Annotated in this window: 43 protein-coding genes and 2 pseudogenes (2 of these 45 only partly in view); 9 read left to right on the top strand and 36 right to left on the bottom strand. The window is 45.5% G+C overall.

Going from position 1 to position 57,671, the window contains the following annotated elements; all coding sequences use genetic code 11:
* Nucleotides 1-467: the final stretch of an MDR family MFS transporter gene (locus MHB80_RS02910; protein ID WP_341280758.1), read on the top strand. It extends 961 nt beyond the left edge of the window; 467 of the gene's 1,428 nt are visible here — the last part of the coding sequence; its start codon lies off the left edge, out of view; it ends in the stop codon at nucleotides 465-467.
* 157 nt (nucleotides 468-624) lie between these two features.
* On the opposite strand, the gene trpB is transcribed toward MHB80_RS02910, so the two are convergent.
* The 6 genes from trpB to MHB80_RS02880 form a co-directional block, all read right to left on the bottom strand.
* The gene (trpB, locus tag MHB80_RS02905; protein WP_341280757.1) at nucleotides 625-1,785 is read right to left on the bottom strand and encodes a tryptophan synthase subunit beta; all 1,161 of its coding nucleotides are present in this window, start codon (nucleotides 1,783-1,785) and stop codon (nucleotides 625-627) included.
* Between the two features lie 222 nt (nucleotides 1,786-2,007).
* Nucleotides 2,008-2,448: a GNAT family N-acetyltransferase gene (locus MHB80_RS02900; protein ID WP_341280756.1), complete on the bottom strand. Its 441-nt coding sequence runs from the start codon at nucleotides 2,446-2,448 to the stop codon at nucleotides 2,008-2,010.
* Between the two features lie 162 nt (nucleotides 2,449-2,610).
* On the bottom strand, nucleotides 2,611-3,381 hold the full coding sequence (locus MHB80_RS02895) for a methyltransferase domain-containing protein (protein ID WP_341280755.1): 771 nt from the start codon (nucleotides 3,379-3,381) through the stop codon (nucleotides 2,611-2,613).
* A 196-nt stretch (nucleotides 3,382-3,577) separates the two neighbouring features.
* Nucleotides 3,578-4,087, bottom strand: a complete 510-nt coding sequence (locus MHB80_RS02890) for a hypothetical protein (protein ID WP_341280754.1) — start codon at nucleotides 4,085-4,087, stop codon at nucleotides 3,578-3,580.
* 395 nt (nucleotides 4,088-4,482) lie between these two features.
* Nucleotides 4,483-6,480 (bottom strand): methyl-accepting chemotaxis protein, encoded by a 1,998-nt coding sequence (locus MHB80_RS02885; RefSeq protein ID WP_341280753.1) that lies wholly within the window; start codon nucleotides 6,478-6,480, stop codon nucleotides 4,483-4,485.
* A gap of 211 nt (nucleotides 6,481-6,691) precedes the next feature.
* Complete coding sequence (locus MHB80_RS02880) at nucleotides 6,692-8,233, bottom strand: sigma-70 family RNA polymerase sigma factor (RefSeq protein ID WP_341280752.1); 1,542 nt, start codon at nucleotides 8,231-8,233, stop codon at nucleotides 6,692-6,694.
* Between the two features lie 221 nt (nucleotides 8,234-8,454).
* On the opposite strand from MHB80_RS02880, the gene MHB80_RS02875 reads away from it, so the two are divergent.
* The 4 genes from MHB80_RS02875 (at nucleotide 8,455) to MHB80_RS02860 (ending at nucleotide 13,444) form a co-directional block, all read left to right on the top strand.
* Nucleotides 8,455-9,390, top strand: a complete 936-nt coding sequence (locus MHB80_RS02875) for a LytTR family transcriptional regulator DNA-binding domain-containing protein (protein WP_341280751.1) — start codon at nucleotides 8,455-8,457, stop codon at nucleotides 9,388-9,390.
* Nucleotides 9,391-9,527: 137 nt separating this feature from the next.
* Entirely contained in the window at nucleotides 9,528-10,373 is an 846-nt protein-coding gene (locus MHB80_RS02870; protein WP_341282843.1) for an ABC transporter ATP-binding protein, read from the top strand.
* Entirely contained in the window at nucleotides 10,370-11,086 is a 717-nt protein-coding gene (locus MHB80_RS02865; RefSeq protein WP_341280750.1) for an ABC transporter permease, read from the top strand. Before MHB80_RS02870 ends, MHB80_RS02865 begins: the two co-directional genes overlap by 4 nt.
* 75 nt (nucleotides 11,087-11,161) lie before the next feature.
* Entirely contained in the window at nucleotides 11,162-13,444 is a 2,283-nt protein-coding gene (locus MHB80_RS02860) for a DEAD/DEAH box helicase (protein WP_341280749.1), read from the top strand.
* A 222-nt stretch (nucleotides 13,445-13,666) separates the two neighbouring features.
* Here the strand turns inward: MHB80_RS02860 and MHB80_RS02855 are convergent, their stop codons facing one another.
* Nucleotides 13,667-16,783: an ATP-binding protein gene (locus tag MHB80_RS02855; protein ID WP_341280748.1), complete on the bottom strand. Its 3,117-nt coding sequence runs from the start codon at nucleotides 16,781-16,783 to the stop codon at nucleotides 13,667-13,669.
* 316 nt (nucleotides 16,784-17,099) lie between these two features.
* Nucleotides 17,100-19,703: an S-layer homology domain-containing protein gene (locus MHB80_RS02850; RefSeq protein WP_341280747.1), complete on the bottom strand. Its 2,604-nt coding sequence runs from the start codon at nucleotides 19,701-19,703 to the stop codon at nucleotides 17,100-17,102.
* Between the two features lie 493 nt (nucleotides 19,704-20,196).
* On the opposite strand from MHB80_RS02850, the gene MHB80_RS02845 reads away from it, so the two are divergent.
* On the top strand, nucleotides 20,197-21,360 hold the full coding sequence (locus MHB80_RS02845) for a response regulator (RefSeq protein ID WP_341280746.1): 1,164 nt from the start codon (nucleotides 20,197-20,199) through the stop codon (nucleotides 21,358-21,360).
* Nucleotides 21,361-21,663: 303 nt separating this feature from the next.
* Here the strand turns inward: MHB80_RS02845 and MHB80_RS02840 are convergent, their stop codons facing one another.
* The 7 genes from MHB80_RS02840 to MHB80_RS02810 all read right to left on the bottom strand — a co-directional run bounded on the left by MHB80_RS02840 (nucleotide 21,664) and on the right by MHB80_RS02810 (nucleotide 34,009).
* Nucleotides 21,664-23,223 carry a hypothetical protein gene (locus MHB80_RS02840; protein ID WP_341280745.1) on the bottom strand — a complete coding sequence of 520 codons (1,560 nt, stop codon included), beginning with the start codon at nucleotides 23,221-23,223 and terminating at the stop codon, nucleotides 21,664-21,666.
* Between the two features lie 25 nt (nucleotides 23,224-23,248).
* Complete coding sequence (locus MHB80_RS02835; protein WP_341280744.1) at nucleotides 23,249-26,017, bottom strand: hypothetical protein; 2,769 nt, start codon at nucleotides 26,015-26,017, stop codon at nucleotides 23,249-23,251.
* Between the two features lie 30 nt (nucleotides 26,018-26,047).
* Complete coding sequence (locus tag MHB80_RS02830) at nucleotides 26,048-27,844, bottom strand: hypothetical protein (protein ID WP_341280743.1); 1,797 nt, start codon at nucleotides 27,842-27,844, stop codon at nucleotides 26,048-26,050.
* Nucleotides 27,845-28,050: 206 nt separating this feature from the next.
* On the bottom strand, nucleotides 28,051-30,105 hold the full coding sequence (locus MHB80_RS02825; protein WP_341280742.1) for a LuxR C-terminal-related transcriptional regulator: 2,055 nt from the start codon (nucleotides 30,103-30,105) through the stop codon (nucleotides 28,051-28,053).
* 304 nt (nucleotides 30,106-30,409) lie between these two features.
* Nucleotides 30,410-30,919 carry a DUF3267 domain-containing protein gene (locus tag MHB80_RS02820; RefSeq protein WP_341282842.1) on the bottom strand — a complete coding sequence of 170 codons (510 nt, stop codon included), beginning with the start codon at nucleotides 30,917-30,919 and terminating at the stop codon, nucleotides 30,410-30,412.
* A gap of 452 nt (nucleotides 30,920-31,371) precedes the next feature.
* A complete protein-coding gene (locus MHB80_RS02815; protein ID WP_341280741.1) occupies nucleotides 31,372-31,791 on the bottom strand; it encodes a DUF3237 family protein in 420 nt (139 codons plus the stop codon).
* 139 nt (nucleotides 31,792-31,930) lie between these two features.
* Complete coding sequence (locus tag MHB80_RS02810) at nucleotides 31,931-34,009, bottom strand: methyl-accepting chemotaxis protein (protein WP_341280740.1); 2,079 nt, start codon at nucleotides 34,007-34,009, stop codon at nucleotides 31,931-31,933.
* A 240-nt stretch (nucleotides 34,010-34,249) separates the two neighbouring features.
* Here MHB80_RS02810 and MHB80_RS02805 point away from each other — a divergent pair, with 240 nt between their 5' ends.
* A complete protein-coding gene (locus MHB80_RS02805; RefSeq protein ID WP_341280739.1) occupies nucleotides 34,250-34,780 on the top strand; it encodes a ClbS/DfsB family four-helix bundle protein in 531 nt (176 codons plus the stop codon).
* A gap of 142 nt (nucleotides 34,781-34,922) precedes the next feature.
* Here MHB80_RS02805 and MHB80_RS02800 read toward each other — a convergent pair whose 3' ends face one another.
* Nucleotides 34,923-35,996, bottom strand: coding sequence for an IS256 family transposase (locus MHB80_RS02800; RefSeq protein WP_341280738.1), 1,074 nt, complete (start codon nucleotides 35,994-35,996; stop codon nucleotides 34,923-34,925).
* Between the two features lie 82 nt (nucleotides 35,997-36,078).
* Nucleotides 36,079-37,818, bottom strand: a complete 1,740-nt coding sequence (locus tag MHB80_RS02795) for an ATP-binding cassette domain-containing protein (RefSeq protein ID WP_341280737.1) — start codon at nucleotides 37,816-37,818, stop codon at nucleotides 36,079-36,081.
* A gap of 245 nt (nucleotides 37,819-38,063) precedes the next feature.
* Here MHB80_RS02795 and MHB80_RS02790 point away from each other — a divergent pair, with 245 nt between their 5' ends.
* Nucleotides 38,064-38,366, top strand: coding sequence for a hypothetical protein (locus MHB80_RS02790; RefSeq protein WP_341280736.1), 303 nt, complete (start codon nucleotides 38,064-38,066; stop codon nucleotides 38,364-38,366).
* Nucleotides 38,367-38,598: 232 nt separating this feature from the next.
* Here the strand turns inward: MHB80_RS02790 and MHB80_RS02785 are convergent.
* The 4 genes and pseudogenes from MHB80_RS02785 to MHB80_RS02770 all read right to left on the bottom strand — a co-directional run.
* A pseudogene (locus MHB80_RS02785) lies at nucleotides 38,599-38,814 on the bottom strand (rhodanese-like domain-containing protein); the annotation flags it as partial.
* A gap of 150 nt (nucleotides 38,815-38,964) precedes the next feature.
* Complete coding sequence (locus MHB80_RS02780) at nucleotides 38,965-39,408, bottom strand: hypothetical protein (RefSeq protein ID WP_341280735.1); 444 nt, start codon at nucleotides 39,406-39,408, stop codon at nucleotides 38,965-38,967.
* A 471-nt stretch (nucleotides 39,409-39,879) separates the two neighbouring features.
* Entirely contained in the window at nucleotides 39,880-40,323 is a 444-nt protein-coding gene (locus MHB80_RS02775; RefSeq protein ID WP_341280734.1) for a hypothetical protein, read from the bottom strand.
* A gap of 64 nt (nucleotides 40,324-40,387) precedes the next feature.
* A complete protein-coding gene (locus MHB80_RS02770) occupies nucleotides 40,388-41,473 on the bottom strand; it encodes a hypothetical protein (protein WP_341280733.1) in 1,086 nt (361 codons plus the stop codon).
* 720 nt (nucleotides 41,474-42,193) lie between these two features.
* On the opposite strand from MHB80_RS02770, the gene MHB80_RS02765 reads away from it, so the two are divergent.
* On the top strand, nucleotides 42,194-43,099 hold the full coding sequence (locus tag MHB80_RS02765; protein WP_341280732.1) for a restriction endonuclease: 906 nt from the start codon (nucleotides 42,194-42,196) through the stop codon (nucleotides 43,097-43,099).
* Nucleotides 43,100-43,200: 101 nt separating this feature from the next.
* Here the strand turns inward: MHB80_RS02765 and MHB80_RS02760 are convergent.
* The 15 genes and pseudogenes from MHB80_RS02760 to MHB80_RS02690 form a co-directional block, all read right to left on the bottom strand.
* Nucleotides 43,201-44,425, bottom strand: a pseudogene (locus MHB80_RS02760) (IS256 family transposase).
* Nucleotides 44,426-44,596: 171 nt separating this feature from the next.
* Nucleotides 44,597-45,202, bottom strand: coding sequence for a hypothetical protein (locus MHB80_RS02755; RefSeq protein WP_341280731.1), 606 nt, complete (start codon nucleotides 45,200-45,202; stop codon nucleotides 44,597-44,599).
* A gap of 111 nt (nucleotides 45,203-45,313) precedes the next feature.
* Nucleotides 45,314-46,186 (bottom strand): hypothetical protein, encoded by an 873-nt coding sequence (locus MHB80_RS02750; RefSeq protein WP_341280730.1) that lies wholly within the window; start codon nucleotides 46,184-46,186, stop codon nucleotides 45,314-45,316.
* 236 nt (nucleotides 46,187-46,422) lie between these two features.
* Nucleotides 46,423-46,824, bottom strand: a complete 402-nt coding sequence (locus MHB80_RS02745) for a DUF4145 domain-containing protein (RefSeq protein ID WP_341280729.1) — start codon at nucleotides 46,822-46,824, stop codon at nucleotides 46,423-46,425.
* A gap of 720 nt (nucleotides 46,825-47,544) precedes the next feature.
* Nucleotides 47,545-48,393 carry a sulfurtransferase gene (locus MHB80_RS02740; protein ID WP_341280728.1) on the bottom strand — a complete coding sequence of 283 codons (849 nt, stop codon included), beginning with the start codon at nucleotides 48,391-48,393 and terminating at the stop codon, nucleotides 47,545-47,547.
* A gap of 94 nt (nucleotides 48,394-48,487) precedes the next feature.
* Entirely contained in the window at nucleotides 48,488-49,642 is a 1,155-nt protein-coding gene (locus MHB80_RS02735) for a HAMP domain-containing sensor histidine kinase (RefSeq protein ID WP_341280727.1), read from the bottom strand.
* On the bottom strand, nucleotides 49,639-50,454 hold the full coding sequence (locus tag MHB80_RS02730) for a response regulator transcription factor (RefSeq protein ID WP_341280726.1): 816 nt from the start codon (nucleotides 50,452-50,454) through the stop codon (nucleotides 49,639-49,641). Before MHB80_RS02730 ends, MHB80_RS02735 begins: the two co-directional genes overlap by 4 nt.
* 150 nt (nucleotides 50,455-50,604) lie before the next feature.
* Entirely contained in the window at nucleotides 50,605-51,006 is a 402-nt protein-coding gene (locus tag MHB80_RS02725; protein WP_341280725.1) for a hypothetical protein, read from the bottom strand.
* Nucleotides 51,007-51,223: 217 nt separating this feature from the next.
* The gene (locus MHB80_RS02720) at nucleotides 51,224-52,462 is read right to left on the bottom strand and encodes a molybdopterin-dependent oxidoreductase (RefSeq protein WP_341280724.1); all 1,239 of its coding nucleotides are present in this window, start codon (nucleotides 52,460-52,462) and stop codon (nucleotides 51,224-51,226) included.
* Between the two features lie 385 nt (nucleotides 52,463-52,847).
* Nucleotides 52,848-53,504 (bottom strand): hypothetical protein, encoded by a 657-nt coding sequence (locus MHB80_RS02715; protein WP_341280723.1) that lies wholly within the window; start codon nucleotides 53,502-53,504, stop codon nucleotides 52,848-52,850.
* A gap of 864 nt (nucleotides 53,505-54,368) precedes the next feature.
* Entirely contained in the window at nucleotides 54,369-55,097 is a 729-nt protein-coding gene (locus tag MHB80_RS02710) for a M24 family metallopeptidase (RefSeq protein WP_341280722.1), read from the bottom strand.
* A 156-nt stretch (nucleotides 55,098-55,253) separates the two neighbouring features.
* The gene (locus tag MHB80_RS02705; RefSeq protein WP_046229494.1) at nucleotides 55,254-55,442 is read right to left on the bottom strand and encodes a hypothetical protein; all 189 of its coding nucleotides are present in this window, start codon (nucleotides 55,440-55,442) and stop codon (nucleotides 55,254-55,256) included.
* A 220-nt stretch (nucleotides 55,443-55,662) separates the two neighbouring features.
* Nucleotides 55,663-55,866: a hypothetical protein gene (locus MHB80_RS02700; RefSeq protein WP_341280721.1), complete on the bottom strand. Its 204-nt coding sequence runs from the start codon at nucleotides 55,864-55,866 to the stop codon at nucleotides 55,663-55,665.
* A 361-nt stretch (nucleotides 55,867-56,227) separates the two neighbouring features.
* On the bottom strand, nucleotides 56,228-56,899 hold the full coding sequence (locus MHB80_RS02695) for an SOS response-associated peptidase (protein WP_341280720.1): 672 nt from the start codon (nucleotides 56,897-56,899) through the stop codon (nucleotides 56,228-56,230).
* A 104-nt stretch (nucleotides 56,900-57,003) separates the two neighbouring features.
* Nucleotides 57,004-57,671, bottom strand: partial view of an AraC family transcriptional regulator gene (locus tag MHB80_RS02690; RefSeq protein WP_341280719.1) — the 3' portion only. It continues 187 nt past the right edge of the window; the window shows 668 of its 855 coding nt (coding positions 188-855); its start codon lies beyond the right edge, outside the window — the gene reads right to left on this strand; its stop codon occupies nucleotides 57,004-57,006.

The following is a 57,671-nucleotide window of genomic DNA, read 5'->3' as shown; positions in this document are numbered from 1 at the left end:
CCGGGAAATTATTCGATAAATTCGGACCGCGATTTGTCATCTTGCCCGGACTATTTTTGATCGCCATATCATTGTGGCTGTTTGCCGACATGGACAGTGATGCAACGCGAGGCACCGTTATGTTCAATCATATCCTCTTATTCTTAGGCATATCTTTTGTCGTCATGCCGGCTCAGACCGCAGGATTAAATCAGCTTCCGCGTCACCTGGTCCCCCATGGCACAACCATATACAATACGCTCCAGCAAATTGCAGGCGGTATTGGCATCGCATTATTTATCGGCATCATGTCGTCTGGGGCCAATCGTTATCTCCACCATTCTCTCGATCCCACTGCGATGCAGGAAAAGACACAAAGCATGGTTGCCGGTGTGCAGACGGTTTTTTGGATCGAATTTATTCTCGTCGTACTTGTTTTGGCACTGAGCTGGTTTATAAGAAAGCTGCCTGATCATAAAACAGCTTAAATATAGAAGCCCTATTTTTCAAACAACCGTAACTGTAAGCTGTACACCCTATCTCTATAGAGCCCTATAGAGCAAAATGAAAGGGCACCCAATAGGACGCCCTTTCATTTTGCACATCTGTTTCTACTGTATGGGAATAAATGATGTATCCCTTGTTTTATTTGAGCATTTGATATACTTGTTCGACGTCCTTATCCCCGCGCCCGGACAGATTGATGATCATAATTTGATCCTGATCCATCGTAGGCGCCAGCTTCTTCGCGTAAGCAAGCGCATGCGAACTCTCTAGGGCAGGAATGATTCCCTCCGTGCGGGACAGCTCTTGGAAGGCTTCCAGCACCTCCTCATTGGTGACCGTTGCATATTCAGCTCGGCCCGTCACCTTCAGGTGGCTATGCTCTGGACCAATGCCCGGATAGTCAAGCCCCGCAGCGATCGAATAAGTTTTCTTTGGCTGACCTTCCTCGTCCAGCAGCACTAAGCACTTAAAGCCATGAATGATGCTTGGCACACCCTCAGTCAAGGATGGCGCTTGATCGGGCTCAACGCCGATTAAACGCACGGTCGGCTCGTCGATGTAGTGGGCGAATGCGCCAATTGCATTGCTGCCCCCACCTGTGCAGGCCACTACTGCATCCGGCAAACGGCCTTCCTTCTCCACAATTTGCCGTTTTGACTCTTCGCTAATAATGGCCTGAAAGTGCTTGACCATCGTCGGAAACGGATGCGGACCAACTGCTGAACCGAGCAAATAAAACGTATTTTTATAATTGCGAACTAGATCGTCCAGCGCTTCATCCACCGCATCCTTCAATCGCCCTTGGCCTTTATGAACCGGAATAACAGTCGCGCCGAGAAGCTCCATTCGGAACACGTTAAGCGCCTGCCGACGCGTATCTTCAGCTCCCATGTAGATGATGCATTCCATATTAAACATGGCACAGGCCGTTGCCGTAGCAACACCATGCTGTCCGGCACCCGTCTCAGCAATAATCCGCTTGGCACCCATCCGCTTAGCGAGCAGAATCTGACCGATAGCATTGTTGATCTTATGCGCCCCGGTATGATTCAGGTCCTCGCGCTTTAAGTAAATTTTCGCTCCTCCCCATGCTTTGGTAAGCCGCTCCGCATACGTCAGCGGATTCTCGCGGCCAACATATTCGCGCAGGTAATAACGAAGCTCTTCCTTATATTCAGGATCATCTCTAAACTTGTAAAATTGCTCACTCAAATAACGCAATACTTCCTGCAATTCCGGCGGGACGAAGCTGCCTCCAAACTCCCCAAAGTATCCCTCTTGCTGCACTTGTTGGTCCATAAAGTAAGCGCCTCCATTATTTAATATAGAAATTAAAATTGAAATAGAAATAGAAAAGGTCATCCATATCTGATATATTACCATAAATGACCGTAAGCCTGAATGACCTTTGCTCTATCTTGAATAAAATAACGGGCTTCATTCGCACGTCAAACAGCAAGCGCCTATGCTAAAGGTGAAGAGGCAATCCGGCTTACACGAGTGATGTACTTCAGGCACAAACTATAATTTTTTCTTTAGGAAAAATTGTTTGATATCTTCCGGGTATTCATCATTAACGGCAAAAATCTCATAGCCCATGCGCTTATAAAATTCCGGCGATTGATACGAAAATGTGCAAGTATGAGCAAATATACACCCAACTTCTTTTCCAAGCCTCTCCGCTTCTGTCATCATGATTTTTCCATATCCTTTGTTTCTGAATTCATCAGCTATCCAAAAGACATCAATATACAAACCGTAAGACCAAGTTTCACAAAACAAGCCGCCCACGACTTTGCCAGATTCATCTTTAAGATATAGATTAATATCCTTGCCTGGCTTTTTTAGTAACCCATTTGTCGCACGAACATTGTACTCATATAGATGATTACATACCTCGTTGTACTCCGTTTCGTTAGAGTCTACAGTAATCTTGATATTGTCTAAAATTATATCTGCCATAGGTCTTCCCCTCCGATAATAACTTAGTTAGCCATAAGGTGTATCCTGAATAATCCAGCCTGCGAGACTGATGCTTCGAGAAAAAGATTAACTGCCCCGGCATCAGGGCAGAGTAATAGCTTTTTTTTATTTTGACGATATACATCATTTCTAATAAGACATCTATCGCTGCTTGATTGCCATCACTCTTAAGCGCTTATAATCCGCGTACCATGAACCGTCATGAAATAATTCGTTGCGAGCTTTAGCAGCTATTTTCGAACAAACGGCAGTTCGCTCCGCTTCGGACAGTGCTGTGAAGAAATTATCCGCGAAGCCCCGCAGCCAATGATTCAAGCCCTGCTCATTGTCCTCAATCTTTGTTGGTCGATCAAAGTGAGCCGCATAGGTGACACGGAAGCCCTGCTGTTCCAACAATGTGCTGTATTCGGCGATGCTCGGGAAATACCAAGGATTCAGCTTGCTCGCATCAATGCCGAAGTCCTCGTGCAGCACTTCGCCAATAGCTTGAACAATCGTTTCCACATTTCCTTTTCCGCCGAACTCTGCAACAAACCTGCCACCAGGGTTTAAACTTTTCCATACACCGGCCAGTACCGAGCTCGGGTTCTTCATCCAATGCAGCGCTGCGTTGGAAAAGACAGCATCGAACGTAGAATCTACGGTAAAATGTTCGCCATTACCCACAAAAAACTGGATATGGGGATATTTGCGCTGTGCCTGCCCGATCATTGACTCAGATAAATCCATCCCCGTAACATGTGCACCAGCTTGACTTATTTCACAAGCCAAATCTCCGGTTCCACAGCCCAAATCAAAGATATGTTCATCTTTAATTGGATTTAAAAACCGGACAACATCCTTGCCCAATTCGGATACAAACCCAAGCTTACGGTCATAATGATCAGATTGCCAGACTTGATCGGAGCTCATGGAATCATCTCCCAACTTTTATGTTAGAGATAGTATGGCATAGCTCTTTTTATAAGTTAAATATATAAAATCTATATACGCTATAGATTTAAACTATAAAATTTCATACTGGAGTCGTATAATCCAGCCATCCTATTTTTGCTAGTTAACCTCATTAAGTTTAAACTCAGCAACTCAGCCAAAGCTTGTCAGTCAATCAAAATATACATTCATTTCTTATTTGTACTGTCGCAATGTAAAGGTGGATATGCGGGGGAAGATGTTGAAGCATATATCTGATTGATTCGTTGACTGGCGCATGCTCAATGACATGATAGTCATCCAGAATCAGTATAAAGTCACCGCTGATCGTGCTTAGTTCATGCAAGAACGCCGAAATGGCGGAATCAATGGAAGCTGCTGACTCTTGCTCGAGCAGAAATCCTAAAGATTGCCCGAACCGCGGAATTCTTTCCTGTATGGACGCCAAGACGCAATTCCAGAAAGCATTCCAGTCGTTATCGTATTTATCTAATGAGATCCAAGCAATCGGGCAGCTGCATTGCCGCTCCCACTGGCTTAACGCCGTCGTTTTGCCATAGCCAGCTTGGGCGGATAGCAACGTCAGCTTGGCCTGCATGCCTTCCTCCAGCATGCGTGTTAGTCGCGGCCGTGCGACCAATGATCTTCGCGCAGGGGGAATAAGAAATTTCGCACTTCTAATCATGATCAAGGCCTCCGCAAGCTGATTTAAACCTTTATTATATTCGATAATATTCGATTTGTTTAGGCATTTTCCTTTTTATTCTGTACATAGGAATTGTAAAAACTTTGCACGATTAGTTGCAGGGATTAACGAATACGGTTAGTAGTAATCGAATGCAAAAAAACTGGCGTCTGTTGAATACAGGCGCCAGCAACTTTTTTTACATATATCCAAGCCTACCGAGTAGGCGTCCCTGCATTCTCGCCATTTCTGCACGAGTTGCAGCTTGAAGCGTCCTAAAATCGCCTGCCTGCATTGTCGCCCATCATGATGCTGCTGGAAAGCATCTGCTGCACTGCCTCGGGGTGTTCAGAGCGGGACTCTGCGGATCGGCGCACCCCTAAGATTTCATCAGGTCAAATTTTAAAGCGAACAACCAATGTTTGCAGATTTTGCGCCAAATGTGCTAGCTCTTCCGCCGACGAAGCGATTTCTTCAATGGAAGCGACCTGCTCCTCTGTTGAAGCTGAAATACTTTCTGTTCCTGCAGCGTTCCGCTCGGACACCTCGCTAACGAACTGAATGGCCTGTACAACCTCGGCCGTGCTGGCGGACATTTGTTCCGAAGCGAAAGCAATCCCTTCTACCTGGGAAGTCAGGTCATCAATAGCCGCATTGATGCTCAAAAAAGCTTCATCTGCTGTTTGTACGGAGCGAATGCCGTCGTCCATCTTGGCAACACCAGTGTTCACACTGACGATGACCTCGTCAATTTCCTGCCGGATCGCCTGTACCAGCTCCGCAATGTGCTTCGCGGAATCCCCGGACTGCTCGGCAAGCTTGCGAACCTCGCTCGCTACGATCGCGAAGCCGCGTCCGTGCTCGCCGGCACGGGCCGCTTCAATCGCAGCGTTCAGTGCGAGCAGATTCGTTTGCGTCGCGAGCCCCGTAATGGTCGATACAAATTGGCCAATAGCGACGGAATGATCGCCTAGTCGTTGTGCCGTTCCGGCGAAATTTTGAACATAATTGCTTACGTCTATCATATTGGTTACAGCGCTTTGAATTTTAGCCGTACCCGTACGTACAAGCCCGGTTGCTTGCTGGGCAGACGTGGATACTTGCTGGGTGCTTGCGGTTATCAAATGAACACCATCGGACAGCTCCTTAATTTGCTGAGCTGTATGCTGCAGACTGGCTGCCTGCTTTTCAATTCCGGTTGCCGACTCCTCCGTGATCAGAGCGACTTGCTCGGACGCCTTGGACGTTTCGCTGGCGTTTGTTGACAACTGCTCAGACGACTCCGCAAGCTGCATCGCTGTACTGTTTACATCTCCTATGACAGCATGCAGCGCCTGGGTCATCCGGTTAAAACTGCTGCTCAGCTGGCCAAGCTCATCATTGCTGATATCGGTAAGCTCCAGCGTCAGATTGCCGTGACTGATTTCCTCGGAAGCCGCCACCAACTGCTTCAGCGGCCGTGTAATGGAGCGTATCATATAAGTGATGATCAGTGCGCTAACTGCAAAAGCAATCGCGACGACAATCAGCGTCTTATACCAAATCGGCTGGGCAGCCGCGCTCACTTCACTATCGTCGATAACCCCTACCAGCACCCAGCCTGTTTTTTCATTTGTCGTAATAAAAGCATGCTGCTTGCTGCCATCCGTAGACGAATAGGCGAGACTGCCTTGCTTTTGCTCGAAAATGTCCGGATATGGCGAAGCTGTCGCTTCACTGCCTGATTTTTCATGTGGGTGCACAATAAATTTATTTGATTTATCCAGCACATATACATAGCCCTTCGTCCCGATCTTGGTGGAATTCACCAAATCGCTCAACGCCTTCAGCGACAGGCTGACCGAAACAACACCGTGCCCGTCCTTGGTAGTCTGGGCGACCGAAACAACAACATTGCCCGTATTGCTGGAAATGTAGGGCGAAATAATCGTAGGCTTCCCTTTATTTTCTGAAGCGCTTATGTACCAGGGCCGCTTGCGCGGATCATAATCTGCAGGATTTACCGCACTTTTCGGAGCATTGACGTATACCCCTTGATCGGTGCCCACCGAAGCTAGTTCCACGTCGTCGTGTTTTTGTTTGTAAGCGTCCAGCACCGCCCGCACGAACGGGTCCTCATTTCCCTGGACAGGACCGATATTGCCGGCTGGCAGCTGATCTGCCAAAAAATCCACATTTTTTTCAGTAGCGCCAATCATCTGATTGATCGTTTCATTCAGCACCGCCAGCTTGCCAGATGCACTTGCAAACATTTCCTCCTGCACCTTGGCGCGGGCAGTATCATAGGAAATGGCCCCTATACTCAGGCTGGGCAGCAATAAGATCATCACAAAAGCCCAAACCAGCTTGCTGCGTAATGTAAGGGATTTTTTCCAAAGCCGCTTTTTGTTCATATTAACATTTCCCGCCTTCTCCAAGGTAATGTGGCTACCTTCATAGTAGGAGACTTTTGGATCAGTTACAACAAAATTCGACACATTTACGTGAACTTAATTTATGGTGGGACGGAAAGCCTAAGGTCGAACCGTTGTGTTATCATTTAGCGCCCCGCCCCTGCATTTCGGGGGCAGCTTTCCGTGCTGTCTGTAACGGCAGGTTATTGCTTTATTCCATATAAATCAATTGCTTTCTTTGAGAGTCCCAGCGCCATACTAAATCACCATTTAGCCCTAAACCGCCATACCACTCATCTATTCCCTTCACCTTGATCCAGTCCTTTAATCCCGAGACTACCTCCTCTCCAATCTCAGTTAATGCAAGATTGCCATTTTCAAAGGATGGAGTAGTTTTCTTTCCCGGTATTTTTATTAGTGCATGCGGTTGTTCTGACATATTCCTTAACCGATACCATAATTCCAAATCACCCATCCCTAGCACACTCAAGCGGTTCCCGATCTCTTTCAATAGCTTGCGTGGGGTATCCACACCATGCCCAATAAGCTCCAAAATGGTCTGCTCCACGATTCCCAGCCCATTTATGGGGGAAGGCAGGCGTGATAAGTGCAGTTCAAGCGCCGCGTGAGCGAAGGGCAGCGCCGATGTGTCTTTTTTCAAAATTTCAACATGCGATTCAATATTTGGCGATGTGTATGCTTCCCAGATTATGCTGCCCGTATCAAGCTCCTTCTGTCCGACCCTTTGCCACGTACCTGACAATGTTTCCAACTGCTTTGACGTAAGTTGACCCAATCCCCGAAACAAATCAATACCTGGGTAGTCGCCAATGCACAGCAAATTCAGTTTTGTATGACCTAGCGCCTGATTTGAAAACCAATGCAATAAATAGCTCAGCATGAGTTGGTCAAACAAATCATGCTCGAACCATAATACGATCTCATCGTATTTGTGAAAGTTCCGCAGAATCTGTTCTTGCGACTTACAATTTGCCACATAGTCATCTGCTGGAATACCTAGAGTCCTCTCCAAATATTCCACTCTGGGCGACCTCTGATGGAGCTCCCCCGTTTCCAAGAATACCGGACCAACCGGATACACTTCTCTCCAAACCAAGATATCTCCGCGAACGTTTCCCTTTCTTAACTTATCGCCGACAATATCTCCATTTACAATATGAAGCATCGATACTCCTCCTTCGTAAAGATCATTGAACATGGATACAAAGTCGGTAACAAGCAGTGACGTTCTTAGCTTATTACGGGCGTCGAACAACCGTTTTTTTAGTGCAGAGGGGGTTACTTTAAGGTAACTTGATATTTCTTTTATTGAATATCCATGAAAATAAAATAATTGGACTACCAGTTTTAAATTGTCCGACAAACCCTCGATGGAATGATGAATCCTCTCCTGCCATTCCTTCCTTTCTATGATGAACCCCACATTCAATTCCTCTGCATCCATTACGGTCGTTTCATCCATTGGCATTACAGCATGTATTTTTCGGCGGAGAATCCGCTGGCATTGTCGTTCGACTATGGTCTTGAACCATCCCGGGAAAGCATCCGCCTCTTGCAACTTAGTGAGATTGGCGAAGGCCTCCGCGAACGCTTCTTGTACCGCATCCTCCGCATGACCCCAGTCACCTAGTTTCCCATATGCCACAGAAAATGCCATGCCACTAAAATGCTGCACGATCCGCTCCCATGCGATTTGGTCGCCGAGCCGGGCTCCTTCAATCCACTGCCGCATCTATTCCACCTCCCCTGTATTCAGATTCTATATACAAAGTGCCAGTATCTTTGCAAAAGGTTACTCGTTTCTATTGATAAAATAGCAGAAACTTGCTGCTACCTGTGATACGGCTCAGCGAGACTAATCTTCGATTCAAAATGAATAGAAACTGACAAAAAAGTATTCCAACCTTATAATTGTTCAATATATCCTATAGCGGAACTGATCAGGAGGACGGCATGCAATTTGAACCAGTGTATGATGATGGGGAATTATTTCTACCGAAGATTGAATTAAATATGACATCGAACCAGTCGATTAGCATTATAACGGACTTGAAGCGAAAGCAGCTTCTAATGAATCAATTAGTGAATCATTCCCTATATCATTTATTTCGGGCTCAGCAAAACGAATATATGCGTTTAACGGTGGAAGAGCTAATCCAATTTCTAATCAAAGTAACGGAGAGGAATGACCATATCGCTTCGCTGCTGGATTATTTTGCTTTAAAAGAAGAACGGAAGATAAAAATCAAGGATCTGAGCTCATCGAAAAGGATGTATGTGACACTGCTGCGTGTCTTTTTTGCCCATCAGCCTACACTTGTGCTGGAGGAACCCTATTTTTACTTGGAAGAACAAGATCGTCGTCATTTAAAACGAATTTTGGATGACCTTTCGAAAGAAAAGCAGATTTTAATTTTAACATCGAATTTAGAGGATGCCCTTATTTCCTGCGATGAAATTTATCGATTGAACGAGCTCGGATTTCATCCATTGGATATTCGAGACTCAGAAGAGGAGAAACAGGAAGTTCAGGAACAAGATAGAGACAATATAACCTTGCAGAAGATTTATACGAAAAAAAATGACAAAGTGATTTTATTTAATCCGCCTGAAATCGATTTTATAGAAAGTATGGATGGAGCAATCCTTGTTCATGTGGGTGGAGAAAATTATCACTGTGCTTTGACGCTAACCGAGCTCGAGCAGAGATTGTTACATTTCGGATTTTTCAGGTGTCATCGATCCTACATCGTTAATCTGCAAAAAATAAGAGAGATTATTACTTGGACGAAAAATAGCTACAGTTTGCGATTAAATACAGGTAAAGATGCCGTGGTTCCATTAGCTCGTTCAAAATTACAGGAATTAAAAACACTACTTAACCTTTAATTCCGGGGTAATGCCGAACCAATTAAGCATTGGATAGTACCATTCAGGCGATAACAGCTACATTTCAGCGGGTTTTGATGGCTGGAAGCATGCATTCTTTATATATTTAAGCCATCAACTCTAAGGAAGTGGTGTTAATGGCTGTTATACAAGTCGAACATATTCGAAAGAGCTTTGGAAGTAAGGATGCATTGGCAGATGTGTCTTTTTCAATTCCGTCAGGAGAAATTTTCGGGTTCCTAGGTCCGAGCGGTTCAGGAAAAACGACATTAATAAAAATTTTAACTGCACAATTAAATCCGACAAGTGGACAGGCAAGTGTATTTAACGAGCCGGCGGAGATGATGAATCAGTCTGCACAGAAGATGCGCTTTGGCATTTTGACGGATAATAGCGGTCTCTATGAGAGATTAACGATAGAGGAAAATCTGGAGCTGTTTCGTAAGTTATATGATCTTCCTAAATCGTCGATCGATAAGGTGCTGCAATTTGTAAACTTAAGCGGAGAGCGCAAAAAGAAAGTCAATCTTTTATCAAAAGGGATGCGCCAGCGTGTCCTGTTGGCATGCGCGATTATCCATGAGCCGGAATTATTATTTTTGGATGAACCTACTTCGGCTTTAGATCCGGTAAACTCCGCGCATATTTATAAAGGGCTGCGCCGCTTAAATGAGAAAGGGACAACGATTTTTTTAACGACGCATAATATGGCCGAGGCAGAATTGATATGCAACCGTGTAGCGATTTTGTATCAAGGACAAATCCAAACCATCGGCTCACCAAAAGAGCTTAAAAAACAGCATCGGGAAAACGTCGTTTGTGTGGAGTTAATCAATGGTCAAGCATATGAGCTTCCAATCAATGAGGGCACGGCAGATCAAATAGCTGATTGGATGAAACGAGGGTTAATTGATCGATTGGAAACGAAAGAGCCAAGTCTAGGTGATATCTTTATTAAAATGACAGGAAGTGAGCTGCTATGAGTATCTCATTGAAACGTGTACAAGCGATATTTGTGAAGGATTACAAAGAGTTTTCACGCAATTATGCGATCTCCATTATGTTGATTTTCCCAATTATCCTCGCACTTCTTCTTCGAGCTGCTGGCGCCGCCTCGTCTTTGCCTGGATCTTTCGCTACAGTTCTTAATCTTTCGTTTGTGTTCCTAACCTGTTTCGTACAAGCATGCTTGATTGCGGAAGAAAAGGAGCGTAACACTTTACGATCATTAATGATGACTCCGGCCACGACCATGGATGTTTTAATCGGTAAAAGTACTTTAGTCTTTGTCATGTCTGTTGTTGTTCTGGCTATTGCTACGTATCTATTTGGCTATGAGCCAGCTAGTATATGGGCGTTTGTGGCAGCAACCATTCTTTCGATTATTTTATACACAGCAGTCGGGACGATATGTGGTCTATTCTCCAAGACGTTGCTTGATGCGTCATTATTAATAATTCCTGTGACGATCGTATTCTCTGGGGCACCATGGGGAGCATTTCTAGTGGAGGATTATCCGATCTTCAAAGTGCTGGATTACATGCCAAGCAGTCAGCTTGTTCATTTGCTAGGCTTACCCCCTACAGACTTTACGACGGGAGAGTTATTAAAACCCCTCCTTATTATTTTGGCATGGACGGTTGTATTAACGATTGTATCTGTTGCTTTGTACCAACGACGGTTAAAGGATGAGTAGGAAAAAATGACAAAAGAGCGGCCGCGCCAGCCACTATAGAATCACGTAGTTCTATCGAGGAGGGATCAAATTTCGATGAATTTAGCCGTCAAGTTGCTGCAAGAATTTAAACACCGCGATACCCGGAATCAGCTGAAAGGCTATCGGGACAAGACAGAGCTCATCAGGGGACGTAATTTGGAAGCATGGGACGATCAGCAGCTGCAAGCGGAATCCCTCCGTCTGAAAAAGGCAGCAAAATCGGGTACGCCTTTGGACGGGCTGCTAGTTGAGGCCTATGCGCTAGTCTGCGAGGCAGCGAAGAGAACACTGGGATTGCAGCCCTACGATGTCCAGATCATGGCTGCCATCGCTCTGCACGAGGGATTTTTGATCGAGCAGCTTACCGGAGAAGGGAAAACGCTCTCTGCTGTTTTGCCTGCTTATCTGCATGCGCTAACCAGCGAAGGCGTTCATGTGCTGACCTTTAACGATTATTTGGCAAATCGGGATGCGAATTGGATGGGCCCAATCTATCGTTTTCTCGGGTTAACGGTAAGCGCGGTTCAAGCGGGCATGAGCTTGCCCGAGAAACGGGAAGCGTACGCCGCCGATATTACCTATGTTACAGCTAAAGAGGCGGGGTTCGATTATTTGCGCGACACGATCGCTTTAGACGAAGCCGATGCTGTGCATCGTCCCTTCCATTACGTCATCATCGACGAAGCGGATTCACTGCTTCTCGACGAAGCGCGGGTGCCGCTAGTCATCGCCGGAGAGCCGGGCTCCTCCGGCAACGACTGCATTCGTTTCGCAGAAGTGGCTCGGCAGCTCGAGCAGGATGGGCATTTCGACTTCGACGATTTCCAGCGGAACGTTTACTTGAATGAAGCAGGCTCTGCAAGAGCGGAGTCGCTGCTGGGATGCGACAATTTGTACGATAGCCATAATAGTCATTTGTTAATGTCGTTAAATTGCGCGCTGCATGCGGAATTGTTATTGAAGAGAGACGTCGATTACATCGTCCGGGACGGTAAAATCGAGCTGATTGACGAATATACCGGCCGCGTGGCGGAGAACAGGCATTTGCCGGACGGGCTGCAAGCCGCGCTTTCGGCCAAAGAAGGGCTGCAGGCGAAAGCCGGCGGGATCATGCTTGGTACGATCACCCTTCAACACTTCCTTAGCCTTTATCCAAAGATTTGCGGAATGACGGCTACCGCGCAAGCCTCCGCCATAGAATTCGAGCATATTTATGAGCTGCAGGTTGTGCAAATTCCGCCGAACCGAACAAACATACGGATCGACCATCCGCACCGGATTTATACCCATAAAGAAGCCAAACGTAAGGCGCTTGTACAAGAAATCTCGTCCGTCCATAGGGCCGGCCGTCCGATTCTCATTGGTACGTCAAGCGTCGAGGAGTCTGACATGCTGGCGGAGGCGCTAGCGGCTGCCGGCGTAGCTTGCCATGTTCTGAATGCGAAAAACGACGCAAAAGAAGCCGAGCTCATCGCCAAAGCGGGAGAGATCGGCGCCGTGACGGTGTCTACGAATATGGCGGGACGTGGCGTCGACATTCGGCTCGGAGGCGGCAACCCCACGCAAGCAGAAGCTGTCGCCAAGCTGGGCGGGTTGTACGTGATTGGTACGCATATGCACCAAAGCGTGCGGATCGACAACCAGCTGCGCGGGCGATCCGGCCGCCAAGGTGACCCGGGAGCTTCCATATTTTTCGTAAGCTTGGAAGATGAGTTGCTGCTTAGGTTCGGCATTAATAAAGCGATACGGGGTCTTAGGCAGGACGAGACTCTCGAAGAGTCGGTGCTCTACAGCAAAATTGACCATATTCAGCGTGTTATTATGGGTCAAAACTTCCATATCCGTCAGGAGCTGAACGGTTATTCGGACATGGTGGAGGATCAGAGGCGTATGCTATACGAGGAGCGGCTCCGAATTTTGAAAGGAGAGACACCGATGAGCCCCTCGGAGCAGCGGGTACGGCTTTATTATATCGACAAATTCTGGGCCGACCATCTGGAATATGTTTCTTACATTCGCGAAGGCATCCATTTGACGAGCCTTGTTAACCGCAATCCGATCGACGAATTTCATGCGCAAATCATCCAAGCCTACGAGCAAATTGCGGCTAAAATAAATAGAGAGTCGGCGAATATGCTTGCAAAGCTCGGAGGCTCGAATGATCCGGCGATGTGGGAAAAGTTCGGGTTGAAAAGCCCTGCTTCCACTTGGACTTATATCATCACCGATCAATACAAGCAATACTTGCAGAATCCCGGTACATGGACCCCAGGGACGATAATCGCTTATTGGTTGCGCAAAACTTTGAGTCCGGTATTCGGGTGGTCAAAATTTTGATGCGACAATATCTGAATACCCACTCGTTGATTACAACACTTGACTTATTCTAATGAAGCTATGTTTTTGCCACGTTGTCCGTTTGGAGTTTTTGATATTAAAATCAGTTTGATTGCTCATGTTGTTTCAGCAGATCCTCCGTCCAGTTCCGGAGCGTTTTACGCTGCTTGTACAGTCCGGAGTATCGCTGTCGTCTTTTTGCCGATGCGCATCGGCAAGCTGCTAAATCAGGCGGTTCACCGCATTATTCGGCACGGCAAAGACGACAATCGTCCCTTGACCTGGATCACTCTGAATGTGTAGGCCTTTCCCATATAATTGTTTCAACCGTTGATTAATATTGAACAAACCGACTCCCTGCCTTTGATTCGAACGTATATCGAATATATGTTGCCGCGTTTTTGTATCCATCCCCACGCCGTTATCGGAAACAGTTACTTCAGTACGATCCTCATATTCGGCGATATGAATATGAATCATTCCGCCCGACGAACGACTCATGATGCCGTGCCGCACTGCGTTTTCGACAAGCGGTTGTATGGAAAGCGGGGGAAGCCTCAGCTCCATGTTCGCTTCGACTTCCCAAACCGTGCTCAGCCTGCCTTCGAAACGTTCATTTTCGATATATAAATAAGAACGTACGAGGGCAAGCTCCTGTCTCAGCGGAACAAGCAGCTCGGAATTTTGAAAGTTGAAGCTGGCCCGTAGATAATTACCGAATTCGTCGAGCAGTAGGCGCATTCTGTTCAGATTAACGTCGCTAAGCGCAGCTATCGCATTGAGGGTGTTGAATAAAAAGTGCGGTTTTATTTGCGCCTGCAGCCATGCCGCTTCCATACGCAGGCGTTCGCGTACGGAACGGTTCAGATCCGTTAATGCCCGCACCCGAACCTTTAACTCCATCGCATCCGCAGGCTTCACAATGTAATCGTTAGCCCCAGCCAAAAAACCGGTGGCAATATCCTCAGGGTTGTTCCGCGCGGTCAGAAGCAGAACGGGCAGTTCCGAGCTCGAATAGCGCTCACGAATAGCTCTTGTTAACTCATACCCCGACATATGAGGCATCATGACGTCAACAATAACAAGATCCCATACTCTCGTGTTCAGATGAGACAAAGCATCCTTGCCGCTCGTAACCGCAACGATGTCGAAAGATTTTCCAGCCAGAATGTTCTCCAGTATTTTCAAGTTAAGCGGATCATCGTCCACAGCCAATACCGAAGAACGCACCGATCCCTCCACAACGGCAGAATCGTCATCCGTACCGTAACGGATGTTCGAGTCGGTAGCCGCGGCGGTTTCTGCATAGACAAGCGGGAGGACTGCTGCAAAATCCGCTTCCCGTTGAACGGGCGAATCGGACAGCGCCAAAGCGAAGGTGAATGCCGAACCTTGGCCAGAGGCAGATTTCACTTCCAACGTTTCTCCGTGCAGCTCCACTAACTGTTTGCAAATGCCGAGGCCCAGTCCGATTCCACCCCCGGGCGCCGCCGTCATACCTGAGTCGCCTTGCTCGTAAGGGTTAAAGATTCTTTGCAGCGTTTCCTCGTCCATGCCGACGCCCGTATCCGCAACGCTAATGTACGCCTTCCCATCTTGTGCGACCACCCGGATGGCGACAGTTCCTTCGTTGGTAAATTTGATTGCATTGTGAACGAGATTAAACAAAATTTGAATGAGTCGGTTTTCGTCGGCCATCACAGGAGGAAACTCATTCGGAATCTCATTGACCAGCCGGATCGGTTTACTAACGGTCATGAAGCGAAGCATGTCGAATACGCCGGAAGCGATCGCCTGCACCTGAACGGTCTGCATGTGCAGACGGATGTTACTCTCCTTGAGACGAGTCAAATCAAGCAGGTCATTTAACATAAACGACATGCGCCGACCGACCGTCATTACCAGCTCCAAATTTTGGACACTCTCGCGGCTCAATGAATGTTTTTCGCTGTCAAGGACGGTTTGCGCCATATTAAGCATTCCGTGCAAGGGATTTCGCAATTCATGGGATGTGTTGGCCAGAAAATCGTCCTTCTGTTTGTCTGCCATTTTTAATTGCTCGTTTAGTTTGGCGTTTTCTTGGGAATTGCGAAAGTACTGATTAATCCAGTACGCGGAAAAACTGACAATAGCCACTAGAACGTCAAACGGGAAGTACACGTTTATTACTTTCAAGTGAGCATTAATCAGTCCCCATGCGGAGCTGGATAATATGCTCATGGTAGCAAGCAGCAGGAAGATGGCACCGGGCTGATTTCTGGCTATAAGTTTGCCAATCAGATAGATAACCCAAGCCATTGGAAACCAATAAAGCAGTCTGAATATTTTAAATTCGATTAGATAATAAATGAGCGGGGGCGGCATGACCAATATAAATCCTGAATACAAAGCCAGAACAATGGTGTACGTACGGAACAAAACCGTGTTTGTTCGGAGCTTGGCAAAAATTCCGGTAATTAGTAGAAAAAAAAAGGGGAGCCACGAGTAAGAGAGTAATTTAATTTTCAGTGCCCATGCATAATTGATAAAAGGCATACATACCAGCAGCAGGCTGTCGTTATCAGACACAATCGTAATCCCGGAGGTCAAAAGCAGCATAAAGAAGGCAAGCAACCCTTTTTGCCAACTGAGAAAGTATAACATCACGGTGTACAAGCCAAGAAACATCAGTACCACGAAGGTCATAATCTGAAAGCCAATAGAGATCCATCGTTCGGTATTAATGGCCGTATCCGACCCAAAGCGGATGTCTCTGACAATACCGCCATTAAGCGGATTATCAAAATTGGCCACGCGTACGAGCAGCTCGATCTCATTCACTCCGTTTGCCTTATAAAGTGGGGTATAAGAAATCCGGCGGGGCTTATATGTATCCGCTTGCTCCGTCGGTTGGCCGACTCCTGCTATCTGTCCGTTGAATTCAACAACTGAAGAGGCTTGAATTTCCTGAATCCAGAATTCGAAGGACTGCTGCGGCAAAGGGTCGACCAGAATGCGCAGCCGGTACGTACCGTATCCAAACGAGGACTTTGAATCTGCTGGTAAAGCGCTTCGCCAATCTCCCGGAACCATGATATTACGCTTGTTCAGGGATTTCCAATCCTTGTTTGTATGCGTGACGAATGCTTCCGGATAAAAATCCCACTCACCGTCCAGCGTGATGGAACGGGAGTTGGCGAAGTCCCAGCCGCGCAGATCGAGCACGCCTTGAACCGCACGAGGATGCTCAGGCGTAAGGAAAAACCCGGACCAAAGCCACCGGATGCCAAGAAGTATAGAGAGAAACAGGATGAACGTCACAGCATATTTCAGGGCGGTTTTGTTTTTTATCCAAATCATATAGAGCTCACTCCCAACGATTCGCCGTTCAGTTCTGCCAAGTGCTTGAAAATGCTAAGTCCCGGTCCGATAGCTTTCATACTTCGACAAGAACAGCGGGAATCCCTTGTTCCATAAATCGGGTGATTAGGCATATTAGCCAGTGTTGTGACTATTTCACCTCCGAGAAATGTAATGTTCTAAACTCTCGGTGCGTTTTTACAGATGTAGCGTTACCGCTGTTTGTAGTAATTACTTATAGTGCGTTCGTGAACTAGGATGCGACTGCCCGTCGCACAAAAAGAGGAGGCAGTTAGCCCCCTCTTAATCCTTAATACTAGTCGATCAACTTCGTAGCTTTCAGCAATCTTTCAACCATAACCGCCGTTTCCGCGCGCGTCATCGCCGCTTTCGGGTTCAACTGCTGTTTGCCGATCCCTTGCAGGATGCCAGCCTTAATCAGTTGGGCCGCGGACTCCCGGGCATACCCGGAGATTTGGTCCATATCGCTATAAGGAGCAAGAAGCTGATTGATTTCCAGTGAGCTCAGCGCTTCTTGCGGCTGAACAATATGAAGGGAGCGGGCGATCATAGCGATGCCTTGCTCTCTTGTAATCCGTTCACTGCCGTGGAAAGCACCGTCATCAAAGCCTTTAATAACGCCAAATTCGCTGGCAATCGTTACGGCATCGTGGTACCAACTCGATGGTGCTACGTCGCTATAAGGCGTGCCGGATACACCTTCGCGCATTAAACCAAGTCCGCTTGCCACAATCGTGGCAAATTCCGAACGGTCAATACTGCGATTCGGGGAGAAGGTATTGTTGCCTGTACCTGCAAGCTGCAGTCTGGCTGCAATATTGTTGATGCTCGCCTGTGCCCAGTGGCTCTTCACGTCATCGAAATTTTGCGGATTCCAGATAACCGAGTAGCTACCCTGGCTGCGCAGGTCGTTGATCATTGCAAAGTAACGGTTGTTGATTTTCGTGACGACTGTCGGTACATGGAACACGGTACCGTCCGGATTAACAATGACGCCGGTCGTAATTTTGTTCGGATCAATGCCTTCAGGCAAAGCGATATAGCGCGGCGCGTAGCCCTTCAATTGATCCGGCTTAACGGTTTGGTTGTTATACGTGAAGCTAAGCGATAAATCGACCGGATTGACGAGCAGATCGTAGCCATCTTTGGTCGCTTGCTCTTTTGCTGCGGCTTTTAATGCGTCAGACGATCTCTTGATATCCAAATCGACTGCAATTTCGCCAAGCGGCGCGCCGTTCCATTGTTTAGTGATCGAACCCAGATCCAGTTGTGTGCTTGGAATCGGATAAATAGCAAGCAGGTTCTCGATGTTCAGCGTGGAGCCGGTATCGGACAACTGCTTCAGGGTGGCTGCGGTCAAACCTGCAACCTTGATGTCACCCTCGCCAGGCACAAGCACATTCAACTGCTGTCCGTCGCCTTTGGAGAGATGAGCCGTTAGTTTATCTCGATCAATCACAACGGTCGTCACGTTGTTTGCCGTTGTGCCAGTAGCGAAGCTGCTGTCCTCATTGTTAACGGTTGTTTTCACGCCCGATGCCGGAGTAGGAGCCGGAGTGGATGTAGGTGCAGGTGTCGAACCTCCGGTGGAACCGGAGCCGCCACTAGGGGCGCGCGTCACCGTTATAATGTACGTTTGCGTCGTGCCGTCCTGAGTCATCAGGACCACCTTGATCGTGTTGATGCCTACGCTCAGCGGCAGGGAATCGGAAGCGACGCCACTTGTCAAGTTAATCGGACCTTGTACCAACATGCCTTCGCTATTGTACACGCTCGCCGTCACCGTAGAATAAACAGCATCAAATTCCATTGCCGTCACTGTCGTGTCGCTCACGCTGTTCGGCACACTTGTCGTATAGTTTGTGGTGTCTGCCGCAAATGCCGGGCTTAACGTGCCGCTCGACAGCGTCAAATCTTTCAACTCTGAAACCCCAATATATTTTATGGCTGTGATATTGTTGCTAATGACCCCTGAATTATACTCGACAATAACTCCCGGATCAAAATATCCGCTGCTGCTGCCGTGTGTATTATTCACAGCTAAGTAACCAATTTTATTACTAGTCGTGTCTAGCAGAAGTGTAAGATGGTCATACGCTCCATTTGGCACAAACTCATTCGATGTATCAAGACCTGTTGGCTGACTGTTAGATATATATCTTGTAGCGCTATAACTAGAAGTGTTCCAATTAGGTGCTGTAGTATTAGTAGCGCCTATAAAGGTTAAAAAGCTCCAATTTCCCCTAAAGGCACTTTTAAATTCTTTAAACATACTAGCAATCGCAAAAATTTCTTGTGGATTGTTTGCTTTTGGCTCTAAAAGATGACCGCTATTGTTCGTTGCAACCGTCACAGCATCTTTAAAAGTCATGGTAGTAGCCTGTCTTTGCACATATACAAAATGACGCCCATTGTAGGTACGCACAGATGTTTTTCCATCGGTCAATGGTGCCCCTGGCGCTACATTTACTGTTACACTTTGGGTTTGCCCCACAGCTTTGGTAAATGTCAAATTTTGAATAACAACCAGAATATCTTCATAAGTAATACCATTTGAAAAATTGAATACTCTATTTACAGATGAAGATTGATCAGTCACAATGCCACTGATTTTTATGCCATTAATCAACTCGGTGATACCACTTGGAAGAGCTCCAACAGCAATAGAACCATTATTTACTGCCACAGTAAAGTATCCGCCTGCTCCATTCACGACACCTGTGCTTCCAAATGTAGCATTTGATAGCTGATAGGTGGTTTCGGTTACACTAATAGGAGTACCAAGATCAAGTGTAGATGTTGCAGCGGCTTTTACTTCTAACGGATGAAGTGGCACCATTGTCCATACCATAATAATTGCTATTAGAACAGATAACATTCCTCGATTTTTTAATTTCATATTTTGTGTATACCTGCTAACGAAAGCATATAGAAATTCTATATTTGCACATTTCTTTCAGTTAAGCAGGGTTCTCCTTTCTTCTTGAAAAATTTGTCTATCCCTATCTAACTCAGGCACGTTTGCTCACACTGAAGTAAAACAATCTTTCTTTTTCTATTCCGCTTCCCCCCACCCTGTCCCATAGGGATTCCAAGGCCCTTGATCCTATATCTTGATATCATTCACTTACTTTCGACAGGGGTGATCGTAACAAAAGGGGCTTTACAGGATCTCTACACCTGCTTTATTTGCTGTTTTCGCTCACGTGCTAATGAAATACTTGAAATTAACCCCGAATTATCAAGGTAATTCAACCGACTGAGACTACTTCTAATTGGACATGGCTGCTCGGACAGATCTAATCATCCATTACCAAAATTCCGATAGTATTGGTATAACAAGTCGAATCTTGCCAAAAAACAATGCATACATGTTATGGAGCGTGAAATACATGAAGATCATGCTGGTGGATGACGAAGCGCTGGTGTTAAACCAGATTCGGCGAATGCTGTCGGGATATCCCGGTATTTCGGTGGTCGGCTCGTTTGGAAATGCGCGAGAGGCTATTATGCGAATGCCGGAACTTCAGCCAGACGTCGTATTTTTCGATATTCACTTGCCGGAAATATCGGGAATCAAAGCGGTAGAACTGGCACAGGAGGCTTGTCCGGGAGTTGATATTATATTTATAACGGCATATAGCGAGTATGCTGTCCAAGCTTTTGAGCTGAATGCGGTCGATTATTTGCTTAAACCGTTGTATCAAGCACGCTTGGATCAAACGATAACGCGGCTGATGCAAAAAAGAATGCATAAAGAAGATATGCGCTCAATACCGCCTTCTCGCATTCTATGTTTTCGGTCTCTCCGTTTTCAGAGAAGTGGCGGGTCTCCGGAAATACCGAAATGGCGTACGGCAAAAACGCAGACTCTGTTTGCTTACCTGCTACACCAACGCGGCAATATCGTCCTCAAGGAAACACTTTTGGAACTGCTGTGGCCGGAGCTTGATGTTAAACAGGCGGCGAATCAATTGTACACATCGATTTATCACATTAGACAGTGCTTGAAGCAAATGGGAATTGATGCCCCGATCCAAAATAGGACTATGCAAGAAGGCTACATACTCGACACAAGCCGAATTCGGATTGACGTGGATGAATGGGAAAACGGTTTGCGCCAGGTGAGCGGCTTAAATTTGTCCGAAAGTCACTCCAAGCTTCAGCGATTGCTTTCGCTTTATGAAGGGGACTATTTACCAGAGATCGGTTATGGGTGGGTAGAGGACGAACGCGAAAGACTACGGAAGCTATGGAAACAGAATGCCCTATCGTTAGCCCGATACTATGAGAAAGCCATGATGCTGGAGGAAGCGCTGACGATGTACGAACGGATTCAGGATACGGACCCTTATAACGAAGAGGACGGGCTTGCGCTGATGAAGCTGTATACGGCAAGCGGAAGGCACAAAGAAGCGGAGAGGCACTACCATAAGATGGATCATCTATTTACAAACGAGCTGCGGATCGGCTTGACAGAAAAGCTGGTAGACTGGTTCGAACAAACGAGAAAAAAATTGCCCCCTTGGCGCAATGAGGAAACAGAAATTGGATAACCTCACGCTTAAAGGCGAGGGATTTTTAGTATCACTATAAATCTATGTTGTTGACTCTCCCGTTTTATGGACCATACAAGGGATGAGACCGCTGTCCCGCGTTAGGTTGTGAATCAAGTGGCATCGCATGCGCGTGCAAACTTACCTTGATACTCATGGACACAAAGCAAAGGAGTACATCGTCACATGAGCGATTAATCGCGAAAAAAGCGCTTGATCGTCCAGCTAGGAACAATCAAGCGCTTTTTTGATATTTCAATAATTTCAAAACAACTAAAACATATGAGCTGTCCCATCGCAGCATTAAGTAGTTCGATTAAACCCATCAGCCGCTTCGGTGCGAAGCTCCCGCAACTGCTTCAGATTCGTTACGTTGCCGACGACCAGAAAATCGTGCGGCGTTTGCACACCTTTGGACGTGTCCAGTCCGATAACGTTCTGACCTGGTGCCAGCAAATTCGTCGTATTGAAAAAGTCCAAGCCTGGCAAATGAAGATCGATTGCAGGGAATTGAAGTTGTCCTTTCAAGTATTCGTAAAACCTAGGATAGGTGTCCGTACAACCAAAGTCTATAATATAACAAGGCTCCCCCTGCAAATCAACCGTAAATTCGTACGGATCGACGGAAATGTGCAACCCGATTACGTCCTCCGCACTTAGCGTCAACGGCACGGGCCCTTTATGAAGCCAGATCTTAATATTAACGCTGCCATGGGGGGAGTATGATTCCGAAAACTTTGAATGTTGGCTCCACTTCGAAAGCGCATTCCCCTCAAACTTAAGCGTAATTCCGCCTTTCTGCAACGTCATATTGATGGGATTATCGTGCATGCTAATTTGCAGCCCGTCATAGCTGTGACTTTCAAAGAAGCTTTCCCCACTTTTTCCAACGGAAATTATATTTTGGTTTTTCCGCAGTACAGCGAATATCCCGCCTCCGCTAATCGGATTGGATAGCTCGACCGAAAAACCGGAAGCCTTCAGTTGAGGCATTAAAAACGATTGCGTAACTAACTTGTTGGACAAAATGATGCTAGCCGTATAACCTTTCGGAATCGGATGTACGGCCTTATCGCCCGGCTGAAACGAAGGAGATGGATTGCCAGGCGGGCAGCCGCTTTCTTTCGTCTGAATGTACAAACTAAGAACCCCATCGTTCTTGTCCCCCGTCGAAGTAAACACGAACGACTTTGGCGTCAGAATGGTTTTGCCGGATGCCGGTTGCTTGTTGTTAATCGAAGACAGCGCATAATCGATCCCCTGAATATTCGTTTGAAAGTAGTCTTTCAATACAGGCAAGAAGTAAGTGATCAAAATATCGTGGTCCTTCGGATACGGCGGCGGAACGATTTGATACAAGGTTCCCCTCTCCGAATTGAAATGCACAATAATATGATTGTCGTGTGAATTGCCGTCACTGAACGTCACGACATCGTCATGCTCGATGACTTCGCCGGTGTCTCCCTTGATCGCCACGAGTGGAACGATGGCTTGCACGCTGTAAGTGCCTCCCGGAATCGGAATCGTTCTAGTCACGGCTTCCTCATTAATTATCCAAACGGTGCTGCCTTCATCGATGGGCATTGTCAGCGTCGCAAAACCGGAACGCCCGGCAATGAAGCTGATAACGGGCGAAGCAAATTTGATGTCGTATTGGATGGTATACTTCTTTCCGTCAATCGGATGTTCCCGCTCCGTTTTCAGCATGACTTCCCTGGCGAGTCTCCCCGCTTCATACTGTGATTTCAAAAACACGTTCAACTGACGGACGTCGTATGAACAAACGATGTCCCAGCCGTGGGTGGTCGGCTTGCCTTCCATTTTTCCAACAAGATCCTTCATTTCCAGATAATTCGTTGTCATAGGCAAACAGTCTCCATTTCGAGGATTAGGTATGGAAAGAATAGCAGGTGCCATGAAATTCAAGCGTCACTTCCTTCAACTGGCTTAAATCAATGCGGCTTCGAAAGGATTTGTCGACTTCTATTTTCCACGTCGTATATGGGCCGTACAACGCATAAGGCGTTTTCTCTCCGTGAAGGGACTCGCCGAAGTTACCATCAATGACGACGCTGGCAGTAGCGTTCATGTCGTACTGGAAAGGGACTTCCCTTTTATCGTGGTGAAAATTGTAGATGGCATTGTCTCTTGAAATCAATTGTTCCTGTCCGGAATGCGTAATATTCAGCAAAACCTCGCTATTAGGCGCACCCGGCTTCGCTTTGGCACCGTTTAGAAAACAGCGTACCTTAGTAATCCGCACGTCAGCCAAGCCGGCGAACGGGCTTTTTGTATCCGCCTCATGTTTTTGGAGCGGTATGCTGACCATCGCTTCATAATTCTTTTTCATGAAGTCCAGTTGATGCGGAGTAAGCTTGAACGAAATGCCCTTTTGCTGATTGGCGGGAAAATGGGAGCAGTTCGTTCCGAAATGACCAACAGCGTCTTTGTAAAGTCCAAGAATTTTATTTTGTGCGCCCAACAATCCGGCATAAGTGACCTCCTTGACGCTTCCGCCCAGCACGTCGCTTAATTGTGTATGCTCAAGTGCCCAGAAGTTATAGGCGCGGGTCGTCAAATAAAGCATCTCGAATATTTGGGCGATCGCATCGAAATACATGCGGGAGACAAAACCCGTATATTCGGGATAAACTTCCGTCATCTTCTCGATCATGACCTGATTATACCGTTTAATAGTATTTTCCAGTTCCTGCTGCTCGTTGATCGTCTGAAGCAAGAGTAAGGCGCTTGCATTATAGGTCATAATATGACCGTTTCTATCAATGACCGTCTTTACATAGTCGCGCAGCGCCTCACTTAACGCAGAACTGTCAATTTGCTCCGACACTTGGTGAAGCAAGCCTTCAATCGCTTCCATGTCGCCAATCAGCTTCGCCGCTCCGGGATCGTCCGGCTGCAGCGAGCCGCCGGGCATGGTGCTGTAACCTTCCTTTAAGCTCTGAAAATCTAGTGTTATCGTACTAATCCGATTGACCATATAGGCTTTATTGATGGAAACGTCGTCGATCCCCGTTACTTTCGTTATTCCATCAAAAGCGATTTTGGAGCCGTGCACCATCCACATCAGGGAAGACTTCGGTGCAAATGCGATCGAACCAAGCGAGGAGAAAATATTATCCCAGTTCCAGTCAAAGTATTCTTCTAGACTCGCCCTGAAGCCTTCTATTTTCTCCTCGACCAATGCTTTCTTTTGGGTAATATAAGGCTTATAATTTTCAATCGTTCTGGCGGTATCTCCGAGCATGGCAACAAGTCTATTTCTTTTAGCCTTATGGCTTCTTACCGTAAACTCCGCCTGGCGTCTGGCCGCAGCCAGTGCAGATTTTGCCCGATTGACGTCTTGGAGCGATTCCAGCTGCAACACATATTCTTTTTGAATCGTTTTAAAATTGGCAATAAGCGCATCAAGCTGCTCCCGGCAAAAATCGAATGAAACGACTGGCACATAATTGTACTTGTATCCATAATAATCAAGCCCCTGTGACAATCTGTTCAAATACAGCACGGTTTTGTCATGCAAATCTTTGAAAATATGAACACTTCCTGCCGCGGCTACGTGCTGCTCGTACTTCGACCACAGCTTTTCTAGCGTGCTGCCCGCCTTTACCTGTTCAAACGGCGACGTTTTTTGCTGCAATCTTCTGAAGTAGATCATTGTTTCCGAAATGGCCTCACGGTCCGATGGCTCCAGGCAGAAATAACGCAAGCGGGCTTTCTCAAACAGCATTTGACATTGAACGGGATGTATCCAAGGAAAAAAGAATTCCTCTTGCATATTTTCCATTTGCGCTGCGCTGCTGACAGGCATGATGTGAACCATTCCGCGCGCTCCGTTTTTTCCGTTATTCCCGTTGACAAGGCCTTCGCCATAGGCACCGTACATCCCTCCGGATATGTCCGTGCTTGCCAGCGCTTGGCTCTTCCATCCATCTGCAAGCACGATCAGACGGGAGGCCATCTCCTTTATAACAGCATTGGCCGTTTCCGCCGAAGCGGCGTCCTTTAGCTTCTGTCGGAAAGGTTCAAGCGGCGCGGCGTCCCGATTTCTCTCCAAAAAGCCGTTCAGCTTCTCGATTTTGTCCTCTTTATCCTCATTGTGGAAAATATTCCTTAGTTCAGCCACTAGTTTTAAATACGGATGGCCATAGAGAAGCCTGACCTTTCCGCCGGACCCGCCGTTGCCTCCATCCCCTCCTTTTGCTTTCGAAGACGATCCATTTCCTCCATTACCGCCGCTGGCATTCACCATAAAATGGGGCACATTAACGGCTGCATTCTCAATAAACAAACTCAAATCGCCGCCGTCTGCTCCACCCATGTCGTCGGTACCTTCAACCGTCGTGGAGCCGGGCTTGCCTTGCAAATCAAATGTCGCTTCCCCAAGCGTCGACATCTGGCTGGCCGAAAGAATGCCGTGTGACAGCTTAAACGCCCCGCTTAAGGTAAACTGCTCGGCGTACAGGTACACTTTGTTATGATAGCCACCAAATTTGGTGCCCTCGCCGATAGCAACATTGTCCTCGGTGCTCAAGTAAATAATTGAATCATCCCGAATCAATACTTGATTTTCCTTTTGAATTTGCGACAGCAATACGTAATCTTCATGATTTTGTTGCAAGTGTCTACCATTGCTCATTGGCAATCCTCGCTCCCGCAGCCGTTCACGCTATTTGAGGTGAACTATTCTAGCTCTTTTTTCTTTTGCTCTCTTTTCCGCTTCTTTATGTTCTTTTTGCTTTTCTTTAAGATCCTTTAAGTGTTCAAGTTCTTCTCGTTTCTTTTCCTCGCTCTTCTTCTCCAGGTCCCTGGCTTTCCTCTTTAAATCGAAAATTTCTTTTTCAAGCCGTTTCTTCCGGTCAAGCAACTCGTGGTCGTCCACCCTTCGTTCGAGCTCCTGTTGAATTTGCTTCGCGTCTTCGAATCTTTTCTGCAATTCCTGCATTGTCGTTTCCATTCGGCTCGTGTCTGCAACCAGTTCCCGTTGCGTTTCACTGATTCTTTCAGATAACAGGTGAGTTTGCTCAGCCAACACGCGACTATGAAGGAGTTCACCGAGATAGGAGCCTTCTGCCGAACCCTCCGTAATTCGCTTAAAAATATCACTGCTGATGGTTTCCTGCACAAGTTGAACCAGCTTGTACGGATACTCTTTGGCAAGCTCGCTGTGTCGTTCATCGCCGGTGCTGATGAGCAATTCCAACACTTTCAAATTGATGTGGTCCAGCAGTTCACATTGAAACGCATTGCCGTTCATTTCAGCTACCCAATCCTGCGCACGTCTGGACAAAGCGTCTTTCTGGTTAAGCTGTCTGTCCACATAATCCTTTATGAACGCATTTGTTTCGCTCTCCAGCCTTTCCCACTGAATCGCTTTGGACAGTTCCTTCAGTTGTTCCGCCATGTTATCCTGCCGTTTGCTTTCGTAAAACACGGTAAAGTCCACATGCAGACGCCTTGCTGCGTCTTGCTCCCTGGTCAGATCAGCAAGCGGTCTGACCTTCGTTATCGCTATGCCCGAATCGGGATAAAACTTACCGAATGAATGGGTTTTGGAATAGATGTCCGCGATTTCCCGGTATTTTTCCAAGCTTGGGACGAGACTGTGCAGCCAAGTTGATAACATGTTGCCCAAAGGGTTGGTTGGTCTCAGGAGCCTATATTTGCCGATATCTTTTGACACTACGTCCCATAAGCCAGATTTGATGTAGGTTTCGCTCCCATCTTTGTAATCAATAATGATTTCCCTTTGATTTTCAATCAAATTTTGCAAATCTCCACCGCCGTTATCGCATAAAATCACTACCCCGTCCCGATAAGGAGCACGAACGGGGTCTGCCTGCAACGGCGAGCCAAACGCCGGAGAAATAATCAAATCGGGGTGAATATCGAATCCGGGAGGAGCTTTAATATCAAGGCAAGTACGGAACGAAATAACGACGTCTCTTCCGCTGTCCATCAATCGCTTGACCAAAACGGCCTCTTCTTTCGCACCGATCTGCACCTCAAAGTCACTGGGCCAATTATCCAAGGTGCTTACCGACATTTTGTCCCACTCGATGAATTCGCCGGTGCCAGTCGCAATCATACAACCTCTATTCACGCCAATTTTTTTACCGGACTCGTTCACTTGCCCCGTGTTTACAGCCACGGTACCCACACACAACAAAACACCCCTCGCAACGTTTTTCGCTTGCTTCACAATCTCATCTCTTATTTGCTCATAATCGAATCGTTCGATTGGAATCAACCGGTTGGTGTCCCCGTTAAGGGAAAACTCAGGCAATGTCGCAATTTTCAATACGTTAGGATCCCCATCAATAAATCCTGTCTTGTGCAAATGTTCGAAATACTTGTCGGGATTACCTGGCTTGAGTACGGCTGCTGCGTAAGAATGATAGGGCTTGAACGCTAGGGTGTTCGGCCCTTTTGGTGTAAGCGATTTCTTAATTAAATGAGATAACAACCTTTCTCACCACGCTCTCGGTATGCTTAGTAGTTTTTTTTGATCTCATTCACAAGTTTGTTAATATTATCAAGAATACCATCTTGCTTTCGCGCATTCTATTATCCGAACGTAGCAAAACAGTCGAATTCGGGTATACTTTCGTTCTCCTCACAGGCAAAAAAAACAAGCTCTCTCCTAAGAGAAAACTTGTCTGTTTATAATCATCAGGTTTTTTTCATGTAGCTGTTAACGAGCTGCGTTCGATTTCTGACATTCAACTTCCGAAATACAGCGGTCAAATGCTTCTTGACCGTTACTTCTGAAATACACAGGTCCGCCGCTATTTCTTGATTCGTATAACCTTTTGCCAGCAGAACCACTACTTCTTTCTCCCGCTCGGACAGCATCCCCATCCCATCATCCTGTTGCTTGGCATGATCTAAAAGACCGAAGGACGTGATCATTTTGTTCAAATAATCCTGCAGCTTATCCCCCCTCGTATCAAGAACGTAATAGGGCGTAGGCGTGTTAGGGTCATAATCGTAATGTGCAACGTTCTTCACCTCCTCACACCCCAAGCTAAGATGGAACTCCTTTAAGAAGGGGAGCTCCGTAGGGCCAGTCGTCACGACGTAACCAGAAGATATAAGCAGTGAGACGAACGCTAGCCCCGCAGTTGTACGTACCGCCTCGTCCTCAAAATCAGACACATCGATCGATTTCACAAAATAACCCGCAATATGTTCATTCGGCACCCGGAGTTCCTTTAGCTTATGGTCCGGCAAATTTTGGAAATAACTGGAGGACAGCGGATGAGTTAGCAAGTAGTTAAGCGTCCCTGTATGAATCGGAATGATTGCCGTCAGACCGCGTATAGCCCCATCCTGATCTCTCATTAGCTTAACAATGCCAGGATCGAGCTCGTAAAGCTCTTGAAGATGAATATGCTTAATCGGATACAGGCCTTCTTCTTTAGAAAGCATATACTCGAACCTCTCCCCCGTGTCCTGGTTCTGGAGAGGAAGGACAACTTCCCTCAGATTGATGCGACGATTGTCCAAATACTGCTCTGCCTCCGCCCAATTGGACGGACTGAGCGGCTCCATGAGAAGCGGAGTCAATTTCTGAAAACAGAGACTGCGAACGACATGGTCGCCGATATAATAGTACCATTCGACGGCCTCCCATGTAATCGTCTTTCTCTTGGACGGGTTAGTCATCCTGCTGTGGTAATACATGATGCATCGCTTCCATAACCAGTCGTAATGTTCAGGCTGGCGCAAACGCAGTCCATTGCTGATAGCATCCCGCATTAAATCATGGAGGATCCAGCCCCTATCCACTCTCCGAATGAAGGAAAGTCCAACCAGCCTTTGGAATACATCCGTCTTTACCTTCCGATCCAATATATCAGAGAGCAGTTCCTGGTTAAAATGCCGCAGCACAGCTACCGTTTCTACGAGCTCCCTAAGATTGACGTCCGGAACCTCCTTTAACCAAATGCTCAGAATATGCTCGAATACTTCGATTTCATCTACCAATGCCAATCCCTGAATGTCCTGAAGCATCGTCGTCGAGACAATCAAGGACAAGGAGAGGGGATGTCCTTTCGTCTTCATCCAAATCTGTTTGATCATCGGCTCCTGAGAAATGCCCGAGCGCTCCAGATATTGCTTAACGGAGATATAATCCAGATCGCCAATGGGCATTCTGTGTATCCATTGGCGCCATGCTGGAGAACTGAGCCATAAACCTTGCAAGGGGAATCTACCCGCGATGATAAGCAGGATTTTCGGGTGCAATTGTGGGAGAAATGCTTCTCTCAGCCAGTACTCCATATCCCCCATATCCTCGAATGTATCAAAGGCGAGGACAAGCTTCTGATTCGCCGCCTTTTCCCTCAGGATGTCATGGCATAGCTCTAGAAGGGCCTGCGGCTCGGCAATCTGCTGCAGCTGCTTCATCGGATAGCCGAGTATTCGCAGCAATTGCGTGCAGAAGTCCTGCGGTGTATGAGAGAAGCCCCGGCTGTCCAGCAGCAGAAAGACGGCATTCGCATTCACCGCCAGACGACGGAATTCATCGATTAAATAGCTCTTTCCTACGCCGCCGGTACCATAGAGATTCAATAACCGTCCCTGTTGTCCGCCGTCTATCAATTGGTGTAAGAAATACTGAATTTCAATGTCCCGCCCTACCAAATAATGCCGTTCCAGTTGGTCAATCTGGACAGCTATGCGTTCCTCGGAATCGCCTACCTTCACCTTGCTATCATACATAGAGTACACCCACCCTCGAATTACATCATTTTAAAAATGAAGGACAAGATCGTTACAACAGAATAGGTCATTCAGCCTTCTATAAATGAAACGGGCAGGGTCATTTTGCAAAATGCAGCCATCACATGAATACACCACATAGTATCGATTATGACATCTCCTATTATATACTTACATTTATAATCATATTTCTAAATAAAATTGTTGTTGGGTAGAAGGGTAAATCGTCCATAAGAACGCAATCGGCTTCCATCATGCTCGTCACTGACTCTATAAAACCTGAATCCTCTACTTCTCCTCCCTATTATTTGTGCGAAATTTCGGTTACTCGGTATTTCCCATTGCAAAATACAGCTCTATTAGGCTTAATTAAAATTAATAATGAGTTTATTACATCCGAGGAAGAAATAATGAAATTTATCCAACAAATAAACAACAGAAGTGATTGAATCGTTCCTGATACAAATAATGCTGCAACGCCAGGTACTACCGATAATAGGATAAAGGGCAGGCTCATAAAGAGCCAAAATCTTGTTTTGGACAACGTTGCATTCGTATGGAGCCAAAAGAATATTCCCTTGAATGTTAAACTAATATCACCTTTAGTGTATATAACGAGAATATGAATAACTTCATGAATGATAAACACGAGAACGATTATTGGAATAATAGGGACATTCGCAACAAAAGCAAACCCTCTCTCAAAAGCCATAGGTGCCAGCAATAAAATGGCCATCATCAGATAAACAAATTTCATATAATGCTCTCGGAACCAATCATTATGAATGAATGGCCTCCATTCTGATTCATCCATAGACTTATACGGTAAGTGTCGAAACCAATGAATCATATCTACTATTTCCTTTCTATTCTCAAGTAAATGGAAGTAATTTCTCAGCACCTTTTGTTTGCTGTCAGGCAATAGATGGAGCCACGCAAAAACGATATTATCGTCACTATGCCAACGGAGGAACAGAATAACCAAAGATGCTTGGATCAAAAAAAGCGACATTAACATCTCGTGAATAAGTGTTGTCCTCAGCCGAATCATGCAGGTACTCCCAGACTATATTGCGAATCCCCCCGCACCCACATACCAATCCGGAGGATTACAAAGACGCACAGCTCTCAAAATGGACGTAAACCACTCACTGTTACGAATGATCTCTTCAAATTGCTGTCTATATATTTGCTCCGCCATTGGCACGCACCCTTGGGTCTTTAATGGATTTTTACGGCAAAGCTAAAGACCGCTATATAAAAGCCTCATAAGGCTCTGTAAATTGTAATGTCGATGCCCGACTCTGTTTGCAGTCCTTCCCCAACGAGTACATCCCCATTCAAATAATCCAAGGCTTTGCTGTTTGTAATTATGCGGGGAGAAGTACGAAACAACACATTCTTCGGACTCTTGTGGATGTCCCCATTATTTTCGATGTATATTTCGCAAGCCTGGCCTGTATGATCCGTTCCCTGAAGCAGATATCTTGCCGATAAGCTGTGACGATCACCAAAACGCCCAATAATTTGGGTATCCACCGCACCCTCAAGGACACTCCCCTCGAAATACTTGCCTGTCACATGGCCTGTAAAAGAAATCATGACTACTGAATCTCCATCGTCATTCCGCAGGTTGATCGTTTTCCCTATTACAACATGCACGATGAGCACTTCTTCCCATTTCACGTGATGCACCCCATTTTTTAACATCGTTACTTTCATTTGGTCGCAAAAAAGCGCTTGATCGTTCAGTGAAGAACGACTAGGCGCTTTTAGGTACTACACCCCTTTGCTCGGTCTTACTCTTCCCGAAGGGAAACAACACTTATAATGATTTAACCTTGAACTGACCTAGTTCGTCCTGTAATTTGTTGGATAACTGATTTAATTCCTTTGAAAGGGCAGCAACCTGTTCAATGCTATCGAGTTGCTCCTGCGTACTTGCGCTCACTTCCTCTGTAGAAGCAGAATTCTCTTCTGTGGTGGAAGAAATGATCTCTAGCGCCTGAAGGATCTCCTCCTTGTGCTGATGCACATTGGTGGTACTGCTGGCAATCTTGAGCATGCGCAGCTTCAGGTCTTCCAGGTCCTTGTTGATGCCGAAGAAGACTTGCTTCGTATCCTCTACGGCTTGGGTATTTTCCTCCGCAATTTTCATACCACGCATAGTATGTTCGACTGAAAGCTTCGTTTGCTCTTCAATAAGGTGTACTTTCTTGTTAATTTCCTCTGTTGCCAGAGCGGTCTGCTCCGCAAGCTTGCGAACCTCCTGGGCAACGACAGCGAATCCACGACCATTTTCACCGGCACGTGCAGCCTCAATGGAGGCGTTGAGCGCAAGCAGGTTCGTTTGAGCTGCAATCTGTTTCACCGTTTCCACAAAATTAGATATTTCATTTCGGCTAAGATCAATCTCTTGGATAATAGAGGAGACGGCCTGCGTGGAACGATGGTTTTCCTCAGACCATAACGATAATTGTTCGACCACTGCGAGTCCTTGGCCGCTCTGACCGACTGCTGTCTGCACCATCGCTTCCATGACCCCAGTATCAGCTGCCATTTCATCAATATGACCGGATAACGCTCCTGTTTTGTTTAAAATACTTTCCGTATGGACTGACTGATAGTTTGTTGCATTGGCGATCTCATTAACGGCTGTAGATGTATCGTTCATGGTTATTGCCGTTCTTGCGGATATGGACTGCAGATCATTGGATGACTGATTCAGGACTTGCGCCGAGTTACCAACAAGCTGGAGCATCCCCTGAATCTTTTGCACCATCGTATTCAGCCCGTTAGCGATCTGTCCAATCTCATTATTGGACTTTGCATCCAGTTGCACCGTCAGGTCCCCTTGCTCAATCAACTTAATCTTGGACAACAGCTGCGGTATGGCGCGTAACAGATAACGAAGGGTGATGTAACAAATGATGACGAGCAAGAGGGTTGCAGCTACAAATGCGCCCAGCGTAATCCATGTGAACGTCCTTAATTCAGCGAGAACCTCTTTCTCCGATATTGTTAAACCCACGGACCATCCCGTATCTTTACTGGTGGCATAGCCGATATAACGGCGTTCCCCATTATCGTTATAAAGCTGTATACCCGACTCTCCAGCAATCATTTTTTTGCCGATCTTGGCCAGTTCACCAGGGTCAGCAGTAATCTTCTCCTTCAAAACCTTCTCCTGATCCGGATGGTACAGAATATCCCCATCCTTGGAGATCAGAATGGAGCGGCCTGTACTTCCCAGAGAGTAACTTTCCATAATGGACGGAATATCCTCGAAGGCAATATCCGCCGCTGCGAAGCCAATCATTTCATTATTCTCATTCTTGATAGGGTAAAAGATTCCTATTAATACTTTTTTCAAACTGACATCTACATATGGCTCAGAGTAGTACAGCCCGTTAGCCTCCAATACAGGCTTGTAATACGGGCGGCTTTGAATGTCAAAATCTGCTGCGGACGCCGCACCATCATTTTGCAGCCAGAACCCCTTTCCATCCAAGCTTGCAATCCAGGCATCCGCAAACGAGGGCTCTTCTTTGACAATAGCTGCAAGCGTCTTCTGAGTGGCTGCCGCGAACGTAGAACTGGTCGCGTCCTCTGAGGACTCCGTTGTTTCTATGTACTGCTGGAATAGCTCGTTGGTCGACATTTGCTTTACAAGCGACCCTTTTTCTTTAAATAGTGCATCGAATTGACTAACAACTGCCTGCGTCTTCGTCTGAAGAATAACTTCTTGTTGGTTAAGCAGGATGTTTCGAGTGCTGGAAAAAATGAATGTCCCCAAAATAGCAAAGACAACGACGATAATAACCAACAGAACTATGGACAGTGTGTTTGCCATACTGGACGTTCGCTTTCCCTTCAATCCCCACATTTTCAAAACGTTTAACATGCTGCATCTCTCCAGTTGATATGATAGGATCAAAACACTTATGTATTATGTCGGTACTATGAGATGAATAATTTAGATACATGTTAGGTTGACAATCAAAAAAAACTGGGACTAATGTCCCTGACTATTAGCGAAATAGAGCAGCGCTTTTTTATAGAGGGCACCTAAGTAGTGAAGAGAATGACACTTACCAGAACAAGCATTCTTATGTTAATATATAGTAAAAAAGGAGGGGTTATCATGATAGCACAAAATGAAAAAGAAACTTTATTATTGAATAGTGACATAAACTTTAAATCATTACTTGAATTAATTGAATCTGTACCCAGCAGAAAAAGGGGCATTTCTATTGAAACCCCGGAAAGAGATAAGAATTTTCGTGATATAGTCATGCATCTATATGAATGGCATGCAATGCTAGAGAGATGGTATAGAGAAGGTATGGACGGCGATACTCCTTTCATGCCAGCACCTGGTTATAAATGGAGTACCCTCAAACTGCTTAATATGAATATTTGGGAAAAATATCAGGACGTTACGTTGAATCACGCTATTAAAAAATTGAAGTTAAGCCATGAAAGAATAATGGCACTAATTAATCTGCATACTAATGAAGAAATCATGATAAAGAACTATTATAACTGGACAAAAACGAGTAATTTATACAGCTATTTTGCAGCAAACACTTCGAATCATTACATTTGGGCTATTAAAAAATGTGAAGATATCGCAAAGTCAGCCAACGCGTCCGCTGTCGCAGGCTTAGGTTAAACCTCATTTTTCACGTAAAAAAAGAACCGGCTATCTTTTCGATAACCTGTTCTTGATAGTTGGTATTGCGTTTTATGGGTCTGTCAAATCTTTTGTGTAAACTCTTTTAATAGGCTTCTCCCCGCGGGGAGAAGATGAAAAATCATTTGAGAAAATGACCGATGCGATCCGGGAAGAAGACGGATAGCTGGAGGAGCATTTGTCCCCAGTTTTGTACGCGGCCGGTCCATTTACGGGTCACGTCCATCGTGGCCAAGTAAAGCATCTTGAGCAAGGATTCATCCGTTGGAAAGATGCTTTTACCTTTGGTCACCTTGCGCGGCTGACGGTGGTAGCTCTCAATGATGTTCGTCGTGTAGATAATCTTGCGGATTTCAGCAGGATACTTAAAGAACGTAGCGAGCTCATCCCAGTTATTGCGCCAGGATTTCACAATGAGCGGGTATTTCGTTCCCCATGTTTCCTCAAATCGATCGAGCTCCAGCAACGCCATCTCTTCGTTAACCGCCTTGTAGATGGGCTTTAGGTCCGCCGTGACCTTCTTGATGTCCTTGTAGGAGACAAACCGCGTGGAATTGCGGATCTGATGGATGATACACTTCTGGATTTCGGTCTGCGTATAACAGGCGGAGATGGCCTGCGTGAAGCCGCTCAAGTTATCGACGCAGGTAATGAGAATGTCTTGTACACCGCGGTTTTTCAGATCATTCAGGACGTTAAGCCAGAACTTAGAGGACTCATTTTCGCCGATCCACATGCCGAGCACATCTTTACAACCCTCCAGGTCAATGCCAATAACCATGTAAGCCGCCTTATTCACGATAGCCCCATCTTGCTTGACCTTGAAGTGAATGGCATCGAGAAAAATAACGGCGTACAGGGCAATGATTTGATCCTCGATACCCGTCACGTTGGACTGGTGCTTCTTCACGACAAGTGGCTCAAAAGCGCCATCGCGGTCACGAGGGACGTTAATTTCTTGTTCACCATACTCGCTAACGATGCTCTTTTTGCTCTTACCATTGCGACTATTCTTCGTCTGCTTGTTTTGAACCTCATGCTTTTGGTAACCCAAATGCGTATCCATTTCGGCCTCGAGCATCTCTTGTAGCGTCTCGGCGAACAGATCCTTCAATGCATTTTGGGCATCTTGTGCGGATACCAATTTGTTCTCTTTAATGAAAGCTCGTAGCTGCTCTTTCGTCCATAATCCCATGTGTACTCCCCAACCTTTCGTATACTACCATTTTAATGGGTTTAGGAGTTTACACAATCTATTTTACAGACTCCGTTTTATCTTAATGATACTTAATCAGCTCCTCAAGCTCATCAACCAATACTTTTGCAAGCTCAAAATCAGTATCCTTTAAAGCCAGCTCTATTTTCATTTCAACCGATCTTTTATTTTGTTCCGCTACAAGATAGTCCCTATCGAAATGACTAGCATAAATCATCTGTCTAAATTTTTTAATAGTCATTTTCCTAATCGTCTTATTCTCAATGATTAAAACATAATCCATACCATTTACAACAGAATAAAAATCATGAGAAATCATCAGAATCGCACCTTTATAGCCTTCAATAGCTTTCTCCAGTGCTATTTGGGAATAGATGTCTAAGTGGCTTGTCGGTTCATCAAGAAGCAATACGTTTGCTTTACTGGCAGCAGCTTTAGCCAATTGCAGCATATTTTTTTCTCCACCAGATAGAGATTGTATCTTTTGATTAACGATTTCTCCTTCAAAACCATAGTTTGCAATATACGTTCTAACTTCATCATAAGTTTTAAACCCAGCGTCGATGAATTCTTCTAGTATTGTATTAGATACCTTTAGCACTTCGCCTTGATTTTGAGATAAATAAGCCACTTTAACACCAGCATTTATTTCAATTGATTCATGATTATTTTTAAAAATATCTCGGAGTAAAGTCGTTTTCCCGGTACCGTTCGAACCAATAATGGCTACTTTATCCGTAGATTTTATCTCAAAGTCAACATTGTCTAAAAGCAATTCATCAAAGGCAACACTATAATTATTCACATTTACAACAATGGCGTCTTCCATTTCATTATCCATACCAAAACTAATATTCGGCTGCTTAATATCAACAAATGGTGCTTTAATTCTACGTGCTTCCAATCTCTCTTGAAACCTGACTCTAGCTTTTAATGCTTTGCCTCTAGAAGCTTCTGAATTATAAGTTGCGATAGCTCTAAGATTATTAATGATATGGTCGTTTCTCTCTATTTCTTCATCCTCAGCGACTTTGAGCTCTTGCAGCTCAACTTTAGTCTGAAGTAATGAGAAGGTATAATCCATATAACGCCCATCAAACTCTTGGATCTCTGTGTTTTCGAGGTGTATAATTTTGTTGAAGCAATGATTCAAAAGATATCGGTTGTGCGTAACAACTAGCAGCATTCCCTTGTGAGAATTAATAAGATTTTTAAGCGCATTTAGGTTTTCAAAGTCTAGAAATACATCTGGTTCGTCCATAATCATTAAGTCTGGGCTACTAAGCATTTCCTTCATCACTTGAATGAGCTTGAATTCACCACCGCTCAGGTCAGATACGTTAAGATCTTTAAGCTTCATAAGGTTTGCTAGATTAAGTTTTTTATTAAGGTTGCTTTCAAAATCCTCCCCGCCAATTAAATCCAATGCGTCTAAAGCTAATTGATATTTTTCTAATAAGGAATCAATATCCGATGATGTTTCCATCTCCGTACAAATAGCTGTTATTTCATTTTGTAATTTAATAAATTCTTCCCCTATATATTCATAAACGGTTGTTTCTTTCGTTTTGTCGACTTGCGGAAATTGACTTACGTGTCCAATCTTGCAAGTCGGGTCTATTACTAACTTGCCTTCGAACAAATATCTTTCTGGATCCATTAAAATATCTATTAATGTACTTTTACCATTGCCACTTGTTCCTATAAAAGCGCAATGTTGTGCCTCCTCAAGCGTAAATGATATGTTTTTATATAGTTCTTTTTGCGGAAATGAGAAGGATAAGTTATCAACTTTTATCATAGTATTTCCTTTCTCTATAACTAAAATGGTGACTATTAGTAGGTGTATGGCAAGCTATAGCTCCCGAGTTTACCTTTGTTAGAGTAACACTGTTAACAACCAACTTCAATCGGTTAGGCGAATAAAAAGATATGTTAAATTCACACTATACGGTCAGCCCGATTTATCCGATAAAGTAAGAAGAGCTGCATGGAGCATCCAATCCGCTCATTCTGTATCAATACACCTAAAGGAGATGTCTGCTAATGCAATACCAGTTTTGCCAACAGGTCACGATTGTGGATATGAACGATGAAATTATTTCGGAAGTTTTGTTCGATCATGGAAAGTTCGAAACGGCTGCCTTGTCGATCGGGTCCTCCGTTCTAATTCAACAAGTAGGATTGAAGGAATTCAATGTCGTTTACGATAAAAGGGATGGCAAAATCGCTCGTTATCAAATCACGGATATCGAAATCGATCTCATCGCGCGACCGACGCTCACGCGAGTTTACCTCGAGCCGGTGAAGCTTATCGTCGGCCAGCATGATATCGGGATGATTCTTTAAACGAATTAGCAAATTTGGGCCGCTGCAGCTCTTCAACCCACGTCCGGCGCGGTCTCCCATCTCTTATTCTTAGAGCAAGTCCAATCAACGTGCTTCCATGAGAAGGACCGCGTGCCGTCTAGGCTGCAAGCGGTTTCCTTGTTGATTTCAAGCATAAAAAATACATCGCCCCGAGCATTCAGCCCCATGGCGATGTATTCAAGATACACATACTATAAATGCTTCTCAGCTCTTACTCTTCCCCCACCGCCACCGGATTCCCGCTATCCGAGCTCCAATCGCTCCAACTCCCTGCATAAAGCTTCACATTCTTAAACCCTGCCTCCTGCAGCGCAAAAAAGTTAGGCGTAGCGGTCACACCTGATCCACAGTACACAATGATCTCATCGTCCTTCGAAAGCCCCGCAAAGCGCTCCGCCTGCTCCTCTGGCGATTTCCACACACCATCCACCTGGCGGCTTTCCACCCAAAATTTTCACCGTGTCTACTTTTTTAGTCTAAAAACATATAATAGAATGTAAGGTTTGAATACATCACTTTATGACCTAAGCGCCCCGGCGAATTTTTTTATGCTTAACAAACTGTAGAAATTAACGAATTAAAGCGTGCCTGGATCGCAAAAAACTTGAAAAACTTCATTATTTATTATGACATTTTCCAACTGAATTGTGTGTACTTTGATGTCAGTAATATTCAAGTTTTTACTTTCTTCAAATACTAAGACATGAAAGTATAACAAAAGTAATTCAACTACTTTTACAAGCTGGTTACTATCTTTTATTATATTTATTTCTTTGACAATGACTACACGCGTTAGATTAATGTAACTAATATTACTGGCGAAACTTTCGTCATTTTTATCTATTTTTGAATGGGCCGACTCTATCGTAAGTTTAAGTTCATCCGTTTCAACTAAGATATGTGAATCACTCATCTTCTTCATATTAAATCTAGTATCTGAAAATATTAACTCTAAACAGCGATAATCACCGTCCATATTAAATCGATCTTGTAATACCTTTAAGAAAAAATCAAACTCCATCCGATTCACTCCCTTGAATCCTAGTCCCTTAATAGCTGGGGACTTGGGTAGGTATCTATCTAAGTTGAACTAAAGAAAGCAATGGGAAGAAGGAAAAACGGAAAGAAAGGTTGGAACTGGAGAGAGTCACAGCTTTCCGTAGGAAAGCCGCTTCGTAAGCATTTGCTTAGCGTCCGCCTTTGTTTGCGGATTTTATCTTCCAAGAGGAATAGAATCAAGAAATCAGAAAACAACAGCGGCCGGAAGCCCAACCTTTCTCGCGGTGACAACCATCGCTTATTGCTAACTTTTTTCGTTCAACTTATATAGTAGAGGGTAATGGTTTAGCGCTGAAGAAGTTGGAACAAAAGGGGCTAAAAAATTTTTCAATAAAGATGGAATTAAGCAGAAGCGTTGTTTTGTTGGCATATGAACTCAAAAATTCTTCAGATGCCCTCCCCATTCGCTTAACAAATGATCAAAATTAGCAGTTTAAAGCGCTCTTGGATCGGAAAAAACTTGAAAAACTTGATTATTTACTGTTGCCTTCCCCAGCTTAATAGCATGTATTTCAATGTGACCCGTATCTAAGTTTTTACTGTCTTCAAATAATAAGATATGAAAGTATGACAAAATTAATTCAACTGCTTTGGCAAGGTCGTTGCTATCTTTTTTTATATTTATTACCTCAATGACGACTACACGTGATAATCTAGTGAAATTAATCATGCTTGCAAAATCCTCATCACTTCCATCTATCTTTGAATGAGCCGACTCTATCGTAAGTTTGATTGCATCCGTTTCAACTAAGATATGTGAATCACTCATCTTCTTCATATTAAATCTAGTATCTGAAAACATAAACTCTAAACTGTGATAATCACCGTCCATATTAAATCGATCTTGCATCACCCTCAAGAAAAAATCAAACTCCATCCAATTCACTCCTGTGAACCCAAGTCTCCCTAATATCTAGGGGACTTGGGTTGGTTTTTTTGTACTACTTTCTAGGTACTACTGATTTATATCCTCTACTATCAGTTAAAAGGGACCCATTTCTATTATTTAGAGAATTGGAGTAACGTTGCTCCCATCTCATTTGCTCAGTGGCAGAACGCCCATTATTCTCAAGGAATTCAGCTGATCTTGAAAACTTGGGGTAGAATTGAATATCATACTGGTATTTGTATCGATTGTAGGATAATTCTTTAGCTCTGAGAGCAGTTGGAACAAAGTGGGCATGAAATACTTTTCCGGTATTGTGATTATAAACCATAAATACAGTATACCCGTTTAAATCTAATGTTTCATCTGCAATTGTTGCGTCGACTTTAGTCCCGCCTTGAAAATTCCCCAAATGTCTATTTACTTTTCCAGTAGCTGATGAGGTTACATTGTAAACGACCATAACACTACCTTTAACATTGAGTGATGATGTGAAAATCTCCAAATCATTTGAGCTATTGTTGTTGTTGTTTTTAATCCGATTAGCAATTGTTTGTGTTAGAGCGCCCTCCATATGTTTTTGACCGGAAGTTGTTACGGAGGTGGAAGTACCAGTGAACTCAGCCCAGTTTGGCAGGGTTACCGCAGTAGTATCGGCAGGGTATGAAAGTGTACTGGTTGCTTTTTTTTGATTCAATAGCTCTGATACTGCAGCTGCTGTGGTTACTGCTAATGAACCGACCATGGTAAGCTCAATTGCAGTAATGGCTGAAGCACTTAGTCCATATACTCCAAGCACTACAAGTGGAAGGATTCTTGGTTGGACTGGGATTGCTTCCTCAAATACCACATTATTATCAAGATACTGTTGAATGCTTTGTTGATCAGCTTGCAGAATAACATCTGCTAATGATTCCATTGAAAATGTTGTTGAGAGTTCGCTAACAATGATCTCTCTCTTACTATATACCATTTCAGAAGAACCAATTGTTGTAGACCAATTGAATTTGTTGTCTGTATTTTTTAATGCAGTAATTTCGTAATAGGCATTTTCATCTGGAAATTCAATAAGAAGTTCCTTAGCATCAATAAAAACGAGTGCCACCTGATGAGAACCATGTACACTGACTAGTAACAACATACCCACCTATGTATTACTGCAGGACCTTCTGTGATTTACAGATCAATGAGCTTGAGGACCGTAAGCTCGGTCACTCCTGCTGTAGGCCAGAACTAAAGATACAACGTCTACACTTATCCTACCGCACAGCGTCAGCAACCCCAAGCTCTTACAATTCAACTCACCCCGACGAACCCTCATTGCTACCCAGAAACACTTGCTATCTGGTACATACTTACAGCTTAAATCCCCTATTTGGATATGCGCTCTCCCGAGACTTTCTTTCACTTTCAACTTCCTAAGTTTGGCTACTCCAAGAGAATGTATGTCCTCAATTCGACTTCAAACAGGCATACACGGACCACTCCGCTCCGACCGCCTAACGCCAGCAACTTCAAGCCAAAAGCTCATTTAAAGCTCTTGCCAACAAGGCGGTTTAACATCGTTTAACTGGTTAAAACCGGGTTTAACTCCATATTCATAAAACACTTTCAGCACACTACAGCCCTAGCTATCCAAGTCGTCCTGTGGACTTGCGCTGCTGTAAGAATCTCAAAAAGAATACCTTACTCCAGCCGCCATAACCTTTTCCGCAAGTTCCTCTATATCTTTTTCACGCCCAGCTATTGTCATGTTTTGGGCTGTACAGAATGCAAGAGCAAATGCTTGAAAAAATGAGTATACTGATAGATAAATAGGGAAAAGATAGTGTAAACCACATGTTGAGTAGGAGGAGTATTTATGGAGTATGAATCGCTTTCTGAATGGTTAGAACTTATTTTAGCTGGTGATAAATCTGTGTATCCTTTCTGCAGATTCCCTGATGATGAGTGGCTAGATGAATATATAAAGGATATCCCAAATGTTTCAACTAGAGAAATAAAAAAATTACTGAGAGCTTTGCTTGTACCGATAAACAGACCGCTAGACTTGTCAAACTATAACTCTTACATTACCATGAGAAACTCTAATATAGATGATTTTGTGACTAGGGCAAACGAAGCACTAGAAAGCGAGGTTTATAGGCGAATAGAAAACGGCCAAGATGCATGGGAAGGGTTAACATGGGTGTTAGAATTGTTACCGTCCTGTCCATACAATGCAATGAAAGCATTAGAAAGCTATTTGTATGCACAACCTAATTTACCTGATGACAGAATAATTGGTATTGAGCAGTGTTCAGAAATTATAATGGCTAAATTCATACAGTTTGAAAATCCTCTAGAAAAATTAATGATGTTAAAACCTGTAGAGTTTGAGTGGTTAATTGAGTATTTATATGAAAGTGTGGGATATGAAACAGAATGGACGAAAGCCACCCGTGATGGAGGAAAGGATATTATAGCTAATATTGAAAGAATTGATGGTGGAGAACAAGTTTATGTCGAATGCAAATTATATAAAACGACTAAATTAAAACTAGAAACAGTTAGAGCATTTCGAGATGTTATTATGGATAAAAAAGTGAACCGGGGCGTCATTTTCTGTACAGGATATGTAAACGATAATCTTAAAAAATTTGATAAAAGAATTCAAATCTGGTCATATGAAGATATTAATATTCTGTTGAATGCTCATTTGGGAAGCGATTGGGCGGAAAGATTGGACATACTTATTGAAAATAAAAGAAGAAAGTACGGGAAGTAATGATAAACCATATTTATAAACTTTTGATACAATGAAGGCCAGTGCTGAGGGTCCTTTGGGGGTCTGTCAACAATTTTGTGTAAACTCTGTTGAAGCAAAAGTTAACGAAGGTGCTGACTGATCCGTTCAGGGAGAAAGACGGAGAGTTGGAGGAGTATTTGTCCCCAATTCTGCACACGTCCTGTCCACTTTCGGGTAACGTCCATGGTCGCCAAATAAAGCATTTTGAGGAGGGACTCGTCGGTGGAGAAAATGCTTTTTCCCTTTGTTACTTTCCGAAGCTGACGGTGGTAGCTCTCGATCATATTGGTCGTATAAATGAGCTTGCGAATCTCAGGTGGATATTTGAAATAGGTGGCGAACTCATCCCAGTTGGTACGCCAGGAGCTCACCATGAGTTGTATTTGCTTCCCCATTGTTCTTCAAAGCGATCTAATTCGAGTAGAGCGGCTTCTTCAGTGACCGCTTTGTAGATCGGCTTTAAGTCAGCCGTTACCTTTTTCAGATCCTTGTACGAAACGTAACGGATGGAGTTGCGGATTTGGTGAATGATACATTTCTGAATCTCGGTGTTCGGATAACAGGCCGAGATCGCCTGAGAGAAGCCCGTGAGGTTATCCACACAGGTGATCAGAATGTCCTGTACACCCCGGTTTTTAAGCTCGTTTAAGACACTGAGCCAAAATTTAGCGGACTCATTTTCCCCAATCCACATGCCTAATACGTCCTTATTGCCATCTAAATCAATGCCAATGACCATGTAGGCTGCCTTGTTCACAATGGCTCCGTCTTGCTTCACTTTGTAATGAATCGCATCCATAAATACGACCGCGTAGTTGCCCTGCAACGGCCGATTCTGCCATTCTTTAATGAGGGGTACGATTTTGTTCGTCACGTTCGAAATCATCCTGGGTGAGACGTCTATTCCGTACAGATGATGGAGGTGATTCCCAATATCCCTCGTACTGACACCTTTCGCGTACATGGCGATGATTTGGTCCTCAATGCCAGCGACGGTGGACTGATGCTTCTTTACAATCACGGGCTCAGACTCACCTTGACGATCACGAGGGACGGTAATCTCCACTTCGCCGTATTCGGTCGTTACCGTCTTTTTCGTTTTCCCGTTACGGCTATTACGTGTCGTTTTGTTCTTCACATCATGCTTCTCATAACCTAGCTCCGTATCGAGCTCGGCCTCCAGCATGGATTGCAGCGCAGCGTCTCTGCAAATAGCTCCTTCAATGCCGACTGCACAACTTCCATCGTTTTGAGGTTGTTTTCCTTCACAAACGCCTTCACTTGTTCCTTATTGAATCTCGCCATCGGTGCCATCCCCTCAAACCAGCCTTTCTTTTATTGTAATAGGTTTTGAGAGTTTATACAGAATATTTTACAGACTCCTCCAAATCAGGCATAGGCTTTTCAGTTTCTAGATTTTGTATTCAGAGGTTACACTTTTAAATTGACAGTGTCTTGAGCTACATTCAGATTTCTTTACCCTATTACTTCCAATAGAGCTGTATCCATTTGCTCTTTGGTTACAATCAGTAGATTCGAAGTATTGAATGTATTTTTCTCAGCGTAGCGAAGATATTGAAGGTATCGGACTAATTTAACAAATGCCCTAAGTTTTTCGTCTGACCACGGAATGACTATCCCAAATCTTCCAAGAGCTGAGGCATTAATAGCTCCACCCATTAAATGCTTTCTGCTAACTAAATGCTCTATTTCAACCGCCAAAAAACATCTTGCATTATGGTTCATATAAAGGATATCTTCATATTGGCTAGGAAGAACAAATCCATCTCCATATCTTTCTAAATTGATATGGTTATATTCAACCAACCTCCTCAAAAATCCTTCGATTTCGGGATTTAATAACATATCATCATATATATGCCCTAAGCGTTCGTGAGTTGCAAATGGACCTACTGCTACATCTAACCGTGGAGAATAGATTGAGAGATTATATTCATCCCTCATTGAAGACCATTCTTCCTGAATAGCATCAATATTAAATAATTGCTTTAAATTATCTTTCAGTTGTATTTGGTATGAACGAAGTTCATCGTTTCTAAATCTCCCCCGTGGCACTTTCATAAAATCATTCCTTTCAAGTCAGTTACTTCTAAATATTCTTGTACCCACGAAACCAAGACGATCAAGGTTGGACTGGGTTGCCCCGCAAGTGTGGTGCATCCTACATTACTCTCAAGTTTTTTCAGTAAATGCTTCACAAATGAATTGTGCATTTTTTAAAAAAATCTGTTTTCTCTTAAAATCCCCTTGTCTTAGCAAACAAGTAATTTCAACGTGACCTTGTGGAATTGCACAACATTTATTACAAAGCTGCGGTTTCTCAATATTATACAATAATTCTTGAACAGTCCCAAGAGTATCTCGGTCGAATAATCCCCTCAAGAATTCAAATATTATTTCTAAAGATTCATTGACTTGTTCCATATCATATCCTAATTGCTTAGCTATTTTTAATGTTGTGTTGCATATTCTATAGATTTCAACACCACAAGCAAAATAATAAACAATTGAGGTATATGTGGAATTCTTTTCTTCTTCATTAATTAGTAATGCTCTATTTGTAACTTCTATTGGGAAACTCATTAGTCCACCTAATGGGTTAGCGTGTTTTGACATTGAAAATCTTTTGTAATTTGATTGTTCCGCATTCAATTCATTCTGATTCAAGTATAATGATCGAAATAAGAAACTTACTTTCCATGGTTTTGTATGCTCTTTATCATGATTTAGCCACTCATCAGCATGTGTATCATCCAAAGCTATATACATAAGGTCTAATCTCATTTCAATTAGATTCAAAAGCAATATAGAGGCATCTCTTCTATGTCCTAATGTAATTAATAGTTTAATAGAACCACTACATTCAAGCATTCTCTTCATAATGACAATACCAATAAAAAGGGAGGGTTTAGTTTTTTTAATCCTTTTGGATTCAGAGACCACTTCAGATAGAACTTTATTACTTATATGCTGGAGTTCCTCCACTACTTCAATGTATTTACTAAGTTTTAAATCTATTAATTTTTGTGGAATCTTTATCCTCAAATTCGACAACCACCTTTTTTAAAATTCCCCCGTGTCATATAACGTTCTTGCATTCACGACGGCGAGAGGCTTAAGGTCACGAAGTGACCGACTGCGCTTGCGCAGTCAGCCAGTCTAGCAGATGTTGTCCGCCTGAATCCGCTTCTTTGAAAATGCTTCGGGCGGACCGAGAACCGAATGACCCAAAGTGTGAACACGGTGTTAAACGTAGTCACTGCCGTCTTGAATGACTCACGTTATTCTTGTTCTCGTCTGTTCTTAATATCTTTAAATCGTGGTCTAAGATGATATAGAATTTCAAGTATTGCTTGTAAAAAATCCAATGAATCTTCTGCGTCTTCTAAAGTTATCTTTTTGCTGGTTGCATGAGCCCCTTGATTCCTTAAAAACCTTAATTCATTTGACCACTCTAAAAGTTCTTCACTAATAAATCCATTATCCTTCATCATTTTCAATCCCGAGTTTATTGTCTTGGAATCTGGAACAAAATCTTTACAAATTGCCTCTAAAGATCTTCCGACCATTACTACTACTGCTATTGCTGCTTTCGCTTTCTCGCATCTTACTGCTTCATCATAGGATTCTCTTACAATTTGAGGAATGCTATAATTTACTATTCTTTCATCTTTAGGAAACACACACATATCAAAGTCCCAGTAAATAAATCCTATACCAAATATATCTTCTTTATAAAATAGAGATGGTCGTCTGCATTTGTTACACAACGAAAAAGCGTACTCTTTATCATCTTCATTCTTTCTATTTACATCTTCATAAGTACATATTATAGAAAATAATTACTTATCTTTACAATACGAACAATATGTAATGAATTGTCGGCTTTCTTTACTCAAAATAAATACCCCCAAATAATTGTTTTTAAGAATTATAACGATTTATCTTAACATTAAGTTTGCGAACTTCATGAAATTCCTAGTATAGCTTATTCCAAAACCTATCGACCATATCTCTATTTGAATTATCTTTCATCACAACAGCTAGGAACAGGGTGAATATATGGCGAGACGAACTTTTTCACTTAATTTTTCGCCGTCACTTATGATACGTTTCAACTCGATTAATTCTCAGCATTAATGTTGATATTCCGTTGATTCGCATCAAATGTTCTTCACTTGTTGATTCAATGCATATCTTTGTTCGAGAAACATTGAACATGTTCTATAATAAAAGTGTAAGAATATATTCTGGACAATCACGCTGTAAGTATTTTCACTAATCAGACGTTGACTCCGTGTTGATTCCGTGTTGACTTCGAGCATAAAAAATACATCGCCCAAGGCATAAGCCCCATATGGCGATGTATTCATGAGCCGCATACTATAAATACCTCTCAGCTTTTAATCTTCCCCCACCGCCACCGGATTCCCACTATCCGAGCTCCAATCGCTCCAACTCCCTGCATAAAGCTTCACATTCTTAAACCCGGCCTCCTGCAGCGCAAAAAAGTTCGGCGTAGCGGTAACGCCAGAACCGCAGTAAACGATAATCTCATCATCCTTCGAAAGCCCCGCAAAGCGTTCCGCCTGCTCCTCTGGCGACTTCCACACGCCATCCACATGACGACTTTCCACCCAAAAATGATTAATCGCTCCCGGAATATGTCCGGCCGCCGGGTCCATCGGCTCAACTTCCCCCCGATAGCGAGGCGCTTCACGCGAATCAATAATCACGATCCCGTCCTTGCCGATGCTCTCCTTCACATAAGAGCGGCTTACTAGAATCTCATCCCGCAAAGCTGGCTCAAAAATAACCCCTTTCACCGCAACTGGCTCTTCTGAGCTAACGGGATAATCTACTGCTTGCCAAGCAGTGAATCCGCCTTCCAGCACATACACTTGCCCCTCATGTCCCATCCACTCAAGCAGCCAGCGCAGGCGCGAGGCCATGGCTCCGCCTTGGTTATCGTAAGCGACTACTGTCGCATGATTGTCAATTCCAATCCGCCCCAGAAAAGCGGCCAACACTTCCGGCTCTGGCAAAGGATGGCGTCCGCCTTCTCCATCAGGGCGCTTCGGCCCCGACAAATCATGGCTAAGATTGGCATAATAAGCACCCGGAATGTGGGCCTCCTCATAAGATTTCCGGCCAGTTTCAGGCTCAGTCAGCAAATAACGTGTATCGACAATTACTGTATTTTCAGCGCCCAAACGCTCAAGCAGCCAATCTACCTTTTTAAAATAAGTCATTCCGCTCAGCTCCTCCAACCTATTGTCTGGCTTATCCCAGCTATATACCGCCATCGTACCCGATAAATCCCTTGAGGAGCAACCATTTCGAAGATTAATTACGATTTTCAGGCTGATCATGCCTCTGGGCGCCTGTCCCGGCTTCATGCATCGTGAACCAAAACATGCTTCCCTGCATTCCTGCCTGCTGCACGCCAATTCGTCCTCCATATTGTTCTACGAGCAGCTTGGCAATAGCCAGCCCCAGCCCAGCGCCACCGCTCTGTCTGTTCCTCGATCGATCCAAACGATAAAAGCGCTCAAAAATACGTTCTCGCTCCGCTTCCGGCACTCCGTCGCCCTCATCCGAAACCGTGAAACGCACCAGCTTAAGCTCCCTTCGCTGACCCGTTTCAAGCCCATCACCCGCTGCACTCGCCACCGCAGCTAGGGAAACATTATCGGTATCAGCTAACACCTCCGCCTCAATCAAAATCAACGAGCCCTGCGGCGAATGCCGCACTGCATTTTCCAGCAAATTTTGCAAAATCCGTTGCAAATGCCGCGGCTCTATCAACAAGCTGAGCGAGCGCTCCGGCAGCTTTACTTTAAGCTGCAGGTCCTTCTGCTCCGTAGGCTTCGCAAAACGCGGCAGCAGTTCGATCAGCACATCCTCGACCACCGCCTCCTGACGTGGGCCCTCTTCCTTCTGCTCAGCATCCAGCGTGGACAAATCGAATAAATCCTGAATCAATTCGCCGAGTCGAATCGTTTCTGTACGGATCGTCGCCAGATATCCTCTAAACGTCTCCTCATCTTGAATGATGCCGTCCTCCAGCGCTTCCACGTAAGATTGTACCGACGCAAGCGGTGTCCGCAAATCATGCGCCATATTCGCAACAAGCTCGCGCTGCGACGACTCCGCCGCCTTCACCTGACGAAAGCTTTCTTCAAGGCTCGCTCCCATGCGGTTGAATTGATCAGCAAGCTGCTTAAATTCCCTTAAACCTCTCTGCTCTATACGCGCCTGCAAATCCCCCTCCGCAATACGCTCCGCCCCTTCCCGCACCCGCCTTACCGAAACCTCTAGCGGGCGCACCAGCATAAAATAAATCAAGCCCGACACGACCCCCGCTCCCACCGTCGCCAGCGTCAGCCATTCGAACTGCTCTCTCGTCAGCAGCATATACCGATAAAACACCAGCAGCAAAATAATAATAAAAGCAATGCTGATCGTATTTACCAGCATTAAATAAGGACGCAGCCTCATCCGCCTGCCCCTTTCCCATCCAGCTTATAGCCGATTCCCCAGACTGTTTTGATCCAGAGCGGATCGGACGGATTGTCTTCAATTTTCTCCCGCAGGCGCCGGATATGAACCGTCACCGTCGTCGTATCGCCATCGTAAGCGATATCCCAAATTTGATTCAGCAGCTGGCTGCGCGAGAATACCTTGCCCGGATATTGCGCCAGCAGGCTCAGCAGGTCAAATTCCTTCGCCGTTAGCTCTGCCTCCACGTCTTTAACCGTGACGCGCCGCTCCAGCGGGAAGATGGATAATCCGTCGAAAAATAGAGCCTGGTCTCCGTTGCCGTTGCCATGAGCGCCTAAATTCACCATTCCGTTTGCCGTCCCGCTCCCTAGCCCGATTCCATTCCCAATTCCGCTTCCGCTAGCCCCCACAAGCTGCTGTCCCCTCGCCGCTTCGGCTGCCTGCCGGTTCGTCCGGCGCAAAATATTTTTGATCCGCAGCACCAGCTCCCTCGGACTGAACGGCTTCGTCATATAATCGTCTGCACCCATCGTAAGCCCTAGCAGCCGATCAGCTTCTTCCCCTCGGGCGGTCAGCATAATAATCGGTGTTTCCTCTGCTTGCCGGATGACGTCGCACACCTCGATTCCGCCTAGCTTCGGCATCATCAGGTCGAGCACCAATAAATCCGGCTGATGCTCTCTCCACAGCGCAAGCGCTTGCTCGCCATCTGCTGCCACCCATACCGCCCAGCCTTCCCGCTCCAAATAGCGGCGGCAGACGTCAGTTATATTTTGTTCATCATCTGCTACTATAATTTTGGCGCTCATGCGGGTTCCTCCTGCCAGCTTCTTATATAGCAACAAATCCCCTGCCAAATGGCAGAGGAACTGTTTTTGAAATACAATGCGCAGCTGTGCTGTGCTTTGCCAGCATTATATCTTTTTACTTCCGATGTTGACTGCTGCCTACTTGTCGCCTTATTTCATCGACTTATCGTCCATCTTGCCCATGTCGTCCATGTCCTTTTTATCGTCCATCTTGCCCATGTCGTCCATGTCCTTTTTTTCGTCCATCTTGCCCATGTCGTCCATGTCCTTCTTATCGTCCATCTTGCCCATGTCGTCCATGTCCTTCTTTTCGTCCATCTTGCCCATGTCGTCCATGTCCTTCTTTTCGTCCATCTTGCCCATGTCATCCATGTCCTTTTTTTCGTCCATCTTGCCCATGTCAGTCTTGTCTGTCTTGTCTTCCATCTGATTAGTATTACTCATATTATTCGTGTCGTTCATCTTTTCCTTACTCATCCCGTTATTCGCATTGCACGCGCTCAGCGCAAGCATGCTTCCTACCAGCATAACCATCAGAATACCTTTTTTCACAACCGTTTCCCCCTTGAAAAATAGTTATTATTGTTTCGCAAGTACAGCTTAACAAGCAAAACTAACCATTCAAGAACGATCCGCTTGCAAAAGTATTTCTAAATTATTACAAATCTCTAAACAGCATCTGAAGCATACCCTTGTCACCTAACTCCAACGTATGCCTCACTCACTCTCCCTAATCTCTTTCCAAACGCTGCCCTTTCCCATCAGCCTCTTACACCCACGCATCATTCGCATACCCGCGCTGTTCCCAATACCCGACATGCTCCCCTTCGATCAGCTCAATACGGTTCAGCCATTTGACCGACTTGTAGGCGTACATTTTCGGCACAATCAGCTTGACCGGTCCGCCGAGATCGCTTGGAATCGGCTTGCCGTCATGCATGACAGCGACCATGACGTCGTCCATATCCGCCTGCTCCAGAGTCAACGTATCCGTATACACACCGTCGCCGGAATAAAATTTTACCGTTTGTGCTTTCGACTGAACACCTGCGCTTTTCAGCAGCTCCTTGAGCGGAATCCCTTCCCACGTATTGTTGTACACGGACCAACCCGTCACGCAATGAAAATCGCTCACCTGCACCGTTCGTTTCAGCGCCACGAACTGCTCCCAATTCCACTGCAAGCGCTGATCGACCAAGCCATCAATCGTAAACGACCAATTGCTATTGTCGAATTTCGGAATCGGTGTCACTGTGTACACGCGGAAATTTCCTTTTGCACCGCCGCCCGTAGGCGGAAGCGAAGCTGGAAGCGGCTGCGGCTCAGGCAGCAGCTTATTGCCATTCTCCGCAACAAGCTCGTCAATAGACGAAGCTCCGCCAATACCAGTCCCAAGCGCCCCACCTACCCACTTTAGAAAAGAAGGCCCGAGCGCAATCGCGATCCCCGCGCCCAGCGTCCATTTTATTACCTGTCTCCGTGAATAAACCGCTTGCGGTCCCGCTGCAGGATGAATGACCTCCTCACGAACCGGATTTATCGTACGACGATGCGGTTGCTTGAGCCATTTTGTCCGTGTAATGGAATGGTAGATGATATAAGGCAGGCCGATCCACGTCAGCAAATCATGCACGAGCAGCGCCGCATTTGAAATTTCAGGCCCCACTAGTCTAAACTGCCACAGCAGCACACCAGATAAAAACCAGCCTGTGAGCAGCGCAAGTACGACGATTACATTAAATTTCTGCCACGGCTTTTCCTTAATTTGCTTCCAGTGCTTAGCGGCGAGAAATAAATAATAAACGACGGGCAGCAGCGAAGCGATGCCGACCACGATGTGCAGCCATTTTAACCACACGCGGCCTTCTCCCAGAAACCCCCGCCAAAAGCCGCCCAGCAGCATAAGTCCTGTCAACGCCAAAATCACAACTATCCACCCGTTCCACGCGTGGAGCGACACCAGCTTTTTCCCATAGCCCTTGCGCAAACGTTCAATGAATGAACTCATTCGGAGATATCCCCTTTCCAAGCTCCATATCTTCAACTAAGATGTGCGCCTTATCATTTTCTTTCTTCTCAGCTTTTTAACACTATTATAACGCCTGACACAAGCTATTACGAAATGACGGACTAAGCATAGCAAACAATGCTAAACAACCAGCAACGAAGTGCTTACAAAAGTATGAACAGCTTATTACAAAAAGATTAACGAGCCACACAGCCCAATCAAACATTTTTCCTTGCTAGCCGCAAGTGAAAGTAATGACTAGGAAAGGTACAGACTTCTCCAAAAATTGAGGATAGCTGTACCTTGTTTTCGTTAATGGGACTTTTAATGACGACTCACAACTTGCATGCAAGCGGTAGAGTTCCTTATTCAGCACCTTCACAGCTCACGAAAAGCGAGGACGAGACGCATACTGCAAGATAGCTGCTGCTGCCCTCTCACGGCGCTCTACATCCTCACACTGCATGGCTAGCCTTAAAATATCCACCGCTTCCCTAATTGTCGTATGATCTATGTCAAAAGACTGCTCACTTTGTACGTTGCTTTCCGCAGCCCCGCTCAACCATAACTCCATCTGCCAATCGGTTACGGGCTGCTCATACCTAGCGGGAAATTGTCCTTCGGCTATCACTTTGGTTATAAATGACTGCAGCTCCGGGGCAATCCTGCTCTGCGGCAAGCTTTTGAGCCAGGTCACACCGCGTCGATGGCAGCTGCCGTCCTCCCTGTTATCTGCATCCAGCACATAATAATAGTCGCCCAAATCGCCAAAATGAACCTTATCGTCATCCGCTAAAAGCACATAATCGCCGTCTGCCACTACTTCCACGAACAATCGAAGCTCTGCGATACGCCCAGCCAGTGCCGCACCCTCAAGATGATAAACCTCAATTAATTGTGCCTTGCACGCTTCCTCGTCGAAGGGCCCCAAATTACCAAGCCCCGGGCCATACAAGCATACGAAGTTATCCTCCAAAAATGTCTTGCTCCGGTTTATCCCGCCTACAACCGCTTGCATCACAAACAACTGCAGCCTGCTCACCTCCGCTTCATTCTCTGTATTCCTATTATATCTCCTAATCCGCCTCAGGAAAAAGCCGCTCAAGCTAAGGCATACATGCAACCATTGCGAGAGGAATCTTCGCATGCTTCGTTTCAGTAGTTCACTCCTTGCTAAGGATAGACTTTGGCGGACACAGCAGCCGCTATTTTAGCCAGATCACGGGTTCAGCCCGGCTGCGGACTCAGGAGCAGCTATTTCGCTGGAAATGGCCATTTTGCTGGGATATTGAGGGCGATAACGGATCTCCTGTCCGCTTATGTCCTGAAATCGAATAAAAAGCTAGAATAGCGGCACCTCAGTCCGCCAAAAAAGCAGTTACTGTCTGGAGCTGTAGGGTATCAGCAACAAACGCAGGTTACGGTTCACCAGCCTTGGGTCAGCGGATGAGATTGCCCTCGAATAATGGCAAACCTATTAAAGTTAACCAACGGCCTCTCCTGAGAAAAATAAATCCCGCGCGCTCCCCATCATATGAGGAAGCGAGCGGGATTTTCGAGCTTGTAAGCTGCGGTACTGACCTGCCTTGCCGATTATCCTTGAAGCATTTCGTGTTGACTTTACAGCCCGGATAATTAGTAAGTGCTTTCATTAAATGTCTGAAAAGAACTTTCGTTCCTAAGCACATCACGGTACCCTCCGGTGTTTATTTAGCTTAGCCCAATGCTCACACAGCCCGAAAGAGCAACAATACACCACTTCTCAGGAGGAAAACGATTTATGAAGGCTGGTCATTAGCTCCTGACAGGCTGAGACAATAGCGCTTAAAGAGCAAAAAAGATCACCCTCGCCTTCCGTGAGGTGTGATCTCCTTTTCGTCTGCTTAAGCGTACAGCGTTATCCGCTTCATTTTGTCAGTACTACCGGGCCTGAGCGGGTAACCGCCACAGTATGCTTTACATGCGCCGTCGCAAGTCCCGGCTCGACACTAGCAGCGTCACCCGCCAGCGCACCTAATCCCACAATTAAATCAATCGTCAAAATCATGCCTTCTGCCAATAGCTCCTCCGGCTGCTCCACCGGGCGCATCTCTCCTTGCTGCAGCCGGTGAAGAATGCCGTGCACCGCGATATCCGGCATGCTGTTCATGACCAGGCAGCCCGACTTGGCCGCTGAAGTATGGATAGCCACGATGATGTCTCCGGCGCTTCTGCCTACTCTCGCCTCGGCAATACCGCGATTCAGCGTATGCTGCGCCGTGCGCAGCAGCTTGCGGGCAAGCGGGGACGGCTCACCTATCGCATACGTCCAGGCGAATTCAGCTGCGCCGCCATCCACCCCGGCAATCATCTCGATTTTGACCATATCACCGCTGGACAGAGGAGCCGTGCCGGGAAACCCGCCGCGCAGCATCCCGTTTACCGAGGCATAAATGGCGAACGGATAACCTTTTCGCCCCTTGTAGGCCGGAAACGCCCCTCTTTCCAGCATGAATCGCTCCGTAAAACGCTCGATCTCAAGCGTTGTCACCCCGCAGGTAATCCGCTTTGACAGCTCCTTATGGCATGCAGCTATAATGCTCCCTGCATGCTGTACATACTGCTCTTCCGTGCCAAGCGCAAGCTTCGTCAGCATATCCAAACCTCCCTCCTCTATTCACCATATTCGAGGAGTAAAGCGGACATTCTCACGAATGTGAACAAATCGTGTAATGCTTTGTTTTCTCTCTTTCCCTTCAAACAAAAGGGCTCTATTCCCCTTGAAGGGAATAGAGCCCGTATAACCATGAGATTAGCCGACTGAGGAGTTGAGCTTGCCCATTTCATCTTCCACCAGCAATGTTAATTCTTCCTCGTAGCCGCCGGTAATCCGGTACTTTCGAATGTAATCCCTAACAAATTTGCGTGAATCCTTGGGTTGGAAAATTCTCGTTAGTTCTTTCAGGCTTTCCTTGACTTCATTCTGGCTGTGCTTCGCCATGAAATCTCCTCCCTTAACGTTGGATGGTCGTCCTAAACAACAAATTCCGAGAACACATTCGGCTAAAACACCGCCGGACTCCCATCGGTCAAGCGTCACCATGGTTTGATGATTCAAAATGTTTGAACTTTTCTTACTATTATAACATTTATGCTACACTTGGGAAAGCATGCATTTGACCAGCTCGTCCTCCAAGCGTATAATTTATGCGAATTCCGCACTAGTCAGGCGTCCTGTCCAGGGGTGAAACATGCTCCTCCTCACTAGCGGAAGCCTCGTCAGCACTAGCATGGCGCTCTATGGATGAACGGACAGAAGCTGCGCTCCGGTCTTTATGAAACATTCGTAAATAGGCGAGAACCCCGAAAATAGCGACTGCAATACCGAACGCCAGCACCAGCGCAGTGACCCAGCCTGAAACCATTATCCCAGCTCCTCTCTGACAAGGTGAAACGGCTGCAGCTTGCCTTTGGCAGCGCGGCGCGTTTCAATCCGAGAAATATAAGCCCATTATTAGGGGGAGCTTATACCTTCTTATATTTTTTAATATCGGCAAAAATCCGCTTTTTTTCAAGCTACAGATATTTCCAAATATAGGTTACATTATAGCGAAAATCCAGCCTGGCTTCAACTGTCCTAAGAACGAAAAAGACTAGCTGCATAATCATGTAAGCCCTTTCATTTATTTCCCAAAAAAACCTCCGCTTCCATAATCCCATTGGAACGAAGGCTCTGTCTCAAGCTTAAAATAGGTCTGGTCAGCAGGGCAAGCCTGTCTGCCGCAGCTATGCAAAATCCGGCATAATTTCCTGAATGCAATCCGGCGACTCGTACGCTTCGTTGCCTACCGCATTCGTTACCGGATAAGCTCTTAGCTGATAGGATTCCAGCGGGTCGAGATGCTTGCGCAGTGAACGGAAATCATGAATGCGCGGATTGAGCCAATCTTCCAGCCCTTCCTCGTCAAGCACGATAGGCACGCGCGGCTGCCAGCCGGATAACGCCCCTGAAGAACTGGCCGTGATCATCGTAAAAGCGCGCACTTCCTGCCCCTGATAATTTTTCCAAGCATCAAAGAACCCCGCCACACCAAACAATCGCTGGCTCGGCACAACAATATGCATCGCCCGCGGCTCTCGCTCCTGCCCATACTGCTGCCAGCCAAAGAAGCCACTGCATGGTACAACACAGCGCTGCCTGCGCAGCATCCGCTCGAAAAATGGCTTTTCAGACAACCGCTCGCAATCCGCATTTACTGAATCCTTCGCCCAGAACGGAAACAAGCCCCATCTGGCATCCTGAAGCGTCCGCTCGCCTAAGCGGTCATTCATTACAATTGACACCGACTGGGTCGGCGCTATATTAAACCTAGTCACATCACAATCAATTACATTCCCAACCTGGAACGACCGAACCAAATCGTCGACATTTGCCCTAACCGAATAACGCTCAATCATCTGTATATCCCCCTCTAAGCTGCGCGGGCAAGCATTCCGCTGTGCTCAAAATATCGTCTTGCCCATTATTTGCATATGAGGAGGTTTTTTATTCACTTCTTGGCTTAATTTGTCGTAAAACGCTTGCGGAATTTAAGCGGCGGCATCCCGGTGTGGGAGGCAAACAGCCGCGAGAAATGCGGCGTTTGACGGAAGCCCGTTTCCTCCGCGATGCGGGCAATCGTCCAGTCTGTCTTAATAAGGAGCAGCTTCGCTTGATCCAGCCTGTAATAGAGCAAATATTGCTGCGGCGTACAACCGAACACCTCGGTCATACAGCGCGTAATATAATTGGTATGCAGCTGCAGCACTTCGCTGAGCATGCCATTGCTGATAGGGCTGCGGTAATTCATTTTCAAATAGGCCGCAGCACGTTCTGCCACCGATACGCCTGCTCTTGCGGCATCCGAACGCCAGCCTTCATCCAGCATTTGCAATAAATGCAGAAAACGCTGCTGCCGCTCCCAGAACGCGCCATGCGACGAGCTTTGCGCTGCATCATGCAGCTGTGCGAAGATGAGCTTCGCTTCGTCCGGGTAAGACAGGTGAATTTTTTTCGGCAGCCGAATAGCATACGTATAATAGTCTCCCCGCAAGGAGCCCGATTGACTCCCCTCGGTTTCCTCCCATGCACCCACCGTCTGAAAATGGATCCAGTCGAACACGGTCGTCTCCTGGCAAGGCTGATACGAATAATGATAGCTGTCCGGCCGCAAAATAAGCACATCCCCTG

Origin of the sequence: Paenibacillus sp. FSL H8-0537 (genome assembly GCF_038051995.1) — a bacterium.
Taxonomy (GTDB): Bacteria; Bacillota; Bacilli; order Paenibacillales; family Paenibacillaceae; genus Pristimantibacillus.
Note: the sequence above shows the minus strand (reverse complement) of the source record. Positions and strands in the feature narration are given on the sequence as shown.

Bases quoted from the DNA above. Each gene is read 5' to 3' on its own strand.
- MHB80_RS02710 (WP_341280722.1), bottom strand. From the start codon at position 55,097: ATGCTGACGAAGCTTGCGCTTGGCACGGAAGAGCAGTATGTACAGCAT.
- MHB80_RS02820 (WP_341282842.1), bottom strand. From the start codon at position 30,919: ATGGATGAATCAGAATGGAGGCCATTCATTCATAATGATTGGTTCCGA.
- MHB80_RS02845 (WP_341280746.1), top strand. From the start codon at position 20,197: ATGAAGATCATGCTGGTGGATGACGAAGCGCTGGTGTTAAACCAGATT.
- MHB80_RS02860 (WP_341280749.1), top strand. From the start codon at position 11,162: ATGAATTTAGCCGTCAAGTTGCTGCAAGAATTTAAACACCGCGATACC.
- MHB80_RS02840 (WP_341280745.1), bottom strand. From the start codon at position 23,223: ATGACAACGAATTATCTGGAAATGAAGGATCTTGTTGGAAAAATGGAA.
- MHB80_RS02780 (WP_341280735.1), bottom strand. From the start codon at position 39,408: ATGGAGTTTGATTTTTTCTTAAAGGTATTACAAGATCGATTTAATATG.
- MHB80_RS02805 (WP_341280739.1), top strand. From the start codon at position 34,250: ATGATAGCACAAAATGAAAAAGAAACTTTATTATTGAATAGTGACATA.
- MHB80_RS02825 (WP_341280742.1), bottom strand. From the start codon at position 30,105: ATGTATGATAGCAAGGTGAAGGTAGGCGATTCCGAGGAACGCATAGCT.
- MHB80_RS02855 (WP_341280748.1), bottom strand. From the start codon at position 16,783: ATGATTTGGATAAAAAACAAAACCGCCCTGAAATATGCTGTGACGTTC.
- MHB80_RS02770 (WP_341280733.1), bottom strand. From the start codon at position 41,473: ATGTTGTTACTAGTCAGTGTACATGGTTCTCATCAGGTGGCACTCGTT.
- MHB80_RS02850 (WP_341280747.1), bottom strand. From the start codon at position 19,703: ATGAAATTAAAAAATCGAGGAATGTTATCTGTTCTAATAGCAATTATT.
- MHB80_RS02730 (WP_341280726.1), bottom strand. From the start codon at position 50,454: ATGAGCGCCAAAATTATAGTAGCAGATGATGAACAAAATATAACTGAC.
- MHB80_RS02810 (WP_341280740.1), bottom strand. From the start codon at position 34,009: ATGTTAAACGTTTTGAAAATGTGGGGATTGAAGGGAAAGCGAACGTCC.
- MHB80_RS02870 (WP_341282843.1), top strand. From the start codon at position 9,528: ATGGCTGTTATACAAGTCGAACATATTCGAAAGAGCTTTGGAAGTAAG.
- MHB80_RS02835 (WP_341280744.1), bottom strand. From the start codon at position 26,017: ATGAGCAATGGTAGACACTTGCAACAAAATCATGAAGATTACGTATTG.
- MHB80_RS02795 (WP_341280737.1), bottom strand. From the start codon at position 37,818: ATGATAAAAGTTGATAACTTATCCTTCTCATTTCCGCAAAAAGAACTA.
- MHB80_RS02875 (WP_341280751.1), top strand. From the start codon at position 8,455: ATGCAATTTGAACCAGTGTATGATGATGGGGAATTATTTCTACCGAAG.
- MHB80_RS02880 (WP_341280752.1), bottom strand. From the start codon at position 8,233: ATGCGGCAGTGGATTGAAGGAGCCCGGCTCGGCGACCAAATCGCATGG.
- MHB80_RS02895 (WP_341280755.1), bottom strand. From the start codon at position 3,381: ATGAGCTCCGATCAAGTCTGGCAATCTGATCATTATGACCGTAAGCTT.
- MHB80_RS02705 (WP_046229494.1), bottom strand. From the start codon at position 55,442: ATGGCGAAGCACAGCCAGAATGAAGTCAAGGAAAGCCTGAAAGAACTA.
- MHB80_RS02890 (WP_341280754.1), bottom strand. From the start codon at position 4,087: ATGATTAGAAGTGCGAAATTTCTTATTCCCCCTGCGCGAAGATCATTG.
- MHB80_RS02695 (WP_341280720.1), bottom strand. From the start codon at position 56,899: ATGATTGAGCGTTATTCGGTTAGGGCAAATGTCGACGATTTGGTTCGG.
- MHB80_RS02885 (WP_341280753.1), bottom strand. From the start codon at position 6,480: ATGAACAAAAAGCGGCTTTGGAAAAAATCCCTTACATTACGCAGCAAG.
- MHB80_RS02765 (WP_341280732.1), top strand. From the start codon at position 42,194: ATGGAGTATGAATCGCTTTCTGAATGGTTAGAACTTATTTTAGCTGGT.
- MHB80_RS02735 (WP_341280727.1), bottom strand. From the start codon at position 49,642: ATGAGGCTGCGTCCTTATTTAATGCTGGTAAATACGATCAGCATTGCT.
- MHB80_RS02775 (WP_341280734.1), bottom strand. From the start codon at position 40,323: ATGGAGTTTGATTTTTTCTTGAGGGTGATGCAAGATCGATTTAATATG.
- MHB80_RS02700 (WP_341280721.1), bottom strand. From the start codon at position 55,866: ATGGTTTCAGGCTGGGTCACTGCGCTGGTGCTGGCGTTCGGTATTGCA.
- MHB80_RS02865 (WP_341280750.1), top strand. From the start codon at position 10,370: ATGAGTATCTCATTGAAACGTGTACAAGCGATATTTGTGAAGGATTAC.
- trpB (WP_341280757.1), bottom strand. From the start codon at position 1,785: ATGGACCAACAAGTGCAGCAAGAGGGATACTTTGGGGAGTTTGGAGGC.
- MHB80_RS02800 (WP_341280738.1), bottom strand. From the start codon at position 35,996: ATGGGATTATGGACGAAAGAGCAGCTACGAGCTTTCATTAAAGAGAAC.
- MHB80_RS02755 (WP_341280731.1), bottom strand. From the start codon at position 45,202: ATGAAAGTGCCACGGGGGAGATTTAGAAACGATGAACTTCGTTCATAC.
- MHB80_RS02790 (WP_341280736.1), top strand. From the start codon at position 38,064: ATGCAATACCAGTTTTGCCAACAGGTCACGATTGTGGATATGAACGAT.
- MHB80_RS02740 (WP_341280728.1), bottom strand. From the start codon at position 48,393: ATGACTTATTTTAAAAAGGTAGATTGGCTGCTTGAGCGTTTGGGCGCT.
- MHB80_RS02720 (WP_341280724.1), bottom strand. From the start codon at position 52,462: ATGAGTTCATTCATTGAACGTTTGCGCAAGGGCTATGGGAAAAAGCTG.
- MHB80_RS02900 (WP_341280756.1), bottom strand. From the start codon at position 2,448: ATGGCAGATATAATTTTAGACAATATCAAGATTACTGTAGACTCTAAC.